At 60.5% G+C, this 50,946-nt stretch carries 42 protein-coding genes; 16 read left to right on the forward strand and 26 right to left on the reverse strand.

Annotation, left to right across the window (positions count from 1 at the left end; genetic code table 11):
* Positions 1–15: 15 nt before the first annotated feature.
* From GIW28_RS21825 to GIW28_RS21840, 4 genes are read right to left on the reverse strand one after another with little or no spacing between them, the layout of a single operon-like run.
* Positions 16–1,140: a GNAT family N-acetyltransferase gene (locus GIW28_RS21825; RefSeq protein ID WP_236459036.1), complete on the reverse strand. Its 1,125-nt coding sequence runs from the start codon at positions 1,138–1,140 to the stop codon at positions 16–18.
* A 9-nt stretch (positions 1,141–1,149) separates the two neighbouring features.
* A complete protein-coding gene (locus tag GIW28_RS21830; protein WP_236447473.1) occupies positions 1,150–2,025 on the reverse strand; it encodes an alpha/beta hydrolase in 876 nt (291 codons plus the stop codon).
* The gene (locus tag GIW28_RS21835; RefSeq protein ID WP_017137021.1) at positions 2,022–3,416 is read right to left on the reverse strand and encodes an aspartate aminotransferase family protein; all 1,395 of its coding nucleotides are present in this window, start codon (positions 3,414–3,416) and stop codon (positions 2,022–2,024) included. Before GIW28_RS21835 ends, GIW28_RS21830 begins: the two co-directional genes overlap by 4 nt.
* Entirely contained in the window at positions 3,409–4,119 is a 711-nt protein-coding gene (locus tag GIW28_RS21840) for an MtnX-like HAD-IB family phosphatase (RefSeq protein ID WP_017137020.1), read from the reverse strand. The genes GIW28_RS21835 and GIW28_RS21840 overlap by 8 nt, the downstream gene beginning before the upstream one ends.
* A 225-nt stretch (positions 4,120–4,344) precedes the next feature.
* On the opposite strand from GIW28_RS21840, the gene GIW28_RS21845 reads away from it, so the two are divergent.
* Positions 4,345–5,115 (forward strand): MipA/OmpV family protein, encoded by a 771-nt coding sequence (locus tag GIW28_RS21845; RefSeq protein ID WP_026013708.1) that lies wholly within the window; start codon positions 4,345–4,347, stop codon positions 5,113–5,115.
* An 89-nt stretch (positions 5,116–5,204) separates the two neighbouring features.
* Here GIW28_RS21845 and GIW28_RS21850 read toward each other — a convergent pair whose 3' ends face one another.
* The gene (locus GIW28_RS21850) at positions 5,205–5,858 is read right to left on the reverse strand and encodes a DsbA family oxidoreductase (RefSeq protein WP_236447472.1); all 654 of its coding nucleotides are present in this window, start codon (positions 5,856–5,858) and stop codon (positions 5,205–5,207) included.
* 57 nt (positions 5,859–5,915) lie between these two features.
* The gene (locus GIW28_RS21855; RefSeq protein ID WP_099548510.1) at positions 5,916–6,935 is read right to left on the reverse strand and encodes an alpha/beta fold hydrolase; all 1,020 of its coding nucleotides are present in this window, start codon (positions 6,933–6,935) and stop codon (positions 5,916–5,918) included.
* A gap of 182 nt (positions 6,936–7,117) precedes the next feature.
* Between GIW28_RS21855 and metR the strand changes: the two genes are divergently transcribed.
* A complete protein-coding gene (gene metR / locus GIW28_RS21860; RefSeq protein WP_017137016.1) occupies positions 7,118–8,035 on the forward strand; it encodes a transcriptional regulator MetR in 918 nt (305 codons plus the stop codon).
* A gap of 177 nt (positions 8,036–8,212) precedes the next feature.
* Here metR and GIW28_RS21865 read toward each other — a convergent pair whose 3' ends face one another.
* The 3 genes from GIW28_RS21865 to GIW28_RS21875 are packed head-to-tail and all read right to left on the reverse strand — an operon-like array spanning position 8,213 to position 10,436.
* A complete protein-coding gene (locus tag GIW28_RS21865; protein ID WP_099548509.1) occupies positions 8,213–8,719 on the reverse strand; it encodes a GNAT family N-acetyltransferase in 507 nt (168 codons plus the stop codon).
* On the reverse strand, positions 8,713–9,126 hold the full coding sequence (locus GIW28_RS21870; protein ID WP_236447471.1) for an NUDIX hydrolase: 414 nt from the start codon (positions 9,124–9,126) through the stop codon (positions 8,713–8,715). Before GIW28_RS21870 ends, GIW28_RS21865 begins: the two co-directional genes overlap by 7 nt.
* Positions 9,123–10,436, reverse strand: a complete 1,314-nt coding sequence (locus GIW28_RS21875) for an HD domain-containing phosphohydrolase (protein ID WP_017135906.1) — start codon at positions 10,434–10,436, stop codon at positions 9,123–9,125. The genes GIW28_RS21870 and GIW28_RS21875 overlap by 4 nt, the downstream gene beginning before the upstream one ends.
* A 227-nt stretch (positions 10,437–10,663) precedes the next feature.
* Here GIW28_RS21875 and GIW28_RS21880 point away from each other — a divergent pair, with 227 nt between their 5' ends.
* Genes GIW28_RS21880 through GIW28_RS21895 form a run of 4 tightly spaced genes read left to right on the forward strand, consistent with a single transcriptional unit; the run spans position 10,664 to position 16,721 of the window.
* Entirely contained in the window at positions 10,664–12,538 is a 1,875-nt protein-coding gene (locus tag GIW28_RS21880; protein WP_017135905.1) for a putative bifunctional diguanylate cyclase/phosphodiesterase, read from the forward strand.
* A 21-nt stretch (positions 12,539–12,559) separates the two neighbouring features.
* On the forward strand, positions 12,560–13,522 hold the full coding sequence (locus GIW28_RS21885; protein WP_017135904.1) for a cytochrome-c peroxidase: 963 nt from the start codon (positions 12,560–12,562) through the stop codon (positions 13,520–13,522).
* Positions 13,519–15,345, forward strand: a complete 1,827-nt coding sequence (locus GIW28_RS21890) for a DAHL domain-containing protein (protein WP_032865483.1) — start codon at positions 13,519–13,521, stop codon at positions 15,343–15,345. Before GIW28_RS21885 ends, GIW28_RS21890 begins: the two co-directional genes overlap by 4 nt.
* Positions 15,342–16,721: an ATP-binding protein gene (locus tag GIW28_RS21895; protein WP_236447470.1), complete on the forward strand. Its 1,380-nt coding sequence runs from the start codon at positions 15,342–15,344 to the stop codon at positions 16,719–16,721. Before GIW28_RS21890 ends, GIW28_RS21895 begins: the two co-directional genes overlap by 4 nt.
* A 20-nt stretch (positions 16,722–16,741) precedes the next feature.
* Here the strand turns inward: GIW28_RS21895 and GIW28_RS21900 are convergent, their stop codons facing one another.
* The 3 genes from GIW28_RS21900 to GIW28_RS21910 all read right to left on the reverse strand — a co-directional run bounded on the left by GIW28_RS21900 (position 16,742) and on the right by GIW28_RS21910 (position 19,451).
* A complete protein-coding gene (locus GIW28_RS21900) occupies positions 16,742–17,014 on the reverse strand; it encodes a type B 50S ribosomal protein L31 (protein ID WP_017135901.1) in 273 nt (90 codons plus the stop codon).
* Positions 17,015–17,114: 100 nt separating this feature from the next.
* Positions 17,115–18,440, reverse strand: a complete 1,326-nt coding sequence (locus GIW28_RS21905) for an APC family permease (protein WP_236447469.1) — start codon at positions 18,438–18,440, stop codon at positions 17,115–17,117.
* A 189-nt stretch (positions 18,441–18,629) separates the two neighbouring features.
* Positions 18,630–19,451, reverse strand: coding sequence for a carbon-nitrogen hydrolase family protein (locus GIW28_RS21910; protein WP_236447305.1), 822 nt, complete (start codon positions 19,449–19,451; stop codon positions 18,630–18,632).
* Positions 19,452–19,544: 93 nt separating this feature from the next.
* On the opposite strand from GIW28_RS21910, the gene GIW28_RS21915 reads away from it, so the two are divergent.
* From GIW28_RS21915 to GIW28_RS21935, 5 genes are all read left to right on the forward strand, one after another.
* On the forward strand, positions 19,545–20,309 hold the full coding sequence (locus tag GIW28_RS21915) for a helix-turn-helix transcriptional regulator (protein WP_099548505.1): 765 nt from the start codon (positions 19,545–19,547) through the stop codon (positions 20,307–20,309).
* A 101-nt stretch (positions 20,310–20,410) separates the two neighbouring features.
* Positions 20,411–22,672, forward strand: coding sequence for a glycoside hydrolase family 3 N-terminal domain-containing protein (locus GIW28_RS21920; protein ID WP_236447304.1), 2,262 nt, complete (start codon positions 20,411–20,413; stop codon positions 22,670–22,672).
* An 83-nt stretch (positions 22,673–22,755) separates the two neighbouring features.
* The gene (locus GIW28_RS21925) at positions 22,756–24,375 is read left to right on the forward strand and encodes an FMN-binding glutamate synthase family protein (RefSeq protein WP_169985314.1); all 1,620 of its coding nucleotides are present in this window, start codon (positions 22,756–22,758) and stop codon (positions 24,373–24,375) included.
* 65 nt (positions 24,376–24,440) lie between these two features.
* Positions 24,441–24,737 (forward strand): cupin domain-containing protein, encoded by a 297-nt coding sequence (locus tag GIW28_RS21930; protein ID WP_099548502.1) that lies wholly within the window; start codon positions 24,441–24,443, stop codon positions 24,735–24,737.
* Positions 24,738–24,869: 132 nt separating this feature from the next.
* A complete protein-coding gene (locus GIW28_RS21935) occupies positions 24,870–25,994 on the forward strand; it encodes an OpgC family protein (protein ID WP_186616791.1) in 1,125 nt (374 codons plus the stop codon).
* A 46-nt stretch (positions 25,995–26,040) separates the two neighbouring features.
* Here the strand turns inward: GIW28_RS21935 and GIW28_RS21940 are convergent, their stop codons facing one another.
* Positions 26,041–27,453 carry an amino acid permease gene (locus GIW28_RS21940; RefSeq protein ID WP_099548500.1) on the reverse strand — a complete coding sequence of 471 codons (1,413 nt, stop codon included), beginning with the start codon at positions 27,451–27,453 and terminating at the stop codon, positions 26,041–26,043.
* Between the two features lie 380 nt (positions 27,454–27,833).
* On the opposite strand from GIW28_RS21940, the gene GIW28_RS21945 reads away from it, so the two are divergent.
* Positions 27,834–30,929 (forward strand): transglycosylase domain-containing protein, encoded by a 3,096-nt coding sequence (locus tag GIW28_RS21945; protein WP_236447879.1) that lies wholly within the window; start codon positions 27,834–27,836, stop codon positions 30,927–30,929.
* A 233-nt stretch (positions 30,930–31,162) separates the two neighbouring features.
* On the opposite strand, the gene GIW28_RS21950 is transcribed toward GIW28_RS21945, so the two are convergent.
* From GIW28_RS21950 to GIW28_RS21970, 5 genes are all read right to left on the reverse strand, one after another.
* The gene (locus GIW28_RS21950) at positions 31,163–31,645 is read right to left on the reverse strand and encodes a CS1 type fimbrial major subunit (RefSeq protein ID WP_017136325.1); all 483 of its coding nucleotides are present in this window, start codon (positions 31,643–31,645) and stop codon (positions 31,163–31,165) included.
* Positions 31,646–31,650: 5 nt separating this feature from the next.
* A complete protein-coding gene (locus GIW28_RS21955; protein ID WP_017136324.1) occupies positions 31,651–32,409 on the reverse strand; it encodes a p pilus assembly chaperone in 759 nt (252 codons plus the stop codon).
* Between the two features lie 60 nt (positions 32,410–32,469).
* Positions 32,470–33,714: a hypothetical protein gene (locus tag GIW28_RS21960; RefSeq protein WP_032865514.1), complete on the reverse strand. Its 1,245-nt coding sequence runs from the start codon at positions 33,712–33,714 to the stop codon at positions 32,470–32,472.
* A 19-nt stretch (positions 33,715–33,733) separates the two neighbouring features.
* Positions 33,734–36,256 carry a CS1-pili formation C-terminal domain-containing protein gene (locus tag GIW28_RS21965; RefSeq protein ID WP_176991320.1) on the reverse strand — a complete coding sequence of 841 codons (2,523 nt, stop codon included), beginning with the start codon at positions 36,254–36,256 and terminating at the stop codon, positions 33,734–33,736.
* 114 nt (positions 36,257–36,370) lie between these two features.
* On the reverse strand, positions 36,371–36,871 hold the full coding sequence (locus GIW28_RS21970) for a CS1 type fimbrial major subunit (RefSeq protein WP_017136321.1): 501 nt from the start codon (positions 36,869–36,871) through the stop codon (positions 36,371–36,373).
* A 483-nt stretch (positions 36,872–37,354) separates the two neighbouring features.
* Here GIW28_RS21970 and GIW28_RS21975 point away from each other — a divergent pair, with 483 nt between their 5' ends.
* Together GIW28_RS21975 and GIW28_RS21980 are read left to right on the forward strand one after the other, a co-directional pair.
* The gene (locus GIW28_RS21975) at positions 37,355–37,864 is read left to right on the forward strand and encodes a PadR family transcriptional regulator (RefSeq protein ID WP_017136320.1); all 510 of its coding nucleotides are present in this window, start codon (positions 37,355–37,357) and stop codon (positions 37,862–37,864) included.
* Positions 37,861–38,628, forward strand: a complete 768-nt coding sequence (locus tag GIW28_RS21980) for a siderophore-interacting protein (protein WP_236448254.1) — start codon at positions 37,861–37,863, stop codon at positions 38,626–38,628. Before GIW28_RS21975 ends, GIW28_RS21980 begins: the two co-directional genes overlap by 4 nt.
* A gap of 105 nt (positions 38,629–38,733) precedes the next feature.
* Here GIW28_RS21980 and GIW28_RS21985 read toward each other — a convergent pair whose 3' ends face one another.
* Positions 38,734–39,360, reverse strand: a complete 627-nt coding sequence (locus GIW28_RS21985) for a Pr6Pr family membrane protein (protein ID WP_236459057.1) — start codon at positions 39,358–39,360, stop codon at positions 38,734–38,736.
* A 4-nt stretch (positions 39,361–39,364) separates the two neighbouring features.
* On the reverse strand, positions 39,365–39,598 hold the full coding sequence (locus GIW28_RS21990) for a VF530 family DNA-binding protein (RefSeq protein WP_010212838.1): 234 nt from the start codon (positions 39,596–39,598) through the stop codon (positions 39,365–39,367).
* A gap of 204 nt (positions 39,599–39,802) precedes the next feature.
* Here GIW28_RS21990 and GIW28_RS21995 point away from each other — a divergent pair, with 204 nt between their 5' ends.
* A complete protein-coding gene (locus GIW28_RS21995) occupies positions 39,803–41,821 on the forward strand; it encodes a TonB-dependent receptor (protein ID WP_099548494.1) in 2,019 nt (672 codons plus the stop codon).
* Between the two features lie 470 nt (positions 41,822–42,291).
* A complete protein-coding gene (locus GIW28_RS22000) occupies positions 42,292–44,709 on the forward strand; it encodes a glucose/quinate/shikimate family membrane-bound PQQ-dependent dehydrogenase (RefSeq protein ID WP_236447747.1) in 2,418 nt (805 codons plus the stop codon).
* A 163-nt stretch (positions 44,710–44,872) separates the two neighbouring features.
* On the opposite strand, the gene GIW28_RS22005 is transcribed toward GIW28_RS22000, so the two are convergent.
* The 6 genes from GIW28_RS22005 to GIW28_RS22030 form a co-directional block, all read right to left on the reverse strand.
* Complete coding sequence (locus GIW28_RS22005; protein ID WP_099548492.1) at positions 44,873–47,209, reverse strand: putative bifunctional diguanylate cyclase/phosphodiesterase; 2,337 nt, start codon at positions 47,207–47,209, stop codon at positions 44,873–44,875.
* A 249-nt stretch (positions 47,210–47,458) separates the two neighbouring features.
* On the reverse strand, positions 47,459–48,634 hold the full coding sequence (locus GIW28_RS22010; protein ID WP_017136314.1) for an ABC transporter substrate-binding protein: 1,176 nt from the start codon (positions 48,632–48,634) through the stop codon (positions 47,459–47,461).
* Positions 48,631–49,605: a CobW family GTP-binding protein gene (locus GIW28_RS22015; protein ID WP_169985294.1), complete on the reverse strand. Its 975-nt coding sequence runs from the start codon at positions 49,603–49,605 to the stop codon at positions 48,631–48,633. The genes GIW28_RS22010 and GIW28_RS22015 overlap by 4 nt, the downstream gene beginning before the upstream one ends.
* Positions 49,602–49,898: a hypothetical protein gene (locus GIW28_RS22020; protein WP_017136312.1), complete on the reverse strand. Its 297-nt coding sequence runs from the start codon at positions 49,896–49,898 to the stop codon at positions 49,602–49,604. The genes GIW28_RS22015 and GIW28_RS22020 overlap by 4 nt, the downstream gene beginning before the upstream one ends.
* A gap of 13 nt (positions 49,899–49,911) precedes the next feature.
* The gene (locus tag GIW28_RS22025) at positions 49,912–50,661 is read right to left on the reverse strand and encodes an SDR family NAD(P)-dependent oxidoreductase (RefSeq protein ID WP_236447746.1); all 750 of its coding nucleotides are present in this window, start codon (positions 50,659–50,661) and stop codon (positions 49,912–49,914) included.
* 135 nt (positions 50,662–50,796) lie between these two features.
* Positions 50,797–50,946, reverse strand: a 150-nt coding sequence (locus GIW28_RS22030; protein WP_236490413.1) for an SDR family oxidoreductase, incomplete at its 5' end; no start/stop codon positions are given.

Here is a 50,946-nt window from a genome sequence, read left to right on the forward strand (position 1 = left end):
GGGTCTTGGTGATCATCAGGTTTCGCTTATCGCAGTAGCCATGGCAGGGTCGGAACGGTCCGGTCTTATGTACATTTTCACGAGTTTGAGCAGGCCGTTGACCAGCCGGTTACGGTGACGGAAGAACATGCTGTTGCCCTGGAACTCGCACCCCAGGCGCAGCTTACTGGCATAGCCCTCCTGACCGCACTCGTACACCGGGATCTTGTGTGCAATACAGTAGTCGACATTGGTCAACCAGTAGCGAAAGTACAAACTGTACGCACGGCTGAACTCACGGTCATGCCCGAAAAACTTGTCGATCAGCCGATGCTGGTCCAACAGCACCAGGTTGAACGCCACCAGACGCTCATCCACCCAGTAAAGAGCACAGACCGCACGCCCTTGCAGCTGTTCAAGAATGCCGGTGAAATAACGCGCCGGCAGGCGTTCGAACTGCAAATCGGCGCGGCTGAGCGTGTCTTCGTACAGGCGCATCACCTCGGGCAACACATCATCAATAGTGTGCCGCCACTCGACCCGTGGGCCTGGCGCGCGCAACTTGCGGCGCAAGTCTTTGCGGGTCGCCTTGCACAGCGAGCCCAGGTAGGCGTCCACCGAGCCGTAAGGCACCGTCAACCACCCCCTGGGTAAGCTTGGCATACTCTGAAAGCCTGCCTGGCGGCAATTTTCTGCCCAGTCCAGGTCACTGGTCGGCACGTCTTTGACCGCCACCAGGCCAATCCCGAAGGTAGTGGCATCCTCGCGTGCCGCCTCCAGCAAATGCTTGATCAACAGTCGGCGCTGCCCCTGGGGCACGTGACTGGCGATGCCCGCATCGCAACGCTCGGCCACCGGCGAGCCAATGGCATACAACTGCAAGCGCAAAACACCCGGCCACAGTCGCTCCAGGCGCTCGGTAAAGCGCTTGCCGGCGCCCGACACCGTGGTGTCGAGGCGATAATAAGTGATGAACGCGGCGGCAACGGCCACCAGCGTTTCATCGTCGTAGACGGCCAGGTAACGCCACTTGAAATCATCGATCGCGGCGTTTTCCACGGCAACGTAAAAATCCCAATCCTCCAGGGCTGCGGGAAAGCAGTCATTCCAGGCGCAACGCGGGATGGCCCGGATAGTCGAGAAGGCTTGGGCGGTGATCACGTCTAGTCCTTAGGCTGAGGCCCGCTGTCGATAATCCACGGGCGCCTGCACAGCCGGGGCGGCGTGTTGCTCGACAAACTCTGCGCTCAACTCGATCACTCGGCGGTATTGCAGGTCGACGGTGATCATGTGGTAGCAGTTATCCAGCAGGATCTTGGTCACCGGGCCGCCCAGGTGGCGCTCGACATAATCGGCGTTCCAGCGGCTGGTGATGTCGTCCTCGATGGAGTGCAGCACCAGCGCCGGCACCTTGACCTCGGGCATGCGCTTTTTGACCACCGCGTTCATGCGGTGCAACTCGCGCACCGTGATGCCTTCCATGGTCAGTAAACCGGCCTCACTGCTTTCGCCTTCCTTCATCTGACGCTCGACGATCGCCCGCAGGCGCTCGTTCTTGATGCCGTAAGGCGGCTTCTCTTCGAAGCGACAGATGTGCACGCCGAACGGGATCTTCATCAGCAACGGCGTCAAAAACGCCAGCTTGTTAATGCTCCAGCCGTCGTACTTCAAGGTGGTCGAATACATCAGCAGCCCGGCCACTTGCCCAGGGTGCTCGGCGGCCACGTACATCGACATCACCGCGCCCATGGACAAGCCACCGACAAACACCTGCTCATGGCGCTGCTTGACCTGCGCAAAGGTCTTGCGCACGCCTTCGTACCAGTCCAGCCAGCCGGTGGCCTGCAGGTCGCTGTTATCGCCGCAGTGCCCAGCGAGTGTGGGCACATACACCGTGCAGTTACCCGCCTTGGCCAGGCCTTTGGCGACCTGGCGCAATTCCGTCGGGGTGCCGGTCAGGCCGTGGATCAACAGGATCCCGACCGGACCTTCACCGAGAACGAAGCCGGCATCACCTTCACCGAGGTCGATCCCGATGTTGTTCACCGCTTGGTCGCCCGCACCAGCAGTTGCTCGAGGAGTTTCAGGCCCAGGTCGATTTCCGGGTAGCTGATTTCCAGGGACGGTGCCAGGGTGATCACGTTTTTGTAGTAGCCGCCCACGTCGAGGATCAGGCCGAGTTTCTGGCCATCGACGATCATGTCGCCCTTCATGCCTTCTTCGACCATGTAGTCCAGGGTCGCCTTATCCGGCGTGAAGCCATCCGGGCCGCAGATTTCGCAGCGCAGGGCCAGGCCCAGGCCATCGACGTCGCCGATGATCGGGAAACGTTTCTGCAGGTCTTGCAGGCCTTCCAGGAAGTATTTGCCCTTGGCCATGACCATTGCGCCGTAGTCGACTTCGCTGGTCATCTTGAACATTTCCAGGCCTACCGCCGTACCCAGTGGGTTGGAGGCGAAGGTGGAGTGGGTCGAACCTGGCGGGAAGACCTTCGGGTTGATCAGTTCTTCACGCGCCCAGATGCCGCCCAGCGGGTTGAGGCCGTTGGTCAGCGCCTTACCGAAGACGATCACGTCCGGCTGTACGTCGAAGTGTTCGATCGACCACAGTTTGCCGGTACGGTAGAAGCCCATCTGGATTTCGTCGGACACCATCAGGATGCCGTGCTGATCCAGCACTTGCTTCAATTCGCGGTAGAAGTTCATCGGCGGGATCACGTAGCCGCCGGTGCCCTGGATCGGCTCGACGTAGAACGCTGCGTATTCGCACTGGTTGGTTTTCGGGTCCCAGACGCCGTTGTATTCGGTCTCGAACAGCCGCGCGAATTGCTGCACGCAGTGGCTGCCGTATTCTTCTTTGGTCATGCCCTTAGGGCCGCGGAAGTGGTACGGAAACGGGATGAAGTTGGCGCGCTCGCCAAAATGGCCGTAGCGGCGACGGTAGCGGAAGCTCGAGGTGATCGACGAAGCGCCGAGGGTACGACCGTGGTAGCCGCCTTCGAAGGCGAACATCAGGCTCTTGCCGTTGGAGGCGTTACGCACCACTTTCAGCGAGTCTTCGATCGACTGCGAACCGCCGACGTTGAAGTGCACGCGACCGTCGAGGCCGAATTTGTTCTTGGCATCGACCGCGATCATTTCCGACAGCTCGATCTTGCCTTTGTGCAGGTACTGGCTGGCGATTTGCGGCAGGGTGTCGATCTGCTGTTTCAGCGCGTTATTCAAGCGCGGGTTGGCGTAGCCGAAGTTAACGGCCGAGTACCACATTTGCAGGTCGAGGTAGGCCTGGTCTTCGGTGTCCCACACGTAGGAGCCTTCGCAACGGCTGAAAATACGCGGCGGCTCGATGTAGTGAACGGTGTCGCCGTAGGAGCAGTATTTGGCTTCTTTATCCAGAAGAATCTGGTCTTCGGCGGTAGCGATACGAATATCAGACATGGTGGAAGAGTTCCTGATTTTCAACAGAGAGGTCGGCGGCAAAGGTGCCGGAGTTAGCGGCGATGCCTTGTGGCAAAGCGGTCAGCAGTGCGGGCAATTCGGCAAAGGTGTCGAAGCGCGCATGGGGAATGTTGTTGGCTTCGCAGTACTTGGCGAGGCTGCCTTTGGCGAAGACGAAGTCGGCGGTTGAAGCCACGCACATGTCGGACTTGCCGTCGCCGATCACCAGCACGCGCTTGTTGCGCGGCGTGGATTTGCACTTGCAGTTGCCGGAGGCGGCGCGGCAGGCATCGCTGGAATACGGGAAGTCGATGCGCCAGCTGTTCTGGTCGACCTGGCGCAGGCGGTTGGCGAGGATCGGCAGCAAGGTCACGTAGTTGCGCGACAGAATGCGCGCGATGCCTTGCTCGATGCCGTCGCTGACCACTTCGATGGTCGCGCCCAGGCCCATGACGTGATCGACAAAGTCCGGGAAGTCCGGGTCGATTTCAACGCTGTCGAAATACGCCAGCAGTTCAGCCGGGGTGGCCTTGATCAGCGCCAGTTGACGGCTCAGGCATTCGCGGGAACCGATATGCCCATCCAGCCATTCCTGTTCGATGGTTTCCCACTCAGGGCCGGCGAAGCGCTGGAGGACGTTGTCGATGACGTCGGTGGGGGTGATGGTCCCGTCGAAGTCGCACACGATATGCCACTGGATCATTGCGTTTACCTGGAAGAGGAGCGCTCTGTGCGCTTGTGCCAGGGGTATTGCAGAGACTGTGCCAACTGGCCAAAGCCCAGCGGGGCTGGGGTTTTGGTCGATAAACAGGGTGATTTGTGTCGCAGGAGCTACAATTTTTGTAGCTTGCTACAAACAAGATGAGTGCTTGCCTCAGGGAGGCTCTTCGCGCGTGAATGCGCGAAGGTTCAGATAAGGAAACGCTCCATGTTCAAGGTTACTTCTGCTGTATTCGCCGGTTTGCTGGGGCTGTGGAGCTTTTCCAGCTCGGTATTGGCCGAAGGTATTACCGGCGAAGTCGGCGCGGGCGTCAGCTATGAGCCTCATGACCCGACAGGCAGCCGCTACGAAACCCGGCCGATTCCTTATTTCGATCTGGATTGGGGCAATGTGAGCCTGGGCACCGACGACGGCCTGACCTGGAGCGCACTCAATACCAACGGTTTCACCGCCGGCCCGTATATCAATTACCTGCCGGGCCGCACGGCCAACGGTTCACTGCGTGGGTTGCGGGATGTGCCGGACATGGCCGAAGTCGGGGGGTTCGTCCAATACTCACCGGCCGAGTTCTGGCGCGTATACGCCCAGGTTGGCCAAGCCGTCGGCGGCTCGCGTGACCAAAGTGGCGTGCTCGGCAAACTGGGCGGCGAGTTGGGCTACCCGCTGGGCGGCGGTATTATCGGCAGCACTGGCTTGATGGCGCATTTTGCTGATGCGCGCCAGACCCAGGCGTTTTTTGGCGTTGATGATAAAGAGTCCGTTGCGTCTGGCATCCGCACCTATAACGCCAGCGCAGGCTTTCAGAACCTGACGCTGACCGAGAGCTTCGAATTCCCACTGGACAGCCACTGGTCACTGTTGACCAGCGCCAGTTGGACTCGCCTGGTGGGGTCGGCGGCGAACAGCACCATCGTCAAAGAGACCGGCAAGGTAAACCAGGGCCAGGTCCAGACGGCGATCAGCTACAAGTTCGACTGACGCATCCTGTGACGCTCTGCGTCATAACTTCAAGGGCAGGACGCGGAGCGTCCGGGGCGGCGTTCCCACGCAGAGCAAGGGAACGATCATCAGGCCTTGGCTTCCTGGATGATCTGACGAATAGCCCCGACAAAGGCTTCAGCCGGCTGCCCACCGCTGACCGCGTACTGGTCGTTGAACACGATGGTGGGTACTGAAGTCACACCGCGTGTAATCCACAACTCTTCCTGCTCACGGACTTCAGCAGCGTACTCGTCAGACGCCAGAATTTCAGCCGCGCGCTTGATATCCAACCCAACACTTTCGACGATGATCGCCAGCGTCGCGTGGTCGGACGGGTCTTGCCCATCACTGAAATACGCCTTGAACAGCGCTTCCTTGAGGTTGTACTGCAACCCTTCAAGCCCCGCCCAATGCAGCAACCGGTGCGCATCGAAGGTGTTGTAGATACGGCTGTGCCCGTCCGTGCGAAAGGCAAAGCCCAGCGCCGCGCCCATGTCGCGGATACGCTCACGGTTGGCCTGGGATTGCTCGGCGGTGGAGCCGTACTTTTCGGTGATGTGCTCGACGATGTTCTGCCCTTCGGCCGGCATCTTCGGGTTCAGCTCAAACGGCTGGAAATGAATCTCGGCCTGCACCTCGCTACCCAGTTGGTCGAGGGCTTCGGTCAGGCCGCGCAGGCCGATGATGCACCAGGGGCAAGACACGTCGCTGACGAAATCGATTTTCAGGGGAGTACTCATGGTAGGCAACCTCGCTGGCATTAATGTGCGCCATAAAGGTTGCACCATACACCAACTTCACAGCACCTTCGAAGGCTCGCCCAGATCAATCTGCGCCCAATGCGCGGCATCTTCGCGATGGGCTTTCAGATACGGCAACACAGCCGTCAGCAGCGGTGCCTTGAAGGCTTCCTGGAAGCGGTGGGCCATGCCCGGTATGAGCTTCAGCTGGCTGCCCTGGATATGCGCGGCCAGGTGTACGCCGTGCATCACCGGCAACAACGGGTCGGCGGTGCCGTGCACCACCAGGGTCGGCACGCGCAATTGGTTAAGCAAAGGCACGCGGCTCGGCTCAGCCAAAATCGCCATGATCTGACGCTTCACGCCGTCCGGGTTGAAGGCGCGGTCGTAGGACAGCGCGGCCTGGTGCAGCAGCGCCTGGCGATCATCTTTCACGTTGGGGCTGCCCAGGGCTGCGAGTAAATCGGCTTGTTGCTCCAGCGCCACTTCACGGTTTGGCGCGCTGCGCCGCGACAGCAACTGCACCAACGCCGCATTGGGCGCCGGCAAGCCTTCGGCGCCGGAACTGGTCATCACCAGCGTCAGGCTTTCGACCCGCTGTGGCGCCATGGCTGCCAGGTGCTGGGCGATCATGCCGCCCATACTCGCGCCCAGCACGTGGAATTGCTGAATCTGCAGCGCGTCCATCAAGCCCAATGCATCGTCGGCCATGTCGGTCAGCGTGTACGGCGCCGCCACCGGTAAACCGAGCTTGTAGCGCAGCACTTCGAACGTCAGGTTGGCGCTGGCGGGAGCCTGGCGCCAGGTGGACAAACCAACGTCACGGTTGTCGTAGCGGATCACTCGAAAACCCTGTTCACACAAGGCCACCACCACTTCATCCGGCCAGTGGATCAACTGCCCGCCCAGGCCCATGACCAACAGCAACGCCGGGTCCGACGCTCGGCCGATGCTCTGATAGGCGATGCTGACTTTTTCCAGGTCGACCGTTTGGGTCGGGACATTGACATCACATCGAGAAGCCGCAAAAGACGGCAGGCCGAACACTAGAGCGGCCAATAAAAACAACACGCGCATGAAAAACACCGAAACGCAGAACCCCAGTAGAGCGCGAGTCTGATGAAGTTTGTACAAGCGCGCTGCCACAGTTGCGTGACAGTTTGATGAAGTGCGCCCAACGGTCATGGTCGACATGACTGGCAACATGAGACAAACTCACGATATATCTAATCATCACAAATTATCTTCATGGAGCGCCCGTGCTCGAAATCCGCCACCTCAAGACCCTGCACGCATTGCGCGAAGCCGACAGCCTGGTCGAAGCCGCCGAACGCCTGCACCTGACGCAATCGGCGCTGTCCCACCAGTTCAAAGAACTGGAAGAGCGCCTGGGCATGCCGCTGTTCGTGCGCAAAACCAAACCGTTGCGCTTCACCAGCGCCGGCTTGCGCCTGCTGCAACTGGCCGATGCCACCCTGCCCTTGTTGCGCGGCGCCGAGCGTGACATTGCGCGTTTGGCCGGTGGCACCGCCGGGCGCTTGCACATGGCGATCGAATGCCACAGCTGCTTCCAGTGGCTGATGCCGACCATCGACCAGTTCCGCGATGCCTGGCCGGAAGTCGAACTGGACCTGGCCTCAGGCTTTGCCTTCGCGCCGCTGCCGGCCCTGGCCCGTGGCGACCTGGACCTGGTGGTGACCTCCGACCCGCTGGAACTGCCGGGCATCACCTATGTGCCCTTGTTTACCTACGAAGCCATGTTGGCCGTGGCCAACCAGCATGCGCTGGCGAACAAGTCGTACATCGTGCCGCAAGACTTGCTCAGCGAAACCCTGATCACCTACCCGGTTGAGCGCGACCGCCTGGATATTTTCACGCGTTTCCTGGAACCGGCCGACGTGGAGCCGGCCCAGGTGCGCACCTCGGAGCTGACGGTGATGATGATGCAATTGGTCGCCAGCGGCCGTGGCGTGTGCGGCATGCCCCATTGGGCGCTGCATGAATACAGCGCGCGTGGGTATGTGAAGGCCAAGCGTTTGGGCGAAAAAGGCTTGTTCGCGACGTTGTATGCGGGGATCCGTGCGGACATGCTGGATGCGCCGTATATGCGCGACTTCTTGCTGACGGCGAAAGACACGTCGTTTTCGACCTTGGATGGAGTCAGCGCCGTGCGTTAATCACGCACAAAGGTGAACACAATGAGGACTCTAATGTGGGAGCTGGCTTGTCGAATCGTCGCACCGCTGCGATGCAGACACCTCGGTGTGTCAGGTACACAGAGTTGATGCTATCGCAGCGGTGCGACGATTCGACAAGCCAGCTCCCACACAGAACTATGGTTCCCCTATGGAATTTCAGTCGCCTTTGAGTTCACGCCACATGTGGACCTTGTCGAAATACTCGATCCCCACCCGCACCGCCAACGGCTCCAGGCCGTATTGAATAAAACCGCAGCGCTGGTACAGCGCGAAGGCTGCGTCGTTGCCGGCGGTGACGGTCAGTTGGATCAGTTTGACGCCGGGCTGGCGTCGCGCGGCATCGAGCGCCGCCTCCAGCAACTCACGGCCCAGGCCCTTGCGCTGATAAGCCTCGGTCACGAACATGCCGAACAGCGTGACTTTGTGCCGCGCCTTTTCCCGGGGTTCAAAGGCCAGGCCGACAATCCCGGCCAAGGTGTCAGCCGCGAACGCGCCGAGTACCCGGTCCAACGGATTGTCCAGGCGCTTTTCCCACCAACTCATTGGCATCCGCGCGCGCTCGGCGACGCTGGAGGTAAACGCTTGGGGATAGGCGCCGTAGGCCTCAAGCATCAGCGCTCGATATGCCTCGGCGTCGTGGGCACCCAGTGGGCGAATCAGCATGCGGTGAGCGACTTTCGGTAAAACGGCAGGATCAAATCCCGCGTTAAAGGCGCCAGGTGCAAGCCGCCGTCACCGGCCGGGTCGATCCAGCGCACTTCTTCAATCTCGGCAGCGGGCGTCACCGGCACATCAATGTGCACCTGGAACAACTCGGCGTGCACCGTAAAACCCGGTTCGTTGGCGGCAGGCGCCGAGAAGTGGCCCAAGTACACGGCATCACTCGGTTTGATACACAGGTTCAGTTCTTCGTACAGCTCACGGGCCAGCGCCTCGCCGGGTTGCTCATCGGCGTCGATCTTGCCGCCGGGCTGCATGAACGCCTGGGTGCCACGTTTGCGTACCAGCAGGGTTTGACCGTCGCTGCCGATCAGCAGGGCGGCGGCAATTCGAATAGTGGAAATGCTCATGAAAGAATCGGTGTCTCTTCAGGTTGTTTGATAAATACGCTGTATTTCGCGCCTTCCATCGCCTCGAACGCAATCAGCTTGTCCACCAGCGGCAGATTCAACACCTTGCCGGCGTTAAGCAACAGCATGCCGTTATCGGCATTGAGGTTGCGGGCCAGCACCATGCCGGCTTCCAGCTCTCGGGTGGAGAGGACCTTGACGCTGGGGTCGCCCAAGGTCACATCGCTGAGGAAGGCCGCGCAGGCCTGCACGAAGTCTTCCACCAGCTCCGGATCGTAAAGACGACCGGCGTACTTGCGGATATACAGCAACGCTTCGTCGCTGTTCAGATGCCGTTCAAGGATCAAGCCTTTTTGCAGTTCGATGAAGTCCACTGCCAGTTTAAGCAGGCGCGAGCCGGGCGGGATCGCATCGCCCTTGAGGTGATCGGGAAACCCTGTACCGTCCCAACGCTCCTGGTGGTGGCGAATGATCCGCGCCGCATCCTTCATCGGTTCCAGGGTCATCAGCAGCGATTCGCTCTGGGTCGGGTACTCGCGATACAGGCCACGGTCGGTGCTGTGCAGCTTGTCCGACGGCGCAACCATCATGCTGTCGCTCCAGCTCAGCTTGCCAATGTTGTACAGCGCAGCGGCCATGGTCAGGTCGCGGGTGCTGGCTTCGTCGATGGACTGGGCCGCGCAGTAGACCCGGATCAGTTCGATCAAGGCGCGGTTGGTCTGTTTGTCCTTGGGCAAGCGCAGGTTGGCCAACAGCGAAAACACTTCGGTACCGGTCACGTAGCTGCGCTTGAGCTCGTCGTAGGCCAGATCGAGCATGTCGGCGGTCTGTTGCAGCTCGCTGGTACGGGCTGCCACGCGCTTTTCCAGGTTGGCGTTCAACACCTTGAGCTGATCATTCTGCTCATGGGCCAGGCGCTCCAGGCGCTGATGCTCCAGGGCCTGGCGCAACACCAGCGGCAGTTCTTCGTCATTCCAGGGTTTGCTGATGTAACGGTGAATCTGCCCTTCGTTGATCGCCTTGATGATCGTCGCAAGGTCAGCATAGCCGGTCAACAGGATGCGGCTGGTGGCCGGGTACAGCCGGTGGACTTCAGCCAGCAACTGCGCGCCGTCCATGCCGGGCATGCGCGCGTCGCTCATCACCAGGTCGATGGGCTGGGCCGCCATGATCTCCAGGGCCTGGGCGCCGCTGCCGGCGAGTACGACATTGAAGGGTTGGCCGCGCAACAGGCGGCGCAGGCTGTTGAGGATCGATTCTTCATCATCAACCAGCAGAATCGTGGGTGGGGTCGCAAGCTGTTCATCCATGGTTACTGCGCCTTAAAAATAAACGTAATAGAGCTAAATTGAACCCTGGTATCCCGCCGCGTTTCTGCGCTTGATGCACGCAGCCACGCAGCTGATTTGACGCCAACTTGCCGTCGATTTCAAGGGAACTCAACTATGCTGTCTCAACCGGTACGTACTCCTCCCGGATGTCAAACCAAGGAAGGAAGTGTTATGCCATCAACCCTGTTGCCAATGCAGAGTGCGCCATGAAGCCGGATTCAGGGCGGGCCAACCGACGCATTCTGATCGTGGATGACACCGCCTCTATCCACGAAGATTTCCGCAAGATTCTGTGCGCCAATCCCAACGATGCCCCCTCACTGGACAGCCTGGAAGAAGCCCTGTTCGGCACCGCGGCGCCGGTGCGCCAGGCGTTTTTGCTGGATTCGGCCTATCAGGGCCAGGAGGCCCTTGCCCTGGTGAACAAAGCCCTGGCGGACGGTGCGCCCTACGCCATGGTGTTTATCGACATGCGCATGCCGCCCGGCTGGGATGGCCTGCACACCATCGAACAGTTGTGGAACGTCGACCCCAACCTGCAGGTTGCCCTGTGCACCGCCTACTCCGATTACTCCTTTGAGGCCATCGAAGCGCGATTGAAGTACAACGACCAGCTACTGATCCTGAAAAAACCCTTTGACCACCTGGAAATCCGCCAGATGGCCAGCGCCCTGACCTGGAAATGGCAGCTCGCCCAAGACGTCGCCCTCAAGGTACTGGGCCTGGAGCGCACCATTGAAGAACGCGTGCAGGAACTGCTCAAAGTGTCGCACCTGTTGCAATACGACGCGCTCACGCAGTTGCCCAACAGCACGTTGCTGGGTGACCGCCTGACCCAGGCCATCGCCTTGGGCCGACGGCATGACACACAACTGGCGGTGATATTTATCGGGCTCGACCGCTTCAAGCGCATCAACAATGCCTTGGGGTATCCGGCGGGCGACGAGGTGCTCCAGCAGGTCAGCCAGAGCCTGGTGGCGACGGTGCGAGACTCGGATTCAGTGTTTCGCTACGGGGCCGACGAGTTTGTGATTCTGCTCAACGATATCCAGCACCCGCAACAAACCCAGCATATTGCGCAAAAGTTGCTCACGGCCGTGCGCACAACCCGCCACGTCGCCGGGCACGACCTGAGCGTCACCGCCAGCCTGGGCATCAGTATTTACCCCAATGACAGCAGCACGGCGGTGGAACTGATCAAACATGCCGAAACCGCCATGCACACCAGCAAGGAGCGTGGCCCGGGTGATTTCAGCTTTTATACCGAGACCATGAACCTGCGCGCGCAACACCAGCAAGGCCTGGAAAGCGCGATCCGCCAGGCCCTGGAGCGTGACGAGTTCGTGCTGCACTACCAACCGAAACTGGAATTGAAAACCGGCAAAATCGTCGGTGCCGAAGCCTTGATACGTTGGTTTGCGCCGCGCGCCGGATGGGTCAGTCCGTCTGAGTTCATTCCGGTGGCCGAAGACAGTGGGCTGATAGTGCCCTTGACCCAGTGGGTACTGCGCCGGGCCTGCGAGCAAGGGCAAGCCTGGCGCGCCATGGGCTTGAGCCCGTTGTGCATCTCGGTGAACGTCTCGGCCATCGACTTTCGCCAGCGGGACTTTACCGACAACCTGGCCGAGATACTCACACAGACCGGCCTGCCGCCTGCCCAATTGGAGTTGGAAATCACCGAAAGCGTGTTGATGCAGAATGTCGATGACACCGTCGCCACCTTGAACACCATCAAGGCCATGGGCGTGCGTCTGGCCCTGGATGACTTCGGCACCGGTTATTCCAGCCTCAGCTACCTGCGGCGCTTTTCCATCGACGTGCTGAAAATCGACCAATCTTTCGTACGCGGCATGAGCGTAAATAGCCAGGACGCGCAACTGATCAGCGCTATCATCGGCATGGGCAAAAGTCTGAACATGAGCATCATTGCCGAAGGCGTGGAGACGATCGAACAACTGAACTTCCTGCAAGCTCAGCGGTGCGAAGAAGGCCAGGGTTTTCTATTCAGCAAAGCCGTGCCCCCAAAGGATTTTGCGCAGTTGATGCAAGCCGGTCACCCTGCCCTGATGCCCGATCAATAGCCGATTGCAAGGAGTGCTCGCTTGAGCGAAGTATCAACCCAAGGGCTCATTTTCACCTTATGGTTAGGCGCGAGTCTGCCACTGGCAGCCGCACCGCTGGACGAGGCACTCAAACCCTTGCCGGGCGTGCCGACGCTGGACCCGGCCAAAGTCGAACTGGGCCGGCAACTGTTCAATGAGCCAAGCCTGTCAGCCAACAACACCCTGTCCTGCGCCAGTTGCCATCGCCTGGAGTCCGGCGGCGCCGACGACAAGCCGTTTTCGATCGGTTTTGACGGCAAACCGGTAGAGGTCAACACCCCATCGGTGTTCAACGCCAGCCTGAATTTCAAACAGTTCTGGAATGGTCGTGTCGACACGCTGGAGGCGCAAGTCGAACACGTGGTCACCAGCACGGCAGAAATGGGCAGCGACTGGAAAACCGTGGTGCAGAACCTCGCCGCCGTGCCCGCCTACCAGAGCGCATTCCAGCAAACCTATCCCGATGGGGTCACCGCAGCCAATGTGCAAAACGCCCTGGCCACCTATGAGCGCACGCTGCTCACGCCCGACTCACGGTTTGACCAATACTTGAAGGGCAATACGGAGATCCTGACCCTCAAGGAAAAGTACGGCTACCAGCGTTTCAAAGATTACGGCTGTATCGCCTGCCACCAGGGTGTGAACATCGGCGGCAACATGTTTCAAAAATTCGGCGTGATGGCTGACTACTTCAAGGACCGCGGCAACCCGGTCGAGTCGGACCTGGGGCGTTACCTGTTGACCAAGGATGAAGAGGACCGCTATGTGTTCAAGGTGCCCAGCCTGCGTAATGTGGCGGTCACCGCTCCCTACTTTCACGACGCTTCGGCCAAGAGCCTGGAAGAGGCTGTGGACGTGATGTTCAAGTATCAGCTGGGGCGCACTCCGACCCAGGAAGACAAGGACCTGATCATCCTGTTTCTCAAGACCCTGACTGGCCAATGGGCGGGCAAGCCGTTATGAGCCGACTGCCGAGCCTTTCCCGCCGTCGTATCAGTCAGCTGTTGCTGGGGTTGATGACCCTGCTGCTGGCCTCGACCCTGGTCTTTTTGTACCTCATGTCCTCCCGCGACCAAACAGCCAGCTACACCCAGTCACGGGACCTGATCCGCCAGCTCCAGCAACTCAACGCACAATGGGACAGCGAAGTGCTCAAGGCCCGGATTGCGATTACCCACAACTACGATCCGCTGGTGACACCGCTCACCGAAATGACGCGTATATGGGCCGAACTTAGCAGCCGCAGCACCTACCACAACAGCGTCGACCTGCCCCGTTGGCGCACCATCCAGCTAGCGTATGAAACCGCCATCCAGGAAAAGGCGCGGCTGGTAGACCGGTTCAAATCCCACAATGCGGTGCTGCGCAACTCGCTGGCGTTTCTGCCGACCGCTGAAGACGATATCCAGGCCCAGTTCAATCGTGTTGACGATGGAGGGCGGCTGCAACTGCAAAGCGTGGCCACCGACACCTACGACCTGCTGCTCAGCAGCCTGGAGTTCGCCCAGGTCACCAGCGACGACCGCGCCGCCGATATTCTGGTGGGCCTGGGCAAACTGGAAATTAACAAGGAACGCCTGCCCATTGAGTTCCAGGCCCCGGTCGAGATCCTCAGCAACCACATTTCGCTGATCCTGCGCGAGCAACCGGTGGTCAACAGCCTCCTCGAACGAATTGCCGCAGTGCCCGTGGCCGAGCGCCTGGATGACTTGACCACCCACCTCAACCAGGACCAGCAGGCGGCCGACCTCATTGATCATCAATACCACCGCTACCTGTTGATTTTCTCAACCTTGCTGGTGGTGTTGCTGCTGTACCTGGCGGTACGCCTGTTGCGCAGTTTCGCCGAGATCAACCGGATCAATCGTGCCTTGCAGGCCGCCAACGAAACCCTGGAACAAAGGGTGGAGCGGCGCACGCAACAGCTCAAGGACGCCCAGAGCGAGCTGATGGACAGCGCCCGCCAGGCGGGCATGGCGGAAATCGCCACGAACGTGCTGCACAACGTCGGCAACGTGCTCAACAGTGTGAACATTTCCGCCGACCTGGTGGGGCGTAAATTGCGCAACAGCAAGGCCCAGGGCCTGGGCAAAGCCATGCAATTGATCAACGCGCATCAGGGCGACCTGGGCACCTTCCTCAGCGAGGATGAAAAGGGCAAGTTGCTGCCGGGCTACCTGAACCAATTGGTCGAAGCGATTGCAGTCGAACAGCAAGACATGAGCGAGGAACTGACGCAACTGAGCAAAAGCGTTGACCACATCAAGGACATCGTCTCGACCCAGCAATCCTATGCCGGCGCCTCCACACTGCTCGAACCCGTCAACATCAGCGCGTTGATGGAAGACGCCCTGCGCATGAACGCCGGCGCTTTGAGCCGTCATCACGTCACGGTGGTCAAGGAGTACGCGCAAGTACCGGAGATTCTGGGCGACAAACACCGGCTGTTGCTGATCATGGTCAACCTGATCAGCAACGCCAAGTACGCCATGTCCAACCTCAGTGACCGGCCACGGCAAATGACCCTGACCGTGCAACCGGCGGCTGAAGAGACGCTGAAAATCAGTGTAAGGGACGATGGCGAGGGCATACCCGCCGAGAACATGACCCGGATATTCACCCACGGCTTCACCACGCGCAAAGAAGGCCACGGCTTCGGCCTGCACAGCTGCGCCCTGGCCGCCGTGGAAATGCACGGCCAACTCAGCGCCCACAGCGATGGGCCAGGCCTTGGCGCAGTGTTTACCTTGACGATTCCTCTTACCCTTGCCGGAACTGCCCCATGAACCAGACTCCCAACCGGCGCATTCTGTTGATTGATGACACACCGTCAATTCATGAAGACTTTCGCAAGATTCTGATGCCGAGCGTGGCCGCCACCCCTGCACTGGACGACCTGGAATCAGCGCTGTTCGGCGCCGCCGCCACGCCTCAGGCTCAGGTATTTGACCTGCATTCGGCGTACGGCGGCGAAGAAGGCCTGGGCTTGCTGACCACGGCCATGGCAGAACAACGGCCCTATGCGCTGGCTTTTGTGGACATGCGCATGCCCCAGGGCTGGGACGGCGCGAAGACCATCGAGGCATTGTGGAAGGTCGACCCCGACCTGCAAGTGGTGGTGTGCACCGCGTACTCGGATTACTCCTGGGAGGACCTGCTCTTTCGCCTGCACGCCCATGACCGCTTGCTGATCCTGAAAAAACCCTTCGACAACATTGAGGTCCAGCAAATGGCCAACACCTTGGCCAACAAGTGGGACATGGCCCGTCGCGCCGCCTTGCAAACCTCCCACCTGGAACAGCTGGTGGAACAACGTACCCAGGCGCTGCAACTGGAAATCGACGAGCGCAAGCACTTGGAAAGCCAGCTGGTGCAGTCGGAAAAGCTCGCGTCGCTGGGTCAGCTTGCCGCCGGTGTCGCCCATGAGATCAACAACCCGGTAGGCTTCATTTCGTCCAACCTCAGCACCCTCGATGGCTACTTCAACCAGCTGCAACAGATGCTTGAAGCTTATCGACACAGCGAGGAAATAATCGCTTCGCAACCACAGCGCGACCAGCTAAAGGCTTTGCGCACGACGTTGGAGCTGGACTTTCTCAAGGAGGACATCCCGATCCTGATCCGCGAATCCAAGGATGGCATTGGCCGCGTGGTGCAAATCGTCAAAGACCTGAAAAATTTTTCGCGGGTGGACAACGACCAGACCTGGCAATTCACCAACCTGCAACAAGGCATTGATTCGACGCTGAACATCGTCGCCAGCGAACTGAAGTACAGGGCTGATGTGGTCAAGCACTACATGCCGCTGCCGGACATAGAGTGCCTGGCGTCGCAGCTCAATCAAGTGGTGATGAATCTGGTAATCAATGCCGCACAAGCCATGGGCCCGGAACGCGGCACCATTACCATCAGCAACGGCGTGGAAGGTGAGAACATCTGGCTGGAAGTGGCGGACGACGGCTGTGGCATTGCGCCGGAAACCGTGCAGAAGATTTTCGACCCCTTCTTCACCACCAAACCCGTCGGCGAAGGCACTGGCCTGGGGTTGTCACTCTCCTACGGCATCGTCAAGAAACACCGGGGCTCAATCTCGGTCAGCAGTGAGTTGGGCAAGGGCACAACCTTTCGGGTGGTGCTGCCGATTCGGCAAACGGCGGCGTAGGGCACGCCGCCGAGTCGGGGTTATGCATCCGCCTTTTTTGGGCTGGACCCAAACGAAGCGAAACGCTTGTTGAACCCGGCGATCCGGCCTTCGACCTGGGTCTTTCGCTGCTGGCCGGTGTAGATCGGGTGCGAGGCGCTGGACACATCAAGCGGGATATACGGGTAAGTGTTGCCGTCACTGTGTGTATGGGTGCGGTCGCTGTCGGCGGTGGAGCCGATCAGGAAGAACACGTCGGCGGCGGTGTCGTGGAACAGCACAGTGCGGTAGTCGGGATGGATACCAGCTTTCATAAGGCCTCCGGGGCGTCTGGGTGCAATTCAAGTGTTATACAGTAACACTAATCATGCACTCAAACGAGAACCGATTTCAATAAGAATAGGCCGACTGCTTCTATGCCGCTTCCTGGAAGTCCATTTCCGGGGGTTGTTTCGAGAAACCGCGCGTTAGAAAGCCCAGGTACACCAGGCCAATCGCCAACCACACCGCGCCCAGGTAAATCGCCAGGTGATCGAGGCTGACCATCAGCCACACGTCCGCGAGCAAGCCGATGGTCGGGAATACCAGGAACAGGATCACCTCACGCACACCGCGCTGTTTGGCGCCGATCCAGTAGTGAAAGATCACCGACAGGTTCACCAGGCTGAACGCCAGGAACGCACCGAAGTTGATGAACGAAGTTGAGGTGGTCACGTCGAGCTTCAACGCCAGCAAGGCCACCACCGCACACAACAGGATGCTGTTGACCGGCGTGCCGAAGCGCGCATGCAAGGTGCCGAAGAACGACTTGGGCAACACACCGTCACGGCCCATGGCAAACAACAGCCGCGAACCGCTGGCCTGGGCCGACAGCCCCGAGGCGAACTGGCCGACGATCAGGCCGATCAGGAAGATCGACACAAACAGGTCGCCGCCCACGTTGCGGGCAATCTCGTAGGCCGCCGAATCCACATCGGCGAATTCGAACGACGGGTGGGCGATCTGCACGAAGTACGACACGCCGACGAAGATCAGGCCGCCGATCAGGGTTATGAGCATGATTGCCCGTGGGATGGTACGGCGCGGGTCGCGGGTTTCTTCGGTGAGGGTACTGACCGCATCAAAGCCCAGGAACGAATAGCAGGCGATGGCCGCGCCGCTCATGATCAGCGGCATGTGCATCTGGCCGTTGAAGAACGGGGCGATGGTCCATAGCGGCTTGCTCGCGTCACCGCCGATGTAGTGGATGCACAGCGCGACAAACGCGATCAGCACCAGAAATTGCACCAGCATCAGCAGCGCGTTGATGCCGTTGGCGAGCTTCAACCCGATGATATTGATTGCCGTGGTGATACCGATAAAGGCCAGCACCCACACCCACTGCGGCACCGCCGGGAACGCCGAATGCAGGTACGCAGCGCCGATCAGCCAGATGGCCATGGGCAGGAACAGGTAGTCGAGCAACACCGCCCAACCGGCGATAAAGCCCAGCTTGGGGCTGATGGCCTTGCGCACATAGCTGTAGGCGGAACCGGCCACCGGGAATGCCGAGGCCATGCGCCCGTAGCTCATGGCGGTAAAGAACATCGCCACCAGGGCCGCCAGGTACGCGGCCGGGACCATACCGCCGGTGGATTGCGCGAGGATGCCGAAGGTGCCGAGCACAATGATCGGCGTCATATAGGCGATGCCAAACAGCACCACCGACCCTAACGACAGGGTGCGTTGCAAACGAGCCATGAGCGATTCTCCGCTGATTTATTAGATTTATGGCAGAACTGAAGTCGGTGAAGCGCAAACTATTTTTATGATTGATGTCGCTTTTGTGGCGAGGGAGCTTGCTCCCGCTGGGGCGCGTAGCGGCCCTAAGATTTTGGGGCCGCTGCGCAGCCCAGCGGGAGCAAGCTCCCTCGCCACTAGGGGCCAGTCTTAAACGTGGGGGATCAGCAATTCGCGCGTCCCATCGCTGCGCTCAATCACCTCGCCGGGCAATTTCAAGCGCTGGTCATCCAGGTAGCGGTAGTCCTTGCGAGCCGCCACCAATTGGTCGAGATCCAGCTCGACGGTGAATTGCCCTTCCTCACGCCCCGCTTCAAACAGCAAGGTGCCGATCGGGTCCACCAGGGCGCTGCCACCGGCGAACAACAGGTCGTCGTCGCCCTCTTCGACCCGGTTGACCATCAGCGCAAACGCCTGGTTTTCCTGGGCGCGGGCCATGATCGCGGTGCGGTGCGTGGGGCCGTAAGGGTCCATGTTGCCGTTGGTGACGATCAGCAGCTCGGCACCCAGTTGCGCCAGGGCGCGGGAGGTTTCCGGGAACTCGATGTCGTAGCAAATCAGCAGGCCGACGCGCACGCCGTTCCACAGGCATGTGGCGTAACGATCACCAGCGGTGAACACGCCGCGATCCGAAGCCCACAGATGCGTCTTGCGATAACGCAGGGCGATGCCCTCGGGCGTGATCAGCAAGGTGGTGTTATAGAACTGGCCACCGTCGTGTTCGGCCATGCCGATGACCACGGCGATATTGCGCGCACGGGCCGCCTGGATAACCGCTTGTACGGTGGGGCCGTCTACCGGCTCGGCGATAGTGGCGACGGTCTCGGCCGACGGGAAGCCCATCAGGTGGGTTTCCGGGAAGACGATCAGTTGCGTGTCGGCGGCGCACGCAGCTATGGCCGCCAAGGCGCGCTCAAGGTTGTAAGCTGTACCGTTATCGCGGCCTGCCAATTGGGCAAATTCGACCTTCATGGGTATTCCTTGTTCTTTATCCGTGTCGCAGTATGCGCAGCCAACACCGGCCAGGGAATTACGCGGCCGAGGTAACCCGATAGGGGTAGATTGATGAGCATGACGCTGCAAGACATCGCCTGGCACCGTTCGGTGGGGCAAATGATAGACGCCCTGGACCAGCCCAATTTCTGGACCCAGCTTGTGCGGCTGTTGGACCAATACGTGCCGTCCGACAGTTGGGTGGCCTTGCTGTTCAGCAGTCAGCACCGCCCGCTGGTGTTCGCCGAATCCCCGGGCGCCGATGGCACGCCGGACCCTCTGTTCCAGGACTACCTCAACGGCCTGTACCTGCTCGACCCGTTCTACATCGCCAGCCGCGAACACGCGCGCACCGGCCTGTTGCGCCTGGCGGACGTGGCGCCGGAGCATTTCGAGCTGACCGAGTACTACCAGCGCTACTTTCGCCTGAACGTGGTGGCCGATGAAATCCAGTTCAATTGCCACCTGCCGGACGGGCGCACCCTGTGCCTGTCGCTGGGTTCGAAACAGCGTTTTGACCCACAGCAAATTGCCCTGCTGTCACTGATCCAGCCGTGGGTGTTGAGCCTGCTGCGCCAGCGCCTGCCCCATGAACTGAACCAGGTGAGCGCGCCGCAACCGCCGATTCAAAATGATGGCTGGGGCGCACAACTCACCGCCCGTGAGCTGGATGTAGGCCGTTTGATGCTCAGCGGTTGCTCCAGCAAGGAGATCGCCCGTAAGCTGGAAATCTCTGTTGAAACCGTGAAAGTCCATAAGAAACACATGTACAGCAAGCTAGGGATCAAATCCCAGTCGGAGCTGTTCTCGATCTTTCTTCAGGCGCAAAACGCCTGACCGTTTGTCTGAAACCGTTGATGAACTGTTACTTCTGACAGTAGCTGGGTTTGCCTGCGCGCTGAACACTTATGTGCATATTTCGGCCAGCGTTGATACCCATGTCTACTCGCCTCTTGATGCTATTACTGAGCTTTTTGGCCTTGGCAGCAACCGCCCAGGATGATGTTGTCGAACGCCTGCTGGCGCAAATGACGCCGGAGGAAAAAGTCGCCCAACTCAGCCTGCTCGGCATCAAGGAAACACCGACCGGCACTGTCGTTGATCAAAACGGCTTGGAAGAACGGCCAACGATAACCGTCGGTTCTGTCATCGGAGCCTACGGTGCCGACCTGACTCGCCAGCTGCAAAAACAGGCGGTACAAGGTTCGCGCTTACATATACCGCTGTTGTTTACCCTCGATGTCATTCATGGCTTTCGCACCGTGTTCCCGGTGCCCCTGGCGGAGGCTGCGGCCTGGGACGCTCAACTGACGCAACGAAGTGCCCGCGCGTTAGCTGTTGAAGCCACCGCCAGCGGTGTGCACTGGACCTACGCTCCCGTAGTCGACATAGCGCGTGACCCACGTTGGGGACGCGTGGTGGAGGGTGCTGGTGAGGACCCGTTTCTCGGCTCGATCCTGGCGGCTGCGCGAGTGCGCGGCTTTCACGGTTCAGGCCCGCCTGACAACTCGTACATGATGGCTACCGCTAAACACTTTGTTGCCTATGGGGCTGGCGAGGGCGGGCGGGATTACAACGTCGCCGATCTGTCGGAACGAACCTTGATGGAGGTCTACCTGCCCCCTTTCCAGGCGGCCGTAGCCGCGGGCGTTGACGCAATCATGCCCGCCTTCAACGAGGTCGCCGCCACGCCCATGAACAGCAACAAGGCCCTACTGACAGGGCTGTTGCGTCAGAAGTTGGGCTTCACCGGTATTATCGTCAGCGATTACTCCGCCGTAGAGGAACTGATTCAGCACGGCATCGCCCGCACCCCATCGGATGCGGCATGGTTAAGCTTTAACGCTGGCATCAATATTGAAATGGCCAGCCAGACTTACCGGCAACACCTGCCGACGCTCCTACGCAACGGCCAGGTTTCAATGGCAGACGTGGATGAAGCCGTGCGCCGCGTACTCAAGGCCAAGCAGCGCCTGGGACTGTTTGAAGACCCATACCGCTACAGTGACCCGATCCGCGAAGCCAATAGCGCGAATATACCGCAGCATCGTGCTTTGGCCCGTGAGGCGGGGCAAAAGTCTATCGTATTGTTGAAAAACAGCGGTCAATTACTGCCTCTGTCAAAGAAACTGCGCCGGTTGCTGGTGGTCGGCAGCCTGGCCAAAGATGCCGCCGCCACGCTCGGCCCGGCGTCCTGGCCAGGCACCCCCATCGGCGCGGTAACAGTCCTGCAAGGCATACAGAACGCCGTCTCCACCGACACCGACGTAACCTACCTCCCCGGCGCCTCCCCCAGCAGCGCCGACACCCAAGGTATCGCAGCCGCCGAAAAAGCCGCCCGCGACGTCGACGTAGTGGTCGCCGTACTGGGCGAAAATGCCGAGTACAGCGGCGAAGGTCAGAGCCGCGCCGAACTTGGCTTGCCCGGCGGCCAGGATGCGCTATTGCGCGCGCTTCTGGACACCGGAAGACCCGTGGTAGTCATCCTGATGAACGGCCGCCCATTGGTGTTCACGCAGCCCCTTCAACAGGCGCCTGCATTGCTTGAAACCTGGTTTCTCGGCAGCGAAATGGGGCATGCCGTGGCGGATGTGTTGTTTGGCGATGTCAACCCCAGCGGCAAATTGCCGATCACCTTCCCACGCAGCATCGGGCAGGTCCCCCTTTACTACGCACACAAAAATACTGGCCGCCCCAACAGCAATATCGACGGTTCGCCGTCCGGCTATCGCTCCAACTACATGGACATCAATGACACGCCAGCCTATCCATTTGGCTTCGGCTTGAGCTACACGACGTTCAGCTACTCAACGCCCAAACTGAGTAGCACCCGGCTTGCGTCCACCCAAACCCTGACCGTCGAGGTCACCGTCACCAACACCGGCAAGCGTGCCGGCGATGAAATCGTCCAGTTGTACCTGCGCGATGACGTCGCCAGTGTGACCCGCCCGGTCCGACAGCTGCGCGGGTTTCGCAAAGTGCACCTGGCCCCCGGCGAGGCGCAGAGCGTGACTTTCACCCTCGATCAAGAGGACTTCGCCTTGCTGGATATGAACCTCTCGCCAGTGGTCGAAGCGGGCACCTTTACCGTCTTCGTCGGGGCCGACTCGACCGCCACCCAACAGGCGCAATTCGAGGTCACCGATAGCCGCCAGTTGTCTATTCCGGGCCAGTCTGTCCCACAGGTGCAGCCAAACTGATTATTCCCACAGGTTGTCTATGGTTTCCGTACAGGCGCAGAATGCCCGATCGACCTGTAGAGTTGAACCTGAGGAAAAACCGTATGAGCCTGTCGTTGCTAAGCCGTTACGCCTTCTTTGCCGTGTGCGTCATTTTCACCCTCGCCAGCCTTCCGTTTATCGAACATGAGTGGCTGTGGCCTATCACCGTGGTCACCGGCATCCTCAGCCTGATCGGCGTTTTCGACCTGCTGCAAAGCCCCCACGCGGTGCGCCGCAACTACCCGATCCTGGGTAATATCCGTTACCTGGTGGAAGCCATTCGCCCGGAGATCCGCCAGTATCTGCTCGAATCCGACAGCGACGCCCTGCCCTTCTCCCGGGCTCAGCGCTCGCTGGTTTACTCGCGCGCCAAAAACGAAACCGCCGACAAGCCGTTCGGTACCCTGATCGACGTGTACCAGTCGGGCTTCGAGTTTATCGGCCACTCCATGCGTCCGGCGCCGCTCAGCGACCCCAGCGCCTTTCGCGTGATGGTCGGCGGCCCGCAGTGCACGCAACCTTACTCGGCCTCGGTCTTCAACATCTCGGCGATGAGCTTCGGCTCGCTGAGCGCCAATGCGATTCGCGCGTTGAACCAAGGCGCCAAGCTCGGCAACTTTGCCCATGACACCGGCGAAGGCAGCATCAGCCCCTACCACCGTGAAAACGGCGGCGACCTGACTTGGGAACTGGGCAGCGGTTACTTCGGCTGCCGCACCAGCGACGGCCGTTTCGACCCGGAACGTTTTGCCGTGCAGGCGCAGAACCCGCAAGTGCGCATGATCGAAATCAAAATGAGCCAGGGTGCCAAACCCGGCCATGGCGGGATTCTGCCCAAGCACAAAGTCACCCAGGAAATTGCTGAGACGCGCGGCATCATGATGGGCGAAGACTGCATCTCGCCATCGCGCCACAGCGCGTTTTCCACACCGATCGAGATGATGCAGTTCATCGCGCAATTGCGTGAACTGTCCGGCGGAAAACCGGTGGGTTTCAAGTTCTGCCTCGGCCACCCGTGGGAGTTCATGGGCATCGCCAAGGCCATGCTCGAGACCGGCATCCTCCCGGACTTTATCGTGGTCGACGGTAAGGAAGGCGGCACCGGCGCCGCGCCGGTGGAGTTCACCGACCATATCGGCGTGCCGCTGCGTGAAGGCCTGCTGTTTGTGCACAACACCCTGGTGGGCCTGAACCTGCGCGACAAGATCAAGCTGGGCGCCAGCGGCAAAATCGTCAGCGCCTTCGATATCGCCAGCGTGCTGGCCATCGGCGCCGACTGGGCCAACTCGGCGCGCGGCTTTATGTTCGCCATCGGCTGCATCCAGTCGCAAAGCTGCCACACCAACAAATGCCCGACGGGCGTCGCCACCCAAGACCCGCTGCGCCAGCGTGCGCTGGTGGTGCCCGACAAAGCCCAGCGCGTGTTCAACTTCCACCGCAACACGCTGCACGCCTTGGCGGAAATGCTCGCTGCGGCCGGCCTGGATCATCCGTCGCAGTTGTCGGCCAAGCATTTGGTACGGCGCATGTCGGCAACCGAGATCAAACTGTTCTCGCAGCTGCATGTGTTCCTCAAGCCTGGCGAGTTGCTCACCGGCGAGGTGAACGGCGAGTTCTATTCGCGCATGTGGCAAATGGCACGGGCGGACAGTTTTGAGCCGCAGGAAGTGGCTGCCGCATAAATATCCGAATACTCTTGACCGCTGAACCGGACCACCGACGGCATCGTTGAAACAAGGAGCTTCACATGCCGTTACTCGACTTCAGCGCCATTGCGGCGCAACTGCCCGACAGCTGGAAATCCGCACGCCTGGGCCAGGTCGGCCCAGCGCGGATCAAGGTGTTGCGTATGGATGACCAAGCTTATAAAGAGGAAACCCATGATTACAACGAGGGGTTATTGGTAGTCAGCGGCCAGTTGTGCCTGAGCATTGGCACCGAGCAAATACGCGTTGCTGCCGGCCAGATGTACCTCGTAGAAGCCGGCACTCCCCATGCTGTAAGCCCCGGCAGCCGGGGCACGTTGGTCATCATCGATGTATAGAGACATTCAGTAATACCCAGCCTTTGCAATTGCTTACAAATACCGCCAACCTGCGCGCGCCCGACGTGCGGCGTGTGACAACACGCGCATTCGCCTGTCATGACTTAAACCCCTGTTCAAGAGCCCGCTGCCATGCTGAACGGACGCGACCCGCGCATCGATTTTTTTCGGGGCTTGGCGTTGATCTTCATTTTCTGGGATCACGTCCCCCACAACCCACTCGGCCAGATCACCCTGCGTAATATCGGTTTCAGCGATGCCGCTGAAGTGTTTGTATTTCTTGCCGGTTATGCCTCAGTGCTGGCCTATGGCAAGGTCTTGCAACGCGAAGGCTACTGGATGGCCTGCCTGAAGATCCTGCGGCGCACCTGGGTGCTTTACGTGGTGCATATTTTCTTGCTGGCGATGCTGATGGGCATCGTGTTCTTCGCCAACAGCCATGTGGAAACCCGCGACCTGGTGCAGGAGATGGGCCTGACGCACTTTGTCACCCAACCACAGCAAGCGTTGGTGGATGAATTGCTGCTGCGCTTCAAGCCCAACCTGATGGACCCGTTGCCCTTGTATATCGTGCTGCTGGCCGGCCTGCCGCTGGTGTTGCCGTTGCTCTTGCGCAAAACCTGGTGGGTGGTGGCGGGGTCGATGGCGGTGTACCTGCTGGCGCCACACCTGGGTTGGAACCTGGCAGCGATTGCCGACGGGGTGTGGTATTTCAACCCGGTTACCTGGCAGTTCCTGTTCGTGCTGGGCGGCGCGGCGGCGATTCATGGGCAACAACCCCGCGCGCAGGAGCATCGGCCACTGCTGCGGCAGCCGTTGTTCATGATGGCCGCGACCTATGCATTGATGGCCGGCGTGATCACGATCGGCTGGCGCTGGCCCGAGGTGCATGACGCACTGATGCCGCACGCGCTCAGCGAACTGTTGTACCCGATCAGCAAGACCGACCTGTCGCCGGTGCGTCTGCTGCATTTTTTGGCCTTGGCCTATGTCACCGCCAAACTGTTGCCGGGGCGTGCCTGGACGCAAAACTGGCTGGCACAGCAGACCTGCCGGATGGGCCGCTTTTCGCTGGAAGTGTTCTGCCTTGGCGTGTTGTTGGCGCCGTTGGCGGACATGGTCAACGCCATGGCCGGCGATGCCTTTGCCATGCAAATTTTTACCGCGCTTGTGGGCGCTGGCTTGATGGCGATGTTGGGCGCCTGGCTGGAGTTCAACAAACGGCTGGACCAATCGACACGCATGGCCGCCGCCTGAAAACAAAAAGCCCCGATCAAGGGGCTTTTTGTTGTGCGCCAGGCCGTCAGGCGACGGAGCGTGCCGCCGCATTGGTCGGCTGCAACTTGAACACGTAATACAGCACGGTCAGCAGCACCAGGAACGCAGGCCCCACATACAGCGCCACCCGCGTATCCGGGAAGTACGCCATCAGGCCCACCACCAGCACCAGGAACGCCAGCGCCAGGTAGGAACTGACCGGGTACAGCCACATGCGGTACTTGAGGCCCGCCGCTTCGGCCGGGCTCAGGCCTTTGCGGAACTTGAGCTGGGCCAGCAGGATCATCAGCCAGGTCCAGATTGCGCCGAAGGTGGCGATGGAGGTCACCCATACGAACACCTGGTCAGGTACCAGGTAGTTGAGCAACACGCCCAGCAGCAAGGCAAAGATCGACAGCAGCAGCGCCTTGCGCGGTACGCCATTGCTGGAGGTGGTGCCGAAAGTCGCCGGCGCCTGGCCGTTCTGCGCCAGGCTGTAGAGCATGCGCCCGGTGCTGAAGATGCCGCCGTTGCAGGACGACAGCGCGGCGGTGATCACCACGAAATTGATGATGCCTGCGGCGGTCTTGATGCCCAAACGTTCAAAGGTCATCACGAACGGGCTGCCCTGGGTGCCGATTTCGTTCCACGGGTAGATCGACAGGATCACAAACAACGCGCCGACGTAGAACAAAAGGATGCGCCAGAACACCGAGCCGATGGCGCTAGGAATAGTCTTCTGCGGGTTGCGTGCTTCACCGGCGGTCAGGCCGATCATCTCGACGCCCAGGTAGGCGAACATCACCATCTGCAAGGACATCAACACGCCCTGCACGCCATTGGGCATGAAGCCGCCGTGAGCCCACAGGTTGGAAATACCCAAGGCCACACCGTCGTTACCGAAGCCGAATGCAATGATGCCGACGCCGCCGATCACCATGGCAATAATCGTGACGATCTTGATCAGCGCAAACCAGAACTCGAACTCACCAAAGGCTTTGACGGCGATCAGGTTGATCGTGCCCATGCTGATCAGCGCCGCCAGGGCCCAGATCCAGCGCGGCGTGTCGGGGAACCAGACACCCATGTACACCGCCACGGCGGTGATTTCCGCGACACAGGTCACCAGCCACAGGAACCAATAGTTCCAACCTGTGAGAAAGCCCGCCAACGGGCCGAGGTAATCCTGGGCATAACGGCTGAACGAGCCGGCTACCGGGTTGTGCACGGCCATCTCACCAAGGGCGCGCATGATCACCAGAATGGCCAGGCCACCGATAATGTAGGAGAGCATGATTGCCGGGCCGGCCATCTCGATGGCCTTGGCCGAACCGAGGAACAGGCCCACACCGATGCAGGCGCCGAGCGCCATCAAACGGATATGCCGTTCACCCAGTTCACGTTTGAGCGGGCCGCCTTGAGCGGTCTCGCCAGGGGGCAGTGGTTTGCCGACAGGCATAGGGAAACAACCTCATTTTGTTATTGGATTGTCCGTCGAGTTTCCGGGGCCAGGCCGGTAAGCCTGTGCCCTTGTTGAAACCGGGGCCGCCTCATGGACGGGCCCTTCTTGCCGGGCAAGATCAGCGGGACGTGCAGTATAAAAAGCCTGGACCAGGGTCTTTCACTATAAAAGCCATGCAATTCAGTGAAAGACCCGGCTAAAAAGCCACTTTACAGGAGCATATTACCTGCGCTGAGCGACAAAACGTCGCAACCCACCCTGCATTCACACGCCATCCAAGAAGATTCCGACTACCCAACCACAATTCCCTCACACCTGTCGCCCAGCGACTAAGCTTCAGGCAAGTCCGATCAATCTGCGTGCAGGATCAATCGACTATGGGCGCACTGTGGCAAACCGAATCGACCAAGGCTGCGAAATTACAAGGCAGTTCGGACCCAGCGCCTTTACCCAAAAATAAACCCAGGCCCCGTTACATACGTCGCCTGTTCTGGCTGATTGTGTTGATGGTGGTGATTGCGCTGGGGTTCGCCGCCGCCAAAGAGATACGCACATCCGCACTGCAAGCCCGGCAACTGAGCCGGCTGGCCCACGACCTCACCTACCGGCTGGAACCCGGCCCCAGCCAGGCAATGGTTTACCCCGGCGCCGGCCCGTTCGATCGCCGCTTGGGCTACAGCGACCTCGGCACCTTTTTGCCGCGCCTGCTCAAGCGCGGTTATGTGATCGAGTCCCAGGTGCAGTTTTCGCCAGCGCTGATGAGCTACGCCGGCCACGGTCTCTTCGTGCCTTACCCGGAGAAAATCCAGGCCGGCCTTTCCATCACCGACTGTCGCGCCTTGCCCCTGTACCAGTTCGAGTACCCGCAGCAGCTGTACTCAAGTTTTGCCGCCATCCCGCCGCTGGTGGTCAACAGCCTGTTGTTCATCGAGAACCGTGACCTGCTCGACCCCGCCCAGCCCCAGGCCAACCCGGCGGTGGACTGGCCGCGCTTTGCCATGGCGGCCTGGTCGCAAGTCGCGAAGGTATTGCACCTGCCCGGTCAGAGTGCCGGCGGCAGTACCCTGGCCACTCAGCTGGAAAAATATCGGCATTCGCCCGACGGCCTGACCTTGTCCGGCAGTGAAAAACTGCGCCAGATGCTGTCCGCCGGTGTGCGCGCCTACCAGCCTGGGCCTGACACCCAGGTGGCACGCCAGAATATCGTGCGCGACTACCTCAACAGCGTGCCGCTGTCCGCCGTGCCGGGGCATGGCGAAGTGCATGGCATGGCCGAGGGTTTGCGCGTGTGGTACGGCGCTGACTTCAAGCAGGTGAACCTGGCCCTTAGCGGCACTGAAAATGATGCGGTCCATGTGGCCCAACGTGGCCTGGCTTTGCGCCAGGTGCTGTCGCTGATGATCGCCCAACGCCGGCCGTCTCACTACCTGGCCAACGGCCGCGATGAACTGGCGCAACTCACCGACAGCCACCTGCGCCTGCTGGCGCAGAACGCCGTGATCGACCCGCCGTTGCTCAAGGCCGCCCTGGCATCCCACGTCACTTACCGCGACTGGCAGCAACAGCCGACCGTGCAGCCCATCGACACCAACAAGGGCATCAGCGTTGCCCGCAGCCGTCTCGCCGCCCTGCTCAACCGGCCGCTGTACGACCTCGACCGCCTGGACCTGTCGGCCACCAGCACCCTGCAAGCCGAGCTGCAAAGCCAGGCCACCGACTACCTCAAGCAACTGGCCGACCCCACCTTCGCCGGCAAAATGGGCCTGCTCGGCGAGCGCCTGCTCACACCCGCCAGCACACCCCAGGTGCGCTACAGCTTCACCTTGTTCGAACTGACCCCGGACGGCTCGCGGGTGCGCGTGCAAACCGACAACACCGACCAGCCTTTCGACATCAATGAGGGCAGCAAGCTGGAGCTGGGCTCCACGGCCAAGCTGCGAGTGCTCACCACTTACCTGCAGATCATCAGCGAACTGCATGATCGCTACGCGGCGCAAACACCCGCCGCGTTGAAAAAAACCGAGATTGCCGAGCAGGACCGCATCAGCCGGTGGGCGGTCGATTACCTGATCCAGAATCCCGATAAGTCCCTGGCCAACATGCTCGATGCCGCCCTCGACCGGACTTACTCGGCCAACCCCAACGAAGGTTTTTTCACCGGCGGCGGCATGCACCACTTCCACAACTTCCGCAACCAGGACAATGGCCGCAGCCCGTCGCTGCGAGACGCCTTGCGCGAGTCGATCAACCTGCCATTTATCCGGCTGATGCGTGACCTGGAGCGCTACGTTACTTACGCAGGCCCCAACAACAGTGCGCAATTGCTCAAGGACGATAACGACCCGCGGCGCCAGGAGTACCTGGCCCAATTCGCTGATCGCGAAGGCACCACCTTCCTGCTCAAGTTCTGGAAGAAGTACCAGAAAAAAGACACCCAGGCGCGCCTTGAGACCTTTCTTGACGGGCTGCACCCCACGGCGATCCGTATGGCGGCTGTGCATCGCTACCTGTTCCCCGAGGCTGACCAGGACACCTTCAATCGCTTCGTGCGTTCACATCTGGTGAATGCCAAAACCAGCGAAAAACTCACCGACGAACGCCTGCAACGCCTGTACACCGACTACGGCCCGGGCCGCTATGATTTGCCCGACCAGGGCTACATCGCCAAGGTCCACCCACTGGACCTGTGGTTGCTCGGTTACCTGCTCAACCACCCCGACGCGACCTTCAGCGAAGTGGTCAAGGCCAGCCAATTTGAACGCCAGGAGGTCTACAGCTGGCTGTTCAAGAGCCGTCACCAAAGCGCGCGCGACAGTCGTATTCGCACCATACTGGAGGTCGAGGCGTTCCTGGATATTCACCAGCGCTGGCAGGCGGTGGGTTACCCGTTCGACCACTTGGTGCCGTCGCTGGCCACCGCGATTGGCAGCTCGGGCGATCGCCCCGCCGCGCTCGCCGAACTGATGGGCATCATCCTCAACGACGGCGTGCGCGGCAAAGTGCTGCGCATCGACAGTCTCCACTTTGCCGCCGATACGCCGTACGAAACCCGCGTGGTCAACACGTCCGATGCGGGTAAACGAGTGATGCCGTCCGAGGTCGCTACCGCGCTGCGCGGCGCGTTATCGCAAGTGGTGGACGCGGGCACGGCCAAGCGTGTTTCCGGCAGTTTCGTGCAGGCCGACGGTACGCCGATGGCCATGGGCGGCAAGACCGGCACCGGCGACAACCGCATCGAAGCGATGGGCGCCGGCGGCCGAGTGATCAGCTCCAAAGCGATCAACCGCACCGCCACGTTCGTGTTCTACATCGGCGAGCGCTACTTCGGCACCCTAACCGCCTTTGTGCCAGGCAGTTCGGCGCAAAACTTCAAGTTCACTTCGGCACTGCCGGTGCAGGTGCTCAAAGGCATGGCGCCGATTTTGACCCCGTACTTGCAAGGCAGCGGCACCCTGCTGTGCCACGGGGCATGACCGAAGCGCCTGGGGTGAAATGGGGTTTGTGCGGGAGCTGGCTTGCCTGCGATGGCGGTGATGAATTCACTATTGCTATCGCAGGCAAGCCAGCTCCCACATTTAATTTTTAGCGCTGGCAACACTGATCCCCTGTGGGAGCTGTCGAGCTTTAGCGAGGCTGCGAAAGCGGTGGGCCAGGCAACTTATAACTTGCCTGTGCCGCCAATTTCGCGAACAGCAAAGTGCATGTCTCAAGGCGCCGGAAAATCAAACAGCAGGTGTACCGTGCCGTAATACTCGCCGCCCTTGTAGCCGTCTTCCGGTTCAACGGCGGTGATTTCCAGTTCAGCGCGACGGCCCGAGCGGGCTTCATCGGCGCTGATCACCAGGGTAGAATCGAGAGTCAGCGGCACCCGGTTGAACAACACCTGCAAATCGATACGGTTGCGGCCACTCAACAGATAAGGCGTGTCACCAAGGCGCGCCGCCACGCCGCCGTTGATGTTTTTCACATCAAAGTTCTTGCGCAGACGGCCCAGCCGGGCTGTCGCAAGGTCCCAGGGCAGCACTTGGTCCTGGCCCATCCAATCGGACTCGGAAGGCAGCACATAGGCCTCATGGATCGGGATGGTCACCGATACATCAAAACTGTGGCGCTCCTGAAATGCCTGCGCCTGGTCACCCGCCAACACAGGCGCCATCAGCACAGCCAGTACCGTCAGTTGCTTGAACATTGTCATCACCCGTTACTGTTGACCGTCATCGTTTTTTTGTTGCGACCTTCGATCAGCTGGAAGTTGAACTGACGCTCCGACTTTTTCTCCAGCACCAACTGGCGGCCAGGCAGAATGTGGTGCTTGGTGGTGGCCTCACATTCGGTCTTTTTCGTCACCGAACAATCGCGGAACTCATCGAGCACCACCACGCTGTTGCCGGCATTACGCATGGTGTATTGGCTGGCGGTTTCGCTGATCCGGGTATCAAAACGGGTGTCTTGCGGGCGCACGAAGAACACCGTGCCGTACCCGGCCATGACGTTGACTCCGGCGGCCAGGGCGTCCTTGTATTCGGCGCGTTCGGCATCGGTGACAGCAAAGTCATCTTCCTTTTCCGGTACCACCGGAATGAAACGCACACGGAAATAGCGCTCCTTGTCTCGCTGGCCCATGTACAGCAACCGAGTGCCCTGACGCCCGCCGGCCGGTACGATCAGACGAGCCGGGCTGGCCATCAGGCCGTCGCGGTTGGTGGTGCTGCCTTTGGCGTCGGTCATCGACGCGACGGGCACTTCCCTGGACGTGCCGTCGGCGTTGTAGACGATCTCCAGCACATTGACTTTGATAAACGCGGTACTGGTGCCGCCGTTGTAGACACGCTTGAGGTAAGAACTGCGGTCGCCTTCCAGGTAGTCGTAGACCACGCCGACGTTGATCGCAGGTCCCGCATGAACCGCCAAAGACACCAGCCACAGCCCCACTGATAACACTGCATGTTTCATGTTTGATTACGCCTTATTGATTGAACCCAGCCCAGCGGCCGGCGTGCGGCAAATATCCGCTCAGACTTCCGAATCCCAGATCACCGTGACCACACCCGAATAGGTGCTGCCCGGCTGTTCGAGCATGTCCTTGACCTGGTCTTTTTCGACTTCGAAGTGCAGCGTTCCAGCACGGTTGTTCACGTAAAACGCAGGCTGGAACAACTCGGTGCCCACGCCATCCAGGCGCAAGGGCTGCTTGTTGACCGCCTGCCCGGCCTGGTTCTGCAAGCCAAAGGGCAGGCTGACAGCAACCTGCAACGGCACCTGATCCCCCGCGCCGTTGCGCAAGCCACAGGTGTTGCCCACCGCAAGGCTGCATTCGAGCTGCATCTTGAAACGCCCACTGGCGGAAATGACAAAGGTCTGGTCACGGAACAACCGCGCCGGTTGGCGCCCACGGTTAAGCCAGGCTTGCCAGCCGCCTTCGGGTAGCAACTCGATGCGGTTGCCGCCCGGTGGGAGATCGACCTTGAGCTCATGCTCTACAGCCAATTGAAAATTGAACGTCAGGGCGCTTTCGGTGGACGCCATCACGTCACCGAAATCAAAATCCCCGCCCGGCCCGATGCTGTAAGTCAGGGAGCCGCGGTATTCGCCGCTGGCCATGCCTAGCGGGTTGGGGGTTTTAAGTTCGTAGCCGTACTCCAAGTGGCTGTAGGTCAAACGCGCAAAAGTGGTGCCCGGGTTTACCGTACAAGCCCCCACGCCCTCCGGGACGATCCAGAAAAACAGTGCGTAACTGGCGGATGCCGCCAAATAGTTAACCCCCTGGCAAGGAGGCGCACCGTTACTCCAATAGTAGGTCCAACCGGTTCCTCCGTTAGCCCACCCGCTGACGCCAGGCGGACGCGGCACATCCCAACGCGTACCAATACCCGCAATGCGCATTTGTACGGTTTCAACCTCACCCGTACCGACATGGACCACCTGTACATCACGCCAAGATGAAGGCACTTTGAAATAGGCGCCTTTTCGAGGGTCTTCATGGTTGGCTTCGATCGGCTCTACCGACTCGGCCCTGAATGCCGCATCACGGATACTGAAGGTATTCAACGCCTCGCACCTGGCCGGTACGTGCCACGCGCAGACGCCACTGTGGGGCGTGGTGTTTTCGAATTTATTCACCATCGGGTTCGACGGGTCAGGACGAAACACCGCCGTGATGTTCTGCACCAGCGCGTGCGCAGGCAGGCTCATGCTGACCAGCGCCAGCGCGAACGCACACTGCTTCAAGCCGGTTCTCGTTACGTTTTTCACGTTCATAAAAATCCAGTCCATGCCATCAACCAGCGGTTTCGGCGTTGTGGGTTGCTTCTGCCAGGGTGTCCTTGGTGCAGCGCAAATCGCCGATCATCAACACATCGCTTTCACTCGGCGCATTGGCAGGGTCCAGGCGGAACTGACAGAGCAATTGGTTCTGGTAGCGCACTTGCAAGGTCGGTGAACTGGCGCTCATTTCCATCGAGAAGAACCCGTCGACTTCGCTGACCCCACGGCTGGCGTGGTTGATCACGTGATGGCCCTTGAGCGGTGCACCACGCTCATCCAACAACCGGCCGAGCACGGTGACGGTTTTCATCACGGTGATTTTCCGGTAGTCGACCCCGCCCTTGTTCAGGTGATAACTGGCGCGGGTCGGCTGGATATTCGCCGCAGGCGGGTGATTACCTTCAAAGTCGAAGCTCACGCTGCTGCTCTTGTAGGCTGAGACCGGCACGTAGTTGCGCCCCGGCCGCAAGATCGCGCCGCCACCGCCGAGGTCGTCGGCACGCAGGGCGATTTCGTCGAGGTCGGTTTCCACGTCGATGATCATGCCCGCACCGTTGCCCTGGTACTGGCTGCTCAGCAGCATCTGGCCGGCGCCGGCAACGAAGGTGCTGTTGAGGTTCAAGCCACCGCTCAGGTCGCCGTTGAACGAGCTGCGTTGCACAAACCCGTCACCGCTGACCGCGTCCGTATTGAAGCTGGCCATGCCCGACAGGCCGACGCCGTAGGTGTCGGTGATCGCCGTGGCCGAGACGCTTTGCAGCAAGTGGTCGGTGAGGTCCTGGCGCAAAGTCACCGAAGCGTTGTTGTCACGCCCACCGTCACGGGCAGTACGGGTGCCGATGCTGCCGGAAATCTGCCGGCCTTCGGTGCCCAGGTTGACGCTGACGCTCACGTCCACGCCGCGGTTGCGCGCGTCGTTGGTGCCGGCGCTGCCGGGCCGGTCGAACACCGAGAAGCGCCAGTTGGCGTCACTGCCGAACAGGTTGTCGTGGCGGCTCCAACCCAGGTCGACGCCGGCCCCCTCCACATTGCCTTCGCTGTGGGACAGGCGCATGTTCAGGGTGTTTTTCGCATCCAGCCGGTGGTTGACCGACAACGCCGTGTTGCTGGCTTCACCGACGAAGGTGTTGCGCCGCAGGCGTGTGCCATCGGGCAGAGTCTCGTAGGTGTCGCGGGTGTCGAGCCAACTGCGGTTATGGCTGAACACCAGGTTGGTCGCGCCCAGGGTATAGAGCCCTTGCAGGTCCATGCCGGTGCCGTGTTCCTGGGTCTGGTAGAGGTTGGCATACAGGCTGGTATTGTTGGCCACCGTCCAGTCCGCCGAGCCACCGTATTGCAGCTGCTCGCGCACCTGACGGGCCGACAGGCCGAGGATCACGCGCGGGTGTACCAGATAGTTGAGCGACGCACCGGCCGTCACCGCGCCGGAAGCTTGTTCTTCCCAGTTGCTGAACAACTTGGTCTCGCGCCCGGCGAAAAGGTTATAGCGCCAGCGGTCTTCGGCGTTGCGCCAGTTGCTGGGTTTGTAGACCAGCTCCTGGGTGGTGCTGGTGGTCAGGCCGTCTTCGATAAGGCGCACTTCCACTTCATAGATGCCGCCGGGCAAGGGCCGGGTGTCCAGGGTTTGCAGGCCGGCCGCAACGGCCTGGGTGTTAATCAACAGGCCATTACGGTAAATCTCCACCGCCGCCTGGCGGTTGGCGGTGACATAGATCGGGTACACGCTGGGCTTGGCGTTGTTGATGGCCAGGCTGTCGGAGCTGCCATACATCAGGCCCAGCGCCGTATCGGGGCTGGCGCCGAAGCTGCGCAGTTGGCGGGTCAGGCCATCGGAATTGGGGGTGAAGTGGCCCAGGCGGAAAAACTGCCCTTCGAGTTCTCGCTGGGTATACAGCTCATGGATCGCGTGGCGCATGGGCTCGTCATCGCCGCTCTGGCGCGCCAGCTGCAGGTTGAACACCTGACTCCAGTTACCCAGACTGGAACTGGCTTGCAAACCATAGCGTCCACCGAGGCTGTCCTCTTGGCTGCCATTAAGGTTGAGCTGGTTGTTGATGATCAAGCCGAGGCTGCCACCTTCGGGCTGCTCATGGAAACGCGGGATGTCGCCACTCAGTTCGACGTCTTGGGTGAGGATCGACAGCTGGGAGCTTTCCAGGTTGTAGAAGGCCGAGAGCATTTTCTGCGGGCAGGACTGGGTACAAGCACCCAATGACACGCCTTTTTCCAGCAGCGCTTGCCAGGTGTCGCGGGTGGCGGCCGGGACTTTGCTGTCGGCGGTGTCGGTAAATTCAAGCAAGGTGACACGGTCATCGCGGGACAAAACAATCAGCGCCTCGCCCAACAGTTGCTGGTCAAGGTCCACACGTACCGCCAACGGCACCTCGAAAAAATGATCAGTAAAACCAGCGGGCAAGCCTTGCGCCTGAGTAATCAGACTGCCGGGGGTTGAAGCACCGGAAGAAGCAGGTGCAGCCAGGGCACTCGTACACATCAGCAGCGCTAGCGCAGCCGCGATAGGCGTCATCGGAAACATGAACGGAACACTCTGAATGCCAGAAGACTGGAGAGAAAATCAGGCCGGCGGACCGAGGAGGGAAGTCAGCCGACCTGCAAGCAGATGCCCGTGATTAACGGACACGCATTGGCCTTATGGGGTGACTGGCAGTACCGCGTCGAACACTACCGGGATCGTGGTTGTGTAGGAGCCACGCTGAGTGGCCGTAGGCTTGGCCGCGGCGATGTGCATTTCCGCCCCAATACCCGGGGTGGAGTCGGCTTCGTTGACCACTTCCTGAGGGCTGCCGCTCAAGATCACACCATTGAAGGTGGTGGTGACCGGGATGTTTTGCGCGGCATCACCGTTGAACAGTACGGCCGGGCCACCTTCGATGTAGGCAGCAACCGAACCGTTGGTGTTCTTGACGTCGTAGGTGGCCCTCAACGAAGCAAGCTCACCGCTGACCAGGTTGTAGGTCATGGTTTCGTCACGACCCCAGTTCGGATCACGCGGTTGTGCGTGGAACACGGTGGTCGGGATGTTTGCCTTGATATTGACGGTGTGGCTGGCTTCACCGGCAGCAGTAGCTGTTACCGAGGAAGACAGTGCCAGAACAGCCAGGGGAACAGCGACAGCAAACTTCTTGAACATGATCAATACCTGTAGTTATCAACATTGATTGATTCGTCGCCAAGCAACTTCTCAACAACGAATAACGCAGACGGTTAGTTGAACCGAACAACGCCAAGCAATGATCAATTCAAATCAACAACAGGTATGCAGGTCGCTTCCCACGGCCAAGTAGCCTTTAGAAACAAGGGGCGAACGAAAAGTATGGCACTTTGCCAAAACTTTAAAAATAGCCGTAAGAATCAGCCTACTTGAACATAAGTGTCATAACGGGAAGTGACTGTAAGAGCAATACTACACGCACAAGCGCTGCTATAAAGAGCAACCTGTTAACGCGCCTGTTCGAGCACAAACTCTAATTAAAGTTATAACTCTAAATACTTTTATCGTCCATGCCCCTCGAGCGTGAGCCGCTTGACGCTGCTCACGACCGTTGGTCGTCTCGGGCTACCGTCACCATAAGATATATCTTAAGTTATATCTAAATAGGACGGAGGACAGACCATGCGACACGAGCATCGCAGTGAATTTGAAAAACGCGGCGGCCGCGGCCCTCGGGTATTTGCCCCTGGCGACCTGAAACTGCTGCTACCGGCCTTGATCGCCGAGCAGCCCTGCCATGGCTATGACCTGATCCGCCAGATCGAAAGCCTGTTCGACGGCGCCTACAGCCCCAGCCCCGGTGTGATCTACCCCACGCTGACCTTTCTGGAAGAGAGCGAGTTGATCAGCGGCGACGCCGAGAATGGAAAAAAACGCTACACAATCACCGACGCCGGTCGTCTCTTCTTAAGCGAGCAAGCCGTTGCCCTGGAAGGCGTGCGCATGCGCATTGATGTCAGCAAGCGCTCGCTGCGTGGCCACGACCGCCCACCCGAGATTCACGAGGCGGTGCATAACCTGCGCCACGCCTTGCATTCGCACCACGGGCGCTGGAGCCCGGAAGAAATCGTTCGTGTCGCGGCGCTGCTCAACGGCACCGCTCAAGCCATTGCCGACGGGAAAAACCAATGAATACTCAAGCTATCCATCGCGTTACCCACGAAATCAAACGCCGCCGCCTGCAAGTGCTGCGGGTGGTCGACATCACCCCACGCATGCGCCGCGTCACCTTGGGCGGGCCGGAACTGGCAGGTTTTATCAGCCTGGGCAGTGACGACCACATCAAACTGCTGTTCCCGCAAAACGCCGCCGAGCAGGCTGCGCTGGAAAGCCCGACCTTCAAAATCAAGGGCGACGGCCTGCAACCGGCCATGCGCGACTACACGCCACGGCGCTTCGACCTGAGCATCGGCGAGCTGGATATCGACTTCGTGCTGCACGGCGATGGCCCAGCCTCTACCTGGGCCGAACAGGTGCAGGTTGGCCAGTACCTGTACATCGGCGGGCCGCGCGGTTCGATGATCGTGCCGGACATCTTCGACAGCTATTTGCTGATTGGTGATGAAACCGCGATCCCGGCCATCGCCCGTCGCCTGGAAGAATTGCCGGCCGGGCGCAAGGTGTTGACGGTGATTGAAATCGCCAATAGCGCCGAACAGCAGCCACTGACCAGCGCTGCCGATGTAGAGGTGATTTGGGTGGTGCGCGGCCAGGACGACCTGCTGGAGACGGTGCGCAACCTGACCCTGCCGGGCGGTTCGCTGTACAGCTTTGTCGCGACGGAAACCAAACTGTCGCGCCAGCTGCGCCGCGTGTTGCTGGACACGCACCAGGTCAATGAGGAGTTCCTCAAGGCCGTGGGTTACTGGCGTGCCGAGGGCAGCGAAGAAGAATAAAAACTGACGCGATTCAACTGTGGGAGCTGGCTTGCCTGCGATGACAGCAACTCGGTGTACCTGATGTACCGAGGTGCCTGAATCGCAGGCAAGCCAGCTCCCACATTAGTTCGCCGGTGTCTTCAAGATTTTGTCCAACCCCACCACCGCCAACGCAATCCCAACAAACCCCGCCAAAATCCCCCCGGCATTCACAAACACCTGTGGATAACCGAGGCTGTCCACATCGATGAACGGGTACTGATACTGCCCCAGCAAATGCCCGCGCAGCAGCACATAGCCGAAGTACACCAGCGGGTAAATCACCCACCCGCCAATGTGCTTGAAGTGCAACGTGCCCTTGGGCACACACCGCCACCAATAGATCACGAACAGCAGCGGCATCACGTCGTGCAACAACTCGTCGGCGATAAATTGAAAGCCGGTGGGGCTCCACAAATGTCGGAGCAACAGGTTGTAGGCCAGGCTCACGACCACGATGCTCGCGGCAATACCGCTACTGACAGCGGGCGCCAGGAAGAAACGTTTTACCGCCGACTCGCGATTGACCAGCGCATAGCTCAACACCACGACCACCAGGGTGTTGGTCAGCACCGTGAAGAAACTGAAAAAGTTGATCAGCCCGCCCAACAGGCTCGCGCCGGCCTCCCAGCGCGAATAGAAAATCAAGTATTGCTGAATCGCCAGCCCTGTCCAGCCAGCCAGCGCCGCCGTGGCCACATACCGCTTCATGGCCTCAATCCAGCGGGCGTTTGGTACGCATCAGCTTGACGTACAAACCTTCGACTTTCTCCCGCGCCCACGGCGTTTTGCGCAGGAAGGTCAGGCTCGACTTGATGCTTGGGTCGCTCTTGAAACAGCGCACATCAATGCGTTCGGCCAGACCGCTCCATTCGTAGTGTTCCACCAGGGTGGTGAGGACGTGCTGCAGGGTCACGCCGTGAAGTGGGTCGTTGCTTGTCGCGGTCATGCCAGGCCTTTTGCAAAAAGAGGAAACACAGCCGCGCACCTTAGCCGACGGGGCGTAGAGGTGGAAGCACTGCATTGAATATAGCCCCTGGAAAAAAGTTCCCCTTTTCAGGCAAAAAAGTGATGTTATATTGTAACGATACTTATCAAAATCGATACCGTTTTAAGCCTTCTCTTTTCTGCGCCTTTTACCAAGGAATGTTTGATGTCCCTCTCTACTCTGTGGCGCTTGACCCCGCTTGCCGCCGCCCTGTTGATCGGCTCCGAAGCCCACGCCCTGGAACTGCAACCCCAAGTCATTACCGGCAACCCCTTGGGCAGCGAACAACTCGCCTCGCCCACCACGGTGCTGGAAGGCGATGACCTGACCCTGCAACAAAAAGGCAGCCTCGGCGAAACCCTGAATAAGCAGCCAGGCGTGTCGTCGTCGTACTTTGGCCCAGGTGCCAGCCGCCCGATCATTCGTGGCCAGGATGGCGACCGCATTCGCATCCTGCGCAACGGCGTGGGTGCACTGGATGCCTCGTCGCTGTCCTATGACCACGCCGTGCCCCTGGACCCGATCAACGTCGACCGCATCGAAATCGTACGTGGCCCGGCAGCCTTGCTCTACGGCGGCAGCGCCATCGGTGGTGTGGTCAACACCTTCGACAACCGTATTCCCACAGAAGCCATCGAAGGCATCCACGGTGCCGGTGAACTGCGCTACGGCGGCGCCGACACCACCCGCAGCAGCGCCGGTAAACTGGAAGCCGGCAACGGCACCTTCGCCTTGCACCTGGACGCGAACGCGCGGGAATTCAACGACCTCAAAATCCCAGGCCAGGCCCGCAGCCGCCATGCCCCGGAGACCGAGGATGGCCCCGGCAAAAATGGTCGACTGGGCAACAGCGACGGGCGTCAGGATGGCGGCGCGGTCGGCGGTTCCTACACCTGGGACGACGGTTATGCCGGGCTGTCCTACAGCAACTATGACAGCAACTACGGTTCACCCGCCGAGCAAGATGTGCGCATCCGCATGAAGCAGGATCACTACGCCTTTGCGTCCGAGATCCGCAACCTGCAAGGCCCGTTTAGCTCGGTGAAACTTGACGCGGGCTACACCGATTACGAGCACCGTGAAATCGAAGGCGGCGAAACCGGCACCATTTTCAAGAACAAGGGCTATGAAGCCCGCGTTGAAGCGCGCCACCAGCCGCTCGGCCCGTTCGAGGGTGTGGTCGGCGCCCAAGTGACGCGCAATGAGTTCTCGGCACTGGGTGAAGAGGCCTTTGTACCGCAGACCGACACCAACGCCGGCGCGCTGTTTATTCTCGAAGAGATGCAGGCCACCGAGCGTCTCAAGCTCAGCCTTGGCGGGCGTGTGGAACACACCAATGTCGACCCGAATGCCAAGGGTAATGCGCGCTTTGCCGGTGCCGATAAATCCAATGACTTTACCGCCGGCAGCCTGTCGTCCGGCGCGGTATACAGCCTCACGCCGGTCTGGTCGCTGGCCGCGACACTGGGCTACACCGAGCGCGCACCGACTTTCTACGAGCTGTACGCCAACGGCGCCCACGTCGCCACCGGCACTTACGAGTTGGGTGACGCCAACCTGAAGAAAGAGAAAGCCGTGTCCAGCGACCTGGCACTGCGCTTTGACAACGGCACGCACAAAGGCAGTTTCGGCGTGTTCTATAGTCGCTTCTCCAACTACATCGGTTTACTGGGCACAGGGCGCACGCTGAACGATGAAGGCGAAGAAGACGCGGGCGGTATCCCGGAATACAAATATTCCGGTGTACGCGCACGTTTCGCCGGCTTCGAAGCCCAGGATCACTGGAAGTTGGGCGAAAGCGCCTACGGCAAGTTCGCCCTGGAGCTGTCGGGCGATTACACCCGCGCCACCAACCTGGACACGGGCGAAGCCTTGCCGCGTATTGCGCCTCTGCGCTTGAACAGCGGCTTACTGTGGGAACTGGACCGCTGGCAGGCGCGGATCGACGTGGAACACGCCGCAGGCCAAGGGCGTGTGCCGGATAACGAAAGCGGCACCGACGGCTACACCACCTTGGGCGCCAGCGCCGGTTATCACTTCAATGTGGGTGGCAGCCAGTGGTTGGCGTTCGTCAATGGCGAAAACCTCACCAACCAGACCGTGCGCTATGCCAGTTCGATCCTGCGCGATATCGCCCCGGCGCCTGGGCGCAGCGTGCAGTTCGGCGTGCGCACCACCTTCTAAACAGCAGCACAATCCTCCTGTAGTAACCGGCTTCTGTGGGAGCCGGGCTTGCCCGCGATAGCATCACCGCAGTTTCCCTGGGGTACCGAGGTGACGCTATCGCAGGCAAGCCAGCTCCCACAGAAGCCAGGCTTTACAGGCATTCTTGCAGCGACGTTCTGTCACTGTTACCAGATCTGAAATGATGCATCTCTCTAATTACGCTTTCTCAAAATGAGAAGGCGCTTTATCCTTGCCGCAACAAACTGAAACGTTTCACGCCTGCGGTCGATCCCATCTTGCCGAATGTTCCCTGCCTTAAAGACAGCGCTGTCTTAAACCGACCCGCGCGTGGGGTTCAATCGCCCGCCTGTGGATAACCGACTTATCCCCAGAAAAACCCAATTTAACGCTGAACCAAGCCCGCGCCGAATCGTCATCTACAGTGAAGCACGGGGTTACATAATTCCAACGTCACGGAGAAACACACTATGAGCACTGATGGTGCTTCAAGCCCAAGCCGCCTGCTGCCCAGGCTGCTAGGCGTCTTGCTGCTGATCATGGGGCTGGCCTTGCTGGCTGGCGGCGTCAAGCTGAGCATGCTCGGCGGGTCGCTGTACTACCTGCTGGCCGGTATCGGCATCGCCCTCACCGGCGTGTTGCTGCTGGCCACCCGCCGCGCAGCGCTGGGCCTGTACGCACTGGTGCTGTTCGCCAGTACCGTGTGGGCACTGTGGGAAGTCGGCCTGGACTGGTGGCAATTGGTGCCGCGCCTGGCCCTGCTGTTCGCCTTGGGCATCGTCTTGCTGCTGCCGTGGTTTCGCCGTCCGTTGCTGCGTGGCCAACCCGCGCCGCTGGGCACTGGCGCGCTGAGCGTAGCCGTGGTGCTGGCGGGCGCTGCCGCCCTGGCCAGCCAATTCACCAACCCGGGTGAGATGGTCAAGACCGGCCAACTGGACCGCGACGCCGCGCCTGGCATGGCCAGCGCTGCACCGGCCCAGGCTGATGGCGACTGGAATTCCTATGGCCGCTCGGCCTTCGGTGATCGTTACTCGCCTCTGGCGCAGATCACCCCGGAAAACGCCCACAAGCTGGTGCCGGCGTGGACCTATCGCACCGGTGACATCCCTGGCCCAGGCGATCCCGGTGAAACCACCGCAGAAAACACCCCGCTGAAAGTCAACGGCATGCTCTATGTGTGCACGCCGCACAGCCAGGTGATTGCCCTGGACCCGGACACCGGCAAGGAAATCTGGCGTTTCGACCCGAAGATCAGCAGCCAGGGTGCCGCGAACTTCAAAGGTTGGGCGCACATGACCTGCCGTGGCGTGTCGTATCACGATGACGCCGTCTACGCTTCCGCGCAAAGCCCTACCGGCAGCGCCAGCACTGCACCTGTCAGCGCTGTCTGCCCTAAACGCATCTTCGTGCCGACTGCCGACACCCGCCTGATCGCGCTCGACGCCGACACCGGCAAGATGTGCGAAGACTTCGGTGACAAAGGCCAGGTCGACCTGCGTGCCAACATCGGCAGCTTCGCTCCAGGCGGTTACTACTCCACCTCGCCACCGGCCGTGACCAAGAACCTGGTCGTGATCGGCGGTCACGTGACCGACAACGTCTCCACCGACGAGCCTAGCGGCGTGATCCGCGCGTTCGACGTACACACCGGCAAACTGGTGTGGAACTGGGACAGCGGCAACCCGGACGACACCACGCCGTTGGCCGAGGGCAAGACTTACACCCGCAACTCGCCGAACATGTGGTCCATGTTCAGCGTCGATGAAAAACTCGGCATGCTCTACCTGCCGATGGGCAACCAGATGCCTGACCAATACGGCGGCGACCGTACCGAAGACTCGGAAAAATACAGCGCCGGCCTGACCGCTCTGGACATCGACAGCGGCCACGTGAAGTGGACCTTCCAGTTCACTCACCATGACCTTTGGGACATGGACGTGGGCGGCCAGCCTTCGCTGATCGACATCAAGACCGCTGACGGCGTCAAGCCAGCAGTCATGGCCTCGACCAAGCAAGGCAGCATCTACGTGCTGGACCGCAGCAACGGCAAGCCGGTGGTGCCGATCAACGAAATCCCTGTACCGCAAGGCGCAGTAGCCGGTGATCACACCTCGCCGACCCAGCCGAAGTCCGACCTCAACTTCATGCCGCCGCCGTTGAAAGAACGCGACATGTGGGGCGTGACCCCGTTTGACCAGATGCTGTGCCGTATCGATTTCAAATCCATGCGCTACGACGGCCCATTCACCCCGCCATCGCTGCAAGGCTCGATCGTTTACCCGGGTAACTTCGGCGTATTCGACTGGGGCGGTATCTCGGTTGACCCGGTTCGCCAGATCGCTTTCGTGAACCCAAGCTACATGGCGTTCAAATCGAAACTGATCCCGGCGGCCGAAATTGCCAAGCAAGGCCCACGCGTCAGCGAAACCGAAGGTGTGCAGCCGAACAAAGGCGCGCCGTATGGCGTGATCCTCGAAGCACTGCTGTCGCCTTTGGGCCTGCCGTGCCAGGCGCCAGCGTGGGGTTATGTGGCGGCGGTCGATCTGACCAACCACCAGACCATCTGGATGCACAAGAACGGCACCGTGCGCGACAGCTCGCCGGTTCCGATCCCGCTGACCATGGGCGTGCCTAGCCTGGGCGGTACGTTCACCACCGCCGGTGGCGTCGCGTTCCTCAGCGGCACCCTCGACCAGTACCTGCGTGCCTATGACGTGAAAAACGGCAAGCAACTGTGGGAAGGCCGCCTGCCTGCAGGCGCGCAGACCACACCGATGACTTACACCGGCAAGGACGGCAAGCAGTACGTGCTGGTCATGGCCGGCGGTCACGGCTCGCTGGGCACCAAACAGGGTGACTATGTGATGGCGTTCAAACTGCCGGATTAAGCTGAACCGGCGGTAAAACAAAGGCGGCTACCTGATGGGTAGCCGCCTTTTTTATGCCCTGCTGGAAACCATTTTGACCGAGCACGGCTTCAACACTCAGGTCGTCTGCCCAACCGCCATCGCAGGCAAGCCAGCTCCCACAGGAATGCCTGGAGATCACGATTTACAACACCATCCGCTCGCGCCGCATCCACATTTCAAATGCCATGGCATTCAACGGCCGACTGATCAAGTACCCCTGCGCCGTGTCGCACTTCCACTGCCTGAGCAACTTCAGGCTGGGCTCAAACTCCACGCCCTCTGCCACCACCTTGAGCCCCAGGTTGTGGCTCATTTCAATGGTCGAACGCACGATCACACCGTCGCCACTGGCGCTGTCGAGGTTGCGGATAAACGACTGGTCGATCTTCAATTCCTGCACCGGCAAACGCTGCAATTGGGCCAGCGATGAATAGCCTGTGCCGAAGTCATCCACCGACAGGCTGATGCCGCAGCCACGCAGTTGCTCCAGCACACTGAGGGCCTGTTGCGGGTTATGCATGATCGCGCTTTCGGTGATCTCGAAAATCAGTTGGTCGGCCGAGACCTTGTACTGCATCAACAAGGCGGTGACGCGTATGGCCAAGTCATCATCAGCCAAATCATCCACCGAGATATTGACCGAGAGTTGCAGGTGCAAACCCCGTTGCGCCCACTCGGCCATTTGGCGGATGGCTTCCTCGATTGCCCACAAGGTCAGGCTGCCCATGCTGCCGGTGCGCTCGGCCAATGGAATGAATTCGGTGGGCGACACCTGCCCAAGGGTCGGATGCTGCCAGCGCAGCAAGGCTTCTGCCTGACGCACATGGCCGTGCCTGAGGTCGAGCTTGGGCTGGTAACACAGGAACAATTCGCCCTCGACCACCGCCCGGCGCAGGTCGCGGATCAGGGTGATCTGGCGCTGGTGTGCAAGGTCGCGGTCTTGCTGGTAGATCTGCAAATGCCCCGGCAGGCTCGCCGCATCATGCCGGGCAATGGCCGCGCGGCTGATCAACTCTTCGACCTGTTGGCCGTCGGTGGGGTACGCGGCGATGCCGATGCTGACTTCATGGCGCACTTCGTCATTGCCGATACGCTGGGGTTCGGTAAGCAGCCCGTAAAGGCGATCGGCGCGGGCCACGGCGCGGTCGATCTCGGTGTTTTCCAGCAACAGCAGGAACTCACTGCCAGCGATGCGCGCCGCGGTGTCGCTGGCCAACAGGCTCATGGACAAACACCGGCTGGCTTCACGCAGCATTTCTTCGACGCCCTGAGGGCCAAACCCTTCGTTGATCACCCGGTAGTTTTCGATCCCCACGTACAGCAACACCACTGGCCGCCGCGCACTGATCGCACTGCCCAGGCGCTCCATGGCCAAGGCGCGGTTGGGTAAGCCGGTGAGCGGATCATGCAAGGCGTTATGCGCCAGTTGCCGCTCGCGCACGGCGATGCCGCTTTGCATGGCGTTGAAGGCACGGGCCAGCAAGCCGAATTCGTCATGACTGCGCACCCGCACTGGCGTGCGGTAGTCACCGGCGCCAATGCGTTCAGCGGCCTCCACCAAGGCAGTGAGCGGGCGCGACACACGGCGCGCCAGCAACAACGCCGCCGCCAATGACACCAGCAGCACCGCCAGGGCAATCCCGAGGAACTGCCGGTCCAGCGGCGCAAAGGATTCCAGCGCATGGTCCAGCGGGCTTTGCAGCAACACGCGTACTTGATCGCCATCGCCGGTATTGGCCAGCGGCAGCACCTGGCTCAGTGCACGTTGCCCGTGAAACACATTGATCTGCGCCTCAGGGTTGGGAGGGCTTTCGCGCATCAGGCTGATGACGGTGTCTTGATAGGCTTCAGGCTGGGTGCTGAACAACTGGCCGACAAGGCCGTCCTGCTCACCAAGGAACGACACTTCAAGGTTGCTCATGGAGCGCAATTCATTGGCGAACAACTTGTCCATGGGGAAACCCATGACCACGCGGGCAATGGGCTCCGGGTCGAGTACTTCATCCTGCACCAGCAAATACGGCTGCCCGTCCATGGCGACGATGAACATTTGCTGGCCACTGCGCCGCGCATGGCGCAAGGCCTGCTCATAAGGAAACACCGCGCCCTGTACCAACACCGGCAAGGTGCTGATCATCACCTTGCCATCCAGGTCGAGGACAAACACCTCGGTGGAGTGGATACCGGTGCCATGCCGGCGCAGCGCAGTCAGGATCGAATCAGCCTTGGCGTCGATCACTGCGTGTTTGAAAGGGCCGTCCGCCGTCAGCCAGTCCAGGCCGTATTGCAGGCGACGCCCGCGCAGGTCCAACAGGCGCTCAAAGACCTGGATGCCGGTACTGAGCTGAACCTGGGCCTGGTTCTCCACGGCACGAGTGGTAGCAGCCTTGACTGCAAAGTAAGTGGCCGCCACCACCACCAGCAACAACAGCGCCAGCACCCCGGCGATACGGGTCTGGAACGTGTGGCGCCACTGCATGGCCGAACCCTGCGGCCGCGTTCGCCTCTCTGTGCCACTGGGTTCCTTGGTCATACGCATCCCTGACGAAGCTGATCTGGCGTCAAAAAAACATCCATTTAAACTGAATATTTGGTTTTAGCAGATTAGCTGGGACTTGGGATAAGTACACCCAATTGGAGCGGGGACTTTAATGTCATTTTATTGGCGGTAAAGGCGTGCGTAGCGTCCGGGACGGCACTCCCACGCGGAGCGTGGGAAATATCCGGCTTAAATGCTGCGCGCGCGCATAAAGTCCCCCCAACGGCGCACCAGGTAGTTGTGCTCATCCATCACCGAGTTCCACACCGCGATATGCCCCATGCGTTGCTCGTAGGAACCGCCATCGCGCACGTCACCGATGTCGATCAACGGCAACCCATCGCTGCCCGGCAACTCCTCGCGGGCCGGAAGGCCCGCGTACCAGTAATCCCACTCGGCGCTGCTCAAATGGTCGCGGGTGCGCGCCGGGTTGCCGATGTAGTAACCCTGGCGCGCCATCACCGCGCCCGGCCAGCCGGACAACCACCAATTGAGATAGGCATACGCCGCATCCAACACCGGGCCTTGGGCATGGCGTGACAACGACAAGCCGCCAAACCAGGCGCGATAGCCTTCACGCGGCACCGCCAACCGGTACTTCACCCCCGCACGGTGCAGGCGCATCAAGGTCGGCGACCACAGGCTCTGGATATCGATGCTTGGGCTGAGCATCAACTGCGCGGCTTCTTCATCATCGGACCAGAACGCGGCGAAGTGCCCTTCCTTCTGCTTGCGCACCAGGATGTCGGCCAGCACATCGATCTCTTCGATGCTCATGTTGCCGATGTCCTTGAACTGCGCCAGCCCCGCGCCTTGCACGGCCAGCGCGGCATCCAGCGCGCCAATCGCCGCGTCACTTTGCAACGCGGTACGCGCGCGCCAGGCCGGGTCGAGCAGCCAGCCCCAGCTTTCATTGCCGTGGCTGAAGCCATCGGGCAAACGCTCGGGGCGGTAGGCAAAACTATCGGCGTTGTGGGTCAGCGGCAGCATGCTGATGCGCTCGGTCACCGTGCTGCCGAGGCTGCCGTCGTGCTGCACGAACAGGCGCTCACTGGGCACGCTGCCGCTGCCCAGGCGGTCGCTGGCCGACAGCCGGCCGCGCTTGGGCAGGTCATTGATCTCATGCCACAACGCAATACGCCGTGTGTCGATGGGCTGGATCGCCCGCGCCGGCCATACGAAGTCGACGTTGTGAAACCACTGGTCGTACAGGTCGTAACTCTCGGGTTGCATCACCGCAATGCGCTGGGCCTGCTCCACATCGTGTACCTGGTACACCAGGCGAATGCCCAGCTCTTGCTCGGCGCGCACGCGCAGGCATTCCAGCAAGGTCACGGAAGTGCCGAGGACACGCAATGTGATCATGCCGCGAACCGCCGTGAGAACACGTCAAAGGAGCGCTGCAACAGCGCCGGGTCGAGACCGCGCAGGATAAACACCAGGCGTGACTGGCGGTCGGTGCCTGGCCATGCAGGCAAATGCACCGGAGCATGCAGGCAATGCTGCACGCCATGGATAACAATGGGGGCCGAGCTTGCGTTCACGTTAAGCAGTCCTTTGACGCGAAGGATTCGTTCGCCGTGGCATCTTAACAGCATCGACAACCACACCCCGAAGCCCACCCAATCCAGCGGCTGCTCAAAGGTCAGGCAGCAGACTTGGGCAGCGCCGTGGCTCGCCGTGGTGGTGTGGTGCAGTTGCCAGCGGCTGACTTCAACCGAAGGCTCGGCGCTGCGCAACCCCTCACCGAGCAACAGTTGGTCGCCGCTGTGAACCGCATGGGTATCGAGGATTGGCGTGCCGGCATTCAATGCCCGCAAGTGCGCCCGTAGCGCGGTGCAATCGCCGGCCAGGTCGGTTTTGCTCAGCAGCAAACGATCCGCCGCCGCCACCTGGGCCAACCATTCCGGGTGCAGGCGCTCTTGCAATTGGGCGTGGCTGGCATCCACCAAGGTGATCACCAGGCCAATGTGAAAACGCCCACGCAGTTGCACATCGTTATTCAGGGTGGCGAGGATCGGCGCCGGGTCGGCCAGGCCGGTGGTTTCCAGGATCACGCGCTTGAACGCCGGGATCTCACCGCGCTCACGGCGTTGCAACAGGCCAAGCAGCGCGTCTTTCAACTCGCCGCGAATCGAGCAGCACACGCAGCCGCTGGGCAGCAACACGGTGTCTGGCGCGACCTCTTCCACCAACAGATGGTCGATGCCGATATCACCGAATTCATTGATCAAGAGGGCCGTATCACCGAGGCTTTCGCCTTGCAGCAAACGCTTGAGCAAGGTGGTTTTGCCGCTGCCGAGAAAGCCGGTGATGACATTAAGGGCGATACTCATGACGACTCCAGATGATCGAGCAAACGCGGGTCCAGCGGGTCCAGCGGGCGCCCGAGCATGGTCTCCGCCGCCTGCCACAGTTGATCCAGGCCACTGGCCAATGCCTGTTTGCCGGTCGCGCCCAACAACAGGTAGGACGCGCCCTGGAAGTCTTCGACCTTGAGTCGGAACACCGCCAGCACTTGATTGATCGCCGCAATGCGGCGCAGACGCTCACGGCGCCTGGGCAGTTCATCGCCCAAGGGGTCGCTCCAGTGCAAGTCTTCGCCGAGCAAGCCGCAGAGTCCGCACATGGTTACACCTCACTCATGGCATGACATCGCCGGAATTCGGGCCGAGTGTCTGGCCGACAAACAGGTTGCCACCCGGCTCGCTGGCGAGCAGTACGGCGGTCGGCGCCACTTCATCGGCCTGGCCAAAGCGGCCCAGGGGCAACTCGGCGGCTTTGGCGCGCTTCCAGTCTTCGCTGATGCCGCCCACCAACGGCGTCTCGATCGGGCCGGGCGCAATGGCATTGACCAGCACGTTGTCCTTGGCCACTTCCAGCGCCAGGGATTTGGTAAAGCCGATCACGCCGGCCTTGGCCGCAGCATAGTGGGTCAACTCGGCGCCGCCCTTGATGCCCAGTTGCGAGGCCACATTGATGATGCGGCCCCAGCGCTGCGCGAGCATGTGCGGCAAGGCGCGCTGGCTGGCGACAAACACACTGGTGAGGTCGACGCGCAGCATGTCGTTCCACATTTCGATGGAGAGGTCGACGCAGCGTGCCTGGGTGAGCATGCCGGCATTGTTGACCAGAATGTCGATGCCGCCGAAGTGCTCGACGCAACGGTCGACACTGGCCTGGGCGCCTTCAACGCTGCCGACATCGGCCAGGCATTCGACCACCTCGGCACCGAGGTTGCGGCAGGTGATCGCGGTTTCGGCGAGGCTGGCGGCGTTACGGTCGGCCAGCAGCAGGCGTGCGCCTTCGACGGCATAGGCACGGGCGATGGCGGCACCGATGCCGCTGCCGGCGCCGGTGATTACGGCACGACGGTTAACGAGTTGGGACATACAAGTCTCCTTGGACAAACACAGTTCCAATGTGGGAGCGGGCTTGCTCGCGAATACGGTGGGTCAGTAACACATGCATTGACTGACACGGCGCATTCGCGAGCAAGCCCGCTCCCACATTTGGATTGGATGCATTCAGTCGGGCCAGCGCACGGTTAAACCACCGTCGATGACGATGCTTTGGCCAGTCAAATAGCTCGACGCCTCACTGGTCAAAAACTGCACCAGCGACGCCACCTCATCCGCCCGCCCTACCCGGCCCAACGGAATCGCCCGGGCGGCCTT

It is taken from the genome of Pseudomonas sp. PA-5-4B (genome assembly GCF_021606215.1).
Classification (GTDB): domain Bacteria; phylum Pseudomonadota; class Gammaproteobacteria; order Pseudomonadales; family Pseudomonadaceae; genus Aquipseudomonas; species Aquipseudomonas edaphica.

What these genes read in the sequence shown, in the direction of transcription:
- GIW28_RS21835 (WP_017137021.1), bottom strand. Translation starts at nt 3,416, where the DNA reads ATGTCTGATATTCGTATCGCTACCGCCGAAGACCAGATTCTTCTGGAT.
- GIW28_RS21840 (WP_017137020.1), bottom strand. Translation starts at nt 4,119, where the DNA reads ATGATCCAGTGGCATATCGTGTGCGACTTCGACGGGACCATCACCCCC.
- GIW28_RS21845 (WP_026013708.1), top strand. Translation starts at nt 4,345, where the DNA reads ATGTTCAAGGTTACTTCTGCTGTATTCGCCGGTTTGCTGGGGCTGTGG.
- GIW28_RS21850 (WP_236447472.1), bottom strand. Translation starts at nt 5,858, where the DNA reads ATGAGTACTCCCCTGAAAATCGATTTCGTCAGCGACGTGTCTTGCCCC.
- GIW28_RS21855 (WP_099548510.1), bottom strand. Translation starts at nt 6,935, where the DNA reads ATGCGCGTGTTGTTTTTATTGGCCGCTCTAGTGTTCGGCCTGCCGTCT.
- GIW28_RS21865 (WP_099548509.1), bottom strand. Translation starts at nt 8,719, where the DNA reads ATGCTGATTCGCCCACTGGGTGCCCACGACGCCGAGGCATATCGAGCG.
- GIW28_RS21870 (WP_236447471.1), bottom strand. Translation starts at nt 9,126, where the DNA reads ATGAGCATTTCCACTATTCGAATTGCCGCCGCCCTGCTGATCGGCAGC.
- GIW28_RS21875 (WP_017135906.1), bottom strand. Translation starts at nt 10,436, where the DNA reads ATGGATGAACAGCTTGCGACCCCACCCACGATTCTGCTGGTTGATGAT.
- GIW28_RS21880 (WP_017135905.1), top strand. Translation starts at nt 10,664, where the DNA reads ATGAAGCCGGATTCAGGGCGGGCCAACCGACGCATTCTGATCGTGGAT.
- GIW28_RS21890 (WP_032865483.1), top strand. Translation starts at nt 13,519, where the DNA reads ATGAGCCGACTGCCGAGCCTTTCCCGCCGTCGTATCAGTCAGCTGTTG.
- GIW28_RS21895 (WP_236447470.1), top strand. Translation starts at nt 15,342, where the DNA reads ATGAACCAGACTCCCAACCGGCGCATTCTGTTGATTGATGACACACCG.
- GIW28_RS21900 (WP_017135901.1), bottom strand. Translation starts at nt 17,014, where the DNA reads ATGAAAGCTGGTATCCATCCCGACTACCGCACTGTGCTGTTCCACGAC.
- GIW28_RS21905 (WP_236447469.1), bottom strand. Translation starts at nt 18,440, where the DNA reads ATGGCTCGTTTGCAACGCACCCTGTCGTTAGGGTCGGTGGTGCTGTTT.
- GIW28_RS21910 (WP_236447305.1), bottom strand. Translation starts at nt 19,451, where the DNA reads ATGAAGGTCGAATTTGCCCAATTGGCAGGCCGCGATAACGGTACAGCT.
- GIW28_RS21915 (WP_099548505.1), top strand. Translation starts at nt 19,545, where the DNA reads ATGAGCATGACGCTGCAAGACATCGCCTGGCACCGTTCGGTGGGGCAA.
- GIW28_RS21920 (WP_236447304.1), top strand. Translation starts at nt 20,411, where the DNA reads ATGTCTACTCGCCTCTTGATGCTATTACTGAGCTTTTTGGCCTTGGCA.
- GIW28_RS21925 (WP_169985314.1), top strand. Translation starts at nt 22,756, where the DNA reads ATGAGCCTGTCGTTGCTAAGCCGTTACGCCTTCTTTGCCGTGTGCGTC.
- GIW28_RS21930 (WP_099548502.1), top strand. Translation starts at nt 24,441, where the DNA reads ATGCCGTTACTCGACTTCAGCGCCATTGCGGCGCAACTGCCCGACAGC.
- GIW28_RS21935 (WP_186616791.1), top strand. Translation starts at nt 24,870, where the DNA reads ATGCTGAACGGACGCGACCCGCGCATCGATTTTTTTCGGGGCTTGGCG.
- GIW28_RS21940 (WP_099548500.1), bottom strand. Translation starts at nt 27,453, where the DNA reads ATGCCTGTCGGCAAACCACTGCCCCCTGGCGAGACCGCTCAAGGCGGC.
- GIW28_RS21945 (WP_236447879.1), top strand. Translation starts at nt 27,834, where the DNA reads ATGGGCGCACTGTGGCAAACCGAATCGACCAAGGCTGCGAAATTACAA.
- GIW28_RS21950 (WP_017136325.1), bottom strand. Translation starts at nt 31,645, where the DNA reads ATGTTCAAGCAACTGACGGTACTGGCTGTGCTGATGGCGCCTGTGTTG.
- GIW28_RS21955 (WP_017136324.1), bottom strand. Translation starts at nt 32,409, where the DNA reads ATGAAACATGCAGTGTTATCAGTGGGGCTGTGGCTGGTGTCTTTGGCG.
- GIW28_RS21960 (WP_032865514.1), bottom strand. Translation starts at nt 33,714, where the DNA reads ATGAACGTGAAAAACGTAACGAGAACCGGCTTGAAGCAGTGTGCGTTC.
- GIW28_RS21965 (WP_176991320.1), bottom strand. Translation starts at nt 36,256, where the DNA reads ATGTTTCCGATGACGCCTATCGCGGCTGCGCTAGCGCTGCTGATGTGT.
- GIW28_RS21970 (WP_017136321.1), bottom strand. Translation starts at nt 36,871, where the DNA reads ATGTTCAAGAAGTTTGCTGTCGCTGTTCCCCTGGCTGTTCTGGCACTG.
- GIW28_RS21975 (WP_017136320.1), top strand. Translation starts at nt 37,355, where the DNA reads ATGCGACACGAGCATCGCAGTGAATTTGAAAAACGCGGCGGCCGCGGC.
- GIW28_RS21980 (WP_236448254.1), top strand. Translation starts at nt 37,861, where the DNA reads ATGAATACTCAAGCTATCCATCGCGTTACCCACGAAATCAAACGCCGC.
- GIW28_RS21985 (WP_236459057.1), bottom strand. Translation starts at nt 39,360, where the DNA reads ATGAAGCGGTATGTGGCCACGGCGGCGCTGGCTGGCTGGACAGGGCTG.
- GIW28_RS21990 (WP_010212838.1), bottom strand. Translation starts at nt 39,598, where the DNA reads ATGACCGCGACAAGCAACGACCCACTTCACGGCGTGACCCTGCAGCAC.
- GIW28_RS21995 (WP_099548494.1), top strand. Translation starts at nt 39,803, where the DNA reads ATGTCCCTCTCTACTCTGTGGCGCTTGACCCCGCTTGCCGCCGCCCTG.
- GIW28_RS22000 (WP_236447747.1), top strand. Translation starts at nt 42,292, where the DNA reads ATGAGCACTGATGGTGCTTCAAGCCCAAGCCGCCTGCTGCCCAGGCTG.
- GIW28_RS22005 (WP_099548492.1), bottom strand. Translation starts at nt 47,209, where the DNA reads ATGCAGTGGCGCCACACGTTCCAGACCCGTATCGCCGGGGTGCTGGCG.
- GIW28_RS22010 (WP_017136314.1), bottom strand. Translation starts at nt 48,634, where the DNA reads ATGATCACATTGCGTGTCCTCGGCACTTCCGTGACCTTGCTGGAATGC.
- GIW28_RS22015 (WP_169985294.1), bottom strand. Translation starts at nt 49,605, where the DNA reads ATGAGTATCGCCCTTAATGTCATCACCGGCTTTCTCGGCAGCGGCAAA.
- GIW28_RS22020 (WP_017136312.1), bottom strand. Translation starts at nt 49,898, where the DNA reads ATGTGCGGACTCTGCGGCTTGCTCGGCGAAGACTTGCACTGGAGCGAC.
- GIW28_RS22025 (WP_236447746.1), bottom strand. Translation starts at nt 50,661, where the DNA reads ATGTCCCAACTCGTTAACCGTCGTGCCGTAATCACCGGCGCCGGCAGC.